Below are 57,671 nucleotides of genomic sequence, written 5' to 3' on the forward strand. Positions count from 1 at the left end.
TGCGCGACCTTGTTGCGAACACCCTTGAGCTCCATGACGTAGTTCTTGCAATCCTGAGGCAACCTAAGGCGAAATACATCGCGCCAGTTGATGTCAACGAGCAGCAAGCACAAGGCAATATCGAGCGAGTCGGCAAGAGTGGCATAGTCACCCGATACAGGCAAGTTGCGCTTTTGGTCGTCGTAGAGCTTGTTGAGCACACCGACTTGCCAAAAATCATTGCCATATGCCTGGATAAGCTCGCGCATCACATAAGGGTCGAGAGCCTTGAGCAAAAGGTCAAAACCCTTGTTGAGAAGCTCGCTGTTATTGCTGTTGTTCTCCATGGTTTATCTCCTTGGGGCTTAATCGAAGAGCGAGTCTTGCATGGGACGCTCGACAGCAAGCTGCGCCGCCTTTGATTGGATCTCGGGCCATGCCGTTACGAGCGAGTTGTAAGCGAAGGCCTCCTGCTGCCAATTGCGTTTGTCAGCAATGGTAAAGAGGCGATACGCAAGTGCCTTGGCACCATCCGCACGACCGCCGAGCGTTTGGCTAACGATCTTGGCACAAGCCGCAACACCGCCCTCCTCGAGCGCGCGCGTAAGCTGCTGAGTCGTGAGCCAGGTAGGCGCTTTAAAGTCAACGCGCTCCGACACCTCGCTACGGTCGAGTAAGTGCACGTTGCCCTTAACGGAAGCAAGGAGCCCCTGTGCCGCCAGCCCTTCAATGGAAACGTTCTTAGCACGAGCAAGCACATCCGCCTCACCGAACTTAATGGTGTCAAAGGCTTTCTGCGTATAGAGATCGACGCAGAAACGACTCTCGCGATCGAGCTCGCCATCCTGGTCACTGAAGTACGCATCCACCTCTTGGTTGATGATCTGCAGTGCCGCGCGCACCGTCATGGGACTGCCATCGGCCTCGAGCACCTGCGAGAACCGCGAGTACACCCCGATGCCCGGGCCGATAGCCGACTGCGCCAGGTCCACCGGCGCGATGTTGGAGGAGCGCAGCTCGTCGAGGGCCGTATGCAGTTCGCGCTTGAGCGCCATCACAAAGTCGCGCCGCGTCCCCATGGGCGCGCCCTCGGGGCGCTTGCGGCACACGAGCACGATGGAGGAAGCAAGGGCGTTAGTACCGTTGCCGATAGTACGGCCTGGCTTTTCAGTTCGCATCGGCCATGTGCCGTTAATGGAAAAGCCCGCACGAATGATGGCGGAGAGCATCGTCTCCCAACCGGTCGACGCCGTGGATTCCACGTCGTTAGAAGTCTCGGTCTCGCTCTGCTTGAAGGCGTAATAGATGGTCACGGGTACGTCCTCGCGGGCGTACTTGTTCACCTGTTTGAAGGTGCTGAACATGCCCTCCTCGAAGAACTCGCGCGCACCGTCCTTGCCGCGGTCCTCGCGGTAGGGTGTGGCAACCAGCTCCTCGTGCTTGGGTACGAGCATGGTGCTGAAGAGCTTGGGGTAAGTGTGCCTAAGCGATTGGCGCAGCCAAACGTAGAAGAAGTCCGAGAGGTCCGCGTAGCCGATGTTGTCGTAGTAAGGAGGATCCGTCGACACGAGGATGCCGCGCATGCCATTGTCGCTTTGGGCGTCATATTGCCTAGCAATACCCGATTTCGCCTTCATCGGGAGCTGCCTAAGAACTTTCGTAACCCAATCAAGCATATTGGTCATTGAGCCAGAAGAGGAGCATAGCGGGTTGTTTTCAGCATAATCCCATGTCATAGGAATTGCTTGACGCCCAAATACATTTCTAGTTTGATCGCGGCCGGCATTCCATGAGCAAATAGACGAGTGGTAGTCCGTCAGCTTGTCAACGACGAACGCCAGGTACACACCGACGGCCTCACCATAGGCGCGGGCTCCGGTGCCGCCGTCCGCCAGGCCCACGCCGTCATCGGGCAGCCCGGCAGCAATGGCGTCCGCCTCGGCCTTTTTCTGGGCCTCGCCGACGAGCGCCGAGAACGTCGTCAGCGCCGTCAGCTGTCGATTGGTAAAGAGCTGAGAAAAAGTTGCGAGACCATAGTTGGGAGTCTTGAAGTCCCTGGGATTAGATGCGATATCCGCATCGGGATATTCGTCTGGCTTTGGGATGTCCGCGACGGATGCCTGTTCATCGTTTGGCGCGCAATAAACCCTCCCACGCTTACCCTCGGCAACAATCGCCATAAGTTTTTCGCCCATGCGGTGCTCGCGGCCTTCCGACCTGACGTATTTAAAATCTATAGGTGTCCCGCAGTGCACGCAGGTCGCGCCACGGCGGTTCACCGTACCGTCCTGCATCGCCTTACCAGGCGCGACCTCGAAGCGCACCTCGCCGCCCTCGCAGACGGGCTCGACGTGCCACTCCTTACCCTTCTTTTTGGAGAGGTCAAACGAGCGCACAAGGATCGCCTCGTGCCCGCAGGCGGGGTTGGGGCACTTGACGGCGCGGGCCCACAACCATGCGATAACGGTCGCCTCGCCGCCGCCCTGTTCGGCCGGCACCTTGACTTTAGGATACAGGTATCCGATTCGGCGGGCGGCCTCTTCCTTCATCCAGGAGCCGTAGTAATTGACGTCTGCGGCCAGACCGTTGTTGCCGGCCCACGAATCGATGCTTGCGCGCGAGCGCGACTCCGGGTTCACGGCCGTCTTCCCCGCGAACAGCGGCGGGATCTCGATCATGGCCTTGTTGATGGTCACCGCAACGGGGTTCAAGTCCTGCGCATAGGCCTCGAGGCCCAGACGCTGTGCCTCCAGCGGTATGGCGCCGCCGCCCGCGAACGGGTCTAGCAGCGGCGGCAAGTCGTCGCTCATCGACTTTTTAATCTCGGCCTTGGCGGCATTAAGCACACGATCGTTATTGGAGTTTTCCCACACCACGAGCTCGCGCAGGATGCCGAACAGGCGCTCGCGCTCGACAGCCTGCTCCTCCACGGTGGGGAACTCCTCGGGATGCGCCGACGGGTCGTCCACCAGCGACGACCAGATAACTGCGCGCGCCGCGGCCAGCGGGCGTCGGGCCCACCAGAGGTGTAGCGTCGAGGGATGCCCATGGCGGATGGACTTCTCACGCGCAGATGCCGCATTGATATCGTCGAGCGGCAGAGCCACCTCGATGAGCTTCTTTTTTACTGCCATGTCTGCTCCTTCTCTAGTATCACGTCGCCCGCTTCCTTGAGGCGCGCGATGTCGTAGTTCGTGCTTGCCGCGGCATAATCCGGCGGACTTGTAAATGGATGTGCGATGTAAGAAGTTCGGGTCGTGTTTCCCTCGACCTCGACCAGTGCGAGCACAAAGGCATCTGGCCTGTTGAGCGCACACATCACTTCGTTGTGCGAAACGGTGACCGTAGTGGCGCCCATGATGCGACCCTTGACCTCAATCATTCGCAGCGCCGGCCCCTTGGCACAAAGCTCATCGGGCACCGCGGATTCAATGTCGTAGCCGCAGTTATCTGCGCTTCGATCTCGCGGCGTAAATCCCAGTTCCCGCTCGATAGCCATGACGGCACGCATGCCGGCAAGCTCTATCTCGCGCCTGCCTGCCGCACTGGATTCGGTAGTAGCACGCGAGTCGTGGGGCAGCATGCCAACTGGAATCACAAGCGCGCCGCCCAGCACCCTCGGAGACGTGGGAGTGATGCTCTTTTCGCATTGCAGCTCCGCCAAGCGCATTTGCCTACGGTCGCGCAGATCGTCGGCGCGACGACGAGCATTCAGAGAGCTCAGGCGTGTCTTCTTGCCTTGCTTTTCTTTCTCCTCCAGCTCCCACGCGCGACCATCCCAATAATTGGCCTCGTCGGTAAGACGCGCGTCAACGGCTCGCTCGATCTTCTCGATCTGCGGAATACGACGATTGCGCACCTCTTTGAGGCTCACAGGGAGGATCTCGCGAATGGCGAAATCCATGGCAAGCGCATCAATGTCGCCGGTAAGCCACTCCTGCTCAGAAGCGATAGTGTGTGCGGCAGAGGCCTCGGACGGACGAGGACCGCGATAGTCCAAATAGGGCGCATAGCCCGCATCACGAGCTTCGCCCGCAGCGTCAACCTCAACGAACCTAAACTCTTTGGATACCGTACGTTTGGTGCCGTCGGTCAGCGTCGTGCCGTCCTGGACGGAGTTTTCGATATAGAGCAAGAGTCTTGGCTTGTCTCCAAAATCTCTATCGTCCACGAGCACACAGCCCCGCTTAAGCGCCGAACCCATTTGGCCAATCAGCACCTTCACCGTTGCGTCCAAAAGCGGGTCACCGGGGCATACCAACTCCGCGGGAACGAGCCCGGGGCCCTCTTTAGATTCTTTGTCAAAGCAAATACGCTCATAGGAGGCAAGCACGTGGCCGCATTCGCCGTCCATGCTCATCGAGCGAACCGAGAACGGCACCTCAAGCACCTCGAACCTGCCAGTCTCGCGAGATGCCACGCGTCCTCCCAAGCGCTTCATTGCCGCCATGAAAAATGCCTGGATAAAGTGCGGCTCGAGCTTGCGAGCCTCCATGCGCTCCATGTCCTCGCGAATAGCGCTTACGCCGCGAGCGTCCATGACGTCATCGGTAAGCGCATATTCCTTGAGGAGCCGTTTAATGGAGCTCGTGTCGAGCGATGCATCAACCACCTGGTTGAGCCGCGCCCGTACCTCGGGGTCATCGCCATAGCGAATCGCATCGAGGAGCAAGTCACGGAGCGTCTTGCCTTCAAAGGTAACTCTGCCCAAGATGTCGAAAACCTTGCCGCCCAGCGCGGCACGTTCCACCTCGAGCTTGCTGAACAGGCGTTGGAATACTTCTCCCTCGCGCGTCTGCGTGGAGACAAGGTTCCACAGATGACATACTTCGGTTTGACCGATGCGGTGAATACGACCGAAGCGCTGCTCGAGTCGATTGGGATTCCACGGCAGGTCGTAGTTGATCATAAGGTGCGCGCGTTGCAGGTTAATGCCCTCGCCGGCGGCATCCGTAGCGACAAGGATGCGCGAGTTCGCATCCTGCTTGAACATTTCCTCAGCACGATGGCGCTCGTCGCGCGTCATACCGCCCTTAATAGTAAGCACGGCAGAACGGTCACCCAGAAGCGATCCGATTTTCCCTGCAAGATAATTCAGCGTGTCTTTGTGTTCGGTAAAGATGATGAGTTTCTCACGTCGACCGTCCATGCCAAACATATTGGAATCGTCTTGCAGCAGTCGCGAAAGCTCCTCCCACTTACGGTCCTCGCCACTAATGCGAACATCGTTTGCCTTGCGCTCGAGCGTGCGTAAAATCGCGATCTCAGTATCGAGCTCAGCCGCAGTCGCCGCCGCAGAAGCGGTGTCTACGACGTCATCTTCCATTTGCTCGTACTCATCGGAGTCGTAATCGTCCTCGTCAAAATCTCTGGCATCGATGCCCCATTTATCTGTATAGGCGACCTTACCGCTCGCAACACTTTTTGCCTCGGCGAGCTTGGACTCGAGCCGTATGCGACGACGCCGAAGCGACTGGTAGATGGCCTCGGGGCTCGACGCAAGACGACGCTGCAGGATGGTCAAAGCAAAGCCGACGCTGTTCTTATGCTTGCCACCCAAGCGCTCCGCACGGTTAAACTCCTCGGTGACGTAATGAGTCACCGAGTCATAGAGCTCCTGCTCGGCAGGAGATAGGTCGTATTCGACTGTGTAGGCGCAACGTTCGGGGAATAGCGGGCGCCCATCAAACTTGAGCAGCTCCTCTTTCACGAGGCGACGCATAACATCGGAAACATCGCAGTCAAGCGAAGCGGCGGGCGGAAGGCTCTGAGCCTGGCCGGCAGTGGAGCGCGCCGCAGGATTCTTAACGCGATTGCCTCCCGCAAACCGGTCCTTGTCCACGAGCGCCATAAAGTAGCGAAAGTCAGCCGGCTTACCGTTGTGAGGCGTAGCTGTAAGAAGCAACAAGTTTTCGGTTGTGTCACCCAAGAGTTGACCGAGTTTATAGCGTTTGGTCGGCTTGAACTCGCCGCCAAAGTTTGTCGCGCTCATCTTGTGGGCCTCGTCGCATACAACGAGATCCCACGAAGTTGCCCTTAGCTTCTTTTGGATCTCGTCGTTGCGAGCCAGCTTATCTAGGCGGCCGATGCAAAAATTGACCTCATCGAAGGGATTCCCGGTAGCAGAAGACTCCAGAACATCATTTGTAAGCAAGCGGAATTTGAGCCCAAACTTTTGCCATAGCTCGTCTTGCCACTGTTCCACAAGATTACCGGGAGCCACGATAAGGCAACGCCTAAGATCGCCGCGAGCAATCATTTCTTTTATTAGGAGGCCCGTCATGATGGTCTTGCCTGCGCCGGGGTCGTCCGCCAGCACATAACGCAGCGGCAAGCGCGGCAGCATTTCCTTGTAGACGGCCGAAATCTGGTGCGGCAGCGGCTCGATAGACGACGTACGAATAGCCAGATAGGGATCGAACAGATGAGCCAAGCCTATGCGATACGCTTCGGACACGAGTCGCAGGTCATCGGGGTCGGCATCGAACGCCCAGGCGCTGGACTTTTCGATGGTGTAATTATCCTCGTCTGTATCGAAGAGAGGTCGGTCACCCAGTACGCCCTGGTCCGTCTTGTAGATTACGTTTAAGACGGAATCGCCATGCCATTCGACAGCCATAATGGTCACGGGCGAATCCCCCGCGATACCGCGAACGCGCGTACCGGGCGTTATCTCTGCTAGCTTTGCCATCACGCGCCCCGCTTTATGAGAAGCGAAAATGCGTGTCGCAAGATAACGCTAGGATTGTCTATCGAAGGAAGACACTCACTAGCGAGCACCCCCCCCCGAAGAGTTTTCGTCTGAATGGCCACGAAAAATCTCCTGGGTTTTATTGATACCGGGGTGAACGATAAATCACCCTTGTTACAGCTTTATCTATTGTCTTTCAATCAGCTTGCCGTGTCATGGGGTTTTCTGCAAAAGGAATCCTTTTTACCTCGCGTGGTTTGTTGCTCAACAATGCTGCGAATAGCGTGAATGCCTTATGATTACTCCGCGCCACCAGCGCCCATTAGCACGCTTACAGACGCTTTGGCACCTAACGCCCGTTGTTCGATGCACACCCTTTACTCAAACGCCTACACTTGAGCATTACAGATCAATTACGCCACCAGGCAAGCGAGGCTAACATGCGGTCCGAAAACGAACAGATTCATTACCGAGCAAAGTTCAGGCTTTCGCCCTATTCGACCACCACGCCCTCAATCGTCGATGCGTATCGTCAAATCTACACCTGGGTGCGCGACAAAGAGAAGCGCAAACGCCATGAGCAGAGCGCCTTTGAGTTTTTATCAAGCAATAAAAACGTTGCCTCCGACTTCGTATTTGGAAACCTCAGCTATCCCGTTGGCTATTCTGGAGGCATGACCACGGGCAGCCGCGTGAGCATTTGCACTCGCGCAGCCTTTGATGACAAGCGAGGCAAGATTCCCGTCGCTTGGGCCTTTGAATATGACGAGCCCGACAGTCGCTATCCGTTTCGTCACTGGCACACCTGTATTGGTCTCGAGACCGCCGAGGACGACTCATGTCTGGTCAATATCAAGGTCACCTATGCGACCCTGCCCGATTATGTGGGCTGGCCACTGCCAGAACCGGACCTCAATATTCCCCGCATCGCAAAGGTTCTGTTTTCGCTTCCCAATCATCAGGCATGCGTTGGAGAAACAGTCGTCAACACATCGTGCACGCGCCTGACGTTTGAGAACTTTGACGTCGAGTTCTCCGACAACCTTCTGAGCAGCCAGCGCGAGCTCCCCCTGATTCTAATAACCAGCGATGATACCGGTCGATATCCCGTCAAAGATCCCGGCAAGCTCGCCAATAACCTTATGGGCCTAGCCAACGTGTTTGCCGCCGACGAATCTGATGGCCGGCTCAAATCAAAGCTGTTCAATCTTTTTCTCTACGATACGCCCGCCTATCGATACAACTGCCCCAGGTCGTCACTTCGTATTTACCAACCGAACATCAATCTGTCTGACGAAGGAGACGCCCGTCGGCACCTCTGCATAAGGCGCGATAGGCTGACCGAGTACGGCAACAAAACATCCACGATACTTAACCGGAGCCTAGGGCGCTCGTTCTTGCGCGGCAAGGGCGATATTGTAGACACGAGCGATATTGCCTGGTACAAATCGCGCCAATCAATCGGGGCGCTACGCAGCCGCATGGCAGAGATGAAACGCCACGCAGAGAATGAAACCGTAGCCGAGGCAAAACGCACCGAAGCGCTTGCGGCTTCGTACAGCCAAGAGGCCATGGACAACCTTAAAGAGTTGTTGTCAAAAGAGACTGCCGACAGGCAGCTCTGGGAGGGGTTGGCCAACGATTACGCCGACAGCAACGCCGCGTATGAGCAGCGTATTGAGCAACTGGAAAACAGCCTGCTCGAGCTGGATGAATCCGAGAACACGATTGCCAACTTAAAGTATCGACTCCAAGAGGCGCTGGAGCGAGCCGACCGCTCGGAAAAGCAGGTAGCCGCACTCAGGGCGGAAGCATGCTTTGTCGAGGGGCTCGAGGCATTTCCGCGCACTCTTGAGGACGAGCTTAAGTTTGCTGCGAACCTCTGGCCCTCGCGCATTTTCGTTTTGCCCGAGGCATACGACTCGGCACGCCGATATGATTTTGCCGATCTTGACGAGGAATGGCAGATCCTTAAATCCGTAGCGACCGTCATGTGGCAGCTCAAGTTTGGGGAGCGCCCGACGGCCGGAGACCTCTATAGCGAGTTTAGAAATCAGACCTCGTTTGACGCCGCCCCAACCGAGACCAAGCTGACTAAAAACGACACCGAGCTCATGCGGCTCCGCCAACGCACTTACAACGGTAAGCAGGTTTGTATCTTGCCGCACATTAAGGGCAACGGTCGCAACCGCCGCGACCCATTCCGTCTGCACTTTTGTTTTGACGACGAAGCCAAGCTAATCGTGATAGGCCACTGCGGAAGTCATTTGCCGACGTCAGGAACTGCCAGGCAGTAAGGCGCAGCACCAGCATGGGCGGAGGGTGCCGCCTACCTCCCCACCGCCTTCAGCTTCAGCAGCAGGTCTCCCAGCTCGGGGTACTTGCTGGAAAGGTGCGTCTGGACTCGCTCGCCCATCCCCCAGGGCGCGGAAGCCTGCTACAACTCCACTTTCACCAACTCGAAGCATTTCTCTAAGAATTATTCAACGCCCATTCCAAGCTCAAGCTGCATCAGTAGCTGTCTAATTCGGAACTCACAAGTTCCAAATTAGACAGCTCGCAGCATTGGAGCCGCAGACGCATCGGCGCAGGCCCAAAGGACACCAAGCGAAACAGTAGAACAAGAAAACCAGCCCATTCATACCCACACACTCGATGTGTTAAATTCACGCGAGGATGGCTCCCTATATGTCCATATGAAACTTGAGGATAAATAAAATAGTTGGCCCCACAAACCCACTAGCGGCATCTTTGGCAATTTAGTCTCACGGTAATACGGCTTATGAAAACGGCACGCAAATAGACGCAGGCGTCCTAAGGCGAAAGCTGCCTCTGATCCGCAGCCAAAAACCCAGCAGCCGCTACAACTCAACCTTCACAGGCGCGGGATAATCCGCAAGAAACGCGTCCAAAGGCAGGTCATGATCACCATACAGAAAGTCCGCCGCCTCAGGACAAAGCTGCCCGAACAGGCTCACGGCATCAGCATCTACCTTCCTAGGCGAAAGTTCATCACGCTTAGGGTCGAAGAGCCGCTCGTTATGGGCTACGCGATTTCGCACGCGCAGTATCCCGTAGAGCTTTTCCTGAAGTTCGGCTCGCTTTGTTCCCTTTGGCCACGCAAGATAGAGGCCTGATCTCCAAATCACCGCTTCACGACTGCGGTCTGCCAAGTGCACCCAAAAGCCGAGCGTGAGGCCGGCAACCAGGCTTCCGGTCGTAAAGCCACTCGGCAAGCTACTCGCAGCAGCATCGATAGTCTTTCGATTAATGCGATTCGAGTCGAGCATTCCGCTGGCAGACTTCCTCGGCACGGGTCTACGCGCGGGAGAAGCATCGTCGAGAAGCCAATGTTCCTCGCCATCCCAGCGGGACTCCATAATGTCGTTGTAGGCGTTGCGCAGCGCCACTTCAAAATGAGATATGTCGCGCATAAGGAACTGGCCTAGAGAGGCGTTCCACTCGTAGAGCTCTAGAGCCTTGTCGATGTCTCCATTGCATTCTTCGAGATACGGGAAAAGCCGTTCAGCCGAAAGCCATTTCTCGGCCCATAGGCGCATTGTCGCATCACGGCGCCCTTGAGCCGCGCACTTCATCGTCTGGTAGTTGTTGCGCTCGTCAGACAAGAAAGCTCCTATAAACACAAATTGAGCCCCGGTGACTTGAATCAGAGGTCATTCCCGGGGCCATCGATTCGAAGTATACCCATTGACGGCAGAATAAACAAATGGATTTTCGGTAAAGGAAGCACGGCACGCCCGCAAAACCACTACGCCCCAAGTGCCGCCATGGGGATCACCGCCACGCCGTCGTCGCGTGTGTAGGCAATGCTCCCCTTTCCAACCACGACCGCCAAAAACGCCGGCGCGGCATTCTGGGCGGCAGGATTGGAGAGCACTTTCCTCTCCAGCGCCTTGAGATTTCTCGCTCCATCGTCTGCTTTCGCATCACTCAGCTTGACCTCGATGGCTCCCATTCGCACAGGTCCTCGGTCAGCTTGAGCCTGTTGAAGAGGTCCAAGTACGCAGCGATGATCCTCTCGTCGGGGCCCGCCTCACCGTACGAGGCGTCCTTTATGAGCGTCTTGTACGTAACAGCTTGGCTCTCGTTCATGGCAAGAGCTCGCAAAAGGCCGTGTGCAAGCTCGGGCGATCATGCGATATGCGAAATTACGCCATTCTCAATGCTATTTTTACGCTACTTTCAATGTAGTTTTTACGCCATATTCATTGAAGGTTTTACGCTCGGCATCCTTAGCGCGACCCATTCCGAGCATCACATCAGAGCGCGCTTAGTTATCTCCGCTCGCACATCTCGGCAAACGAAATCAGCTTGGTATCTCCCCTGCTCTTCGCAGCTTCCTGACATCCTTGCGTAAAGCCACGCTTCGAGAAGATCACGTAGCTTTTATGCTGCCGTCTAAAGAGCTCGCTTCGATGCACGAGCTTTTGCAGCACGTCTTCACCCGTCGGTTCATTGCGCCATTTGCACTCCGCAAACAGTGCAGTGCCCTCGCCATCGTCAACAATCAAGTCGATTTCTTCCTGCGTATGCGTGCGATTATCCGTCCCCCACCAGCGTCCAACGGTCGCAGGGACCACGTCGAGCTGGCCCGCCCGCGCAAGTTCGTACACGCACTGCCTGCATATAAGCTCAAAGACCGTGCCCATGTAATCCGATAAGTACGGCTCAATGCGCTTGTACGCCATCTCGGTCATATCGTTTTGAATCAGCCCGATGTTCTGCGGCACAAACTTGTACCAGAACCTAAACATCTGGTCGCTCAGCAGATACACGGCTCGCTTATTGCTCGTCTCGTTTAGGGGCAGCTCGCGCTCGACAATTCCAAGCGACGCCAGCTTATCCACATAGCTCTTTACATTGCTTGCAGGAATTCCCGTAGAGCTCGCAACCTCCGAGATTCTCGAGCGCCCCTGAGCAATTGCTTGCACGATCGCATCATACTGCTCGGGATTACGGCACTCTTGCAAAAGCAAGTTGCTCGGCTCCTCAAAGAGATAGCCCGTAGGGGTAAGGAATAGACGTCTGATGTTGTCCTTGAGCGATGCGGCGGAATCGACTTTCTCGATATACGCGGGAATGCCGCCCGTCATGCCATAGCAAACCGCAGCGTCTTCGCGATCCATGTCGTGCCACATGCCGAGGGTCGTCGTAAAATCGAGCGGTATGATCTTAAACCGGGCCGTACGCCTACCGTATAGTGGGCTCTCGTAGCCCAACACCTGTTCCTCCATAAACGAAAGAGACGAGCCGCATAGAATCAGCATGAGCTTGGTCTCTTTGTACAAGTGATCGATCTTGTCTTGCAGCAACGAGCTAATCTCGGGATTTGATTGAGCGAGATAGGGATACTCGTCAATCACGACAATCAAACGTTCCGCGCGGGCCATGGTGGCTAACGCATCGAATGCCTCGTCAAAACTACGAAACGACACACCTGCAGCACCAACCGAGCCCGCAAGTATCGCCTGGCTAAAGCCGTGCAGGTTTGCCTCTGCGTTAGTACGACGAGCTTGAAAGTAAATAGCCTTCTTGCCTTGGATGAACTCTGTGATAAGACGCGTTTTACCCACACGACGACGGCCGTAAATCACAGGCATCTCAAATGAACCCGCGTCATACAGTCGATTGAGCTCGGACATTTCCGCTGTTCTTCCGATAAACATAGGGCCTCCCTTCCTTTACGTTATAGCTAGCTATATTATACCTTCCTATAATATAGCTAGCTATAACGTAATATGGCAATCGGCACGCATGCGAAAGAGGCGGCGCCCCGCCACACGTGGAATGTCCCGGAAGCACCGAGGCAAATCCGCCCTACGAGCGCTTGTCGGACTTTCCAAGGCACTCAAGCAGCGTTCGAAGAAAAAGAAGAGGGGTCGACGCCGTTAAGGCATTGACCCCTTGATCTAAGTAACGGCGTCGCCCAGCTTTCCACCACTTGGGCTGCCGTCGACCTTATTTTACCCGCGGCACTAATTTAGGACAGCTCGGCAAACGAGATCAGCCCAACGTCTCCCCTACTTTCCGCGCCATCCGAATTGTCAAAACGCAAGGCGTCCCCCGGCGACAAGTGGTCAATCACCCCTGCGATGCGCTTGGCCATTTGTGGTGCAGCTGGCTCATATCCGTGAGCATCCCAGTAGCGCAGATAATCCGCGAACTGGCGCGTGGTCGCATAGTAGAACAGGTCATAGTCGAGCTCGGCATCGGAGCAGTTGGGGCGAGCGTTCGCCATAATGCGAAAATCGACGAGCGCGCACGCACAGAACTCATCGAAGCCGTGCCCAGGAATCTGCGACGACAGAATGGCATGGTACTCCGCTCGATGCTGCATTACGTGTTCGAGGATATGCCGCACCATGTCCTCCATGTTGCACTGCGAATCACGCAGATCGTTCGCGAGGATTCGAGCATACATCGCGGTATGCTCTTTGACGAGCGCGGCGGCGAGCGCATTTTTGTCCGAGAACTGACGGTAGAAACCCGTGCGTCCGTAGCCGCTACGACCGATGATGTCACTCGCCGTTATCTTGGAATACGACTTTGTTCGCAGTAACTCGACAAGCGCCTCTAAGTATGCTTTCCTCGAGCGATTCATGGATTACCGACTTCGCAAAATGAATGATGGTTAATTATGTGTTCTCTTATGAACACTTTTGGATATTTTATCCCCTAGTAATGCCGAATGAAATAGACCAAACTTAGTTTATCAGCGGTTTTGATACCGTAATTCGCAACATAACGGAGGGAACAGATGGGCAAACTTGATGGAAAGGTCGCAATCGTCACGGGCGCGACGTCGGGCATTGGCCAGGGTGTCGTCTGGTGCTATTGCGAGGAAGGTGCCAAGGTCGTTTTCTGCGGTCGACGCCGCGAAAAGGGCGAGGCATTCGAAAAGGAGCTCCGCGATGCTGGGCATGACGCGACCTTTGTGCAGGCGGATATGACAAACGAGCAGGATGTCGATATGCTCTTTTCCGCGACCATCGAGGCGTATGGCAAACTCGATATCTTGGTCAACAACGCCGGCATGATGACTAACTTCCAGGTCGAGACCATGGACATCGCCAACGATTTCGACCGCGTGATGGCCCTCAACCTTCACAGCTACGTCTATGCCACGCAGCTTGCCGTCAAAGCCATGACGGACGGCGGCGCAATCGTCAACGTCGCAAGCATCGGCGGCCTTGGCGGTTGCCCCGGTATGAGCAGCTACGGCGCCAGCAAGGCTGCCACGCTCTCGTTCACTCGCTCGATGGGCGCGGAGCTCGCTCCCAAGGGCATTCGCGTCAACGCCATCTGTCCCGGAACGATCTTCTCCGAGATGATGCCGCGCGACGGCGAATTCACCCAATACACGCTGGCAAAGATTCCCATGGGTCGCGGCGGAGAGCCGCGTGAGATTGGCACGGTCGCCGTGTTCTTTGCGAGCGATGATTCCAGCTACGTAACGGGAACGCAGCTCATCGTCGACGGTGGCATGACCGCCTAGACATGGTTGCCGCACACACCGCGGCGCTTGGGCGATTGAGCGATGCGGCGGTTTTTTGGTTCTGCCTCATATAATCCAATGCCTCCTGCCCGGCCCTTCGAAAGAGGGGTCGGGCTTTTGTTGTGACCGAGGGGCGATGGAAGGCACGGCATATACAGTTGATGTTGAGCGCGGACGATCTGTCAGCAATGGCCGTCCGCGCTCTACCCTAGCCGCGGTGACGGACGCGGCTGTAGGGCGTATCCACCATGGGCAGATCCGGACGCAGCTTGCCATCAAACGCGCGATAGGCGTTCTGCACGGCGGGCGCCGTGGGGATCGTTGCGATCTCGCCGATGCCCTTGCCGCCGTATGCCACGGGCAGCAGCTCGTCCTTCTCAACGTAGATGGCGTGGATATCCGGAATCTCGGGCGCACGGAACAGCCCAAGCGTACCGTACCTTGCCTGGGGTACGCAGTCCTTGAGCGGCCAGTCCTCGGTAAGCGCATAGCCCATACCCATGAGCACGCCACCTTCGATCTGACCCTGGATGGAGATGGGGTTGACCACCTTGCCGGAATCGTGCGCGGCATAGACCTCGCTCACGCGGCCGTCATCATCCAGAATGACCACATGTGTGGCAAAGCCGTAGCAGATGTGGCTCTTGGGGTTGGGAACATCCGCACCCAGCTTGTCGGTCGGCTCCAGGTACACGTAGCCAAACTCACATCCCTCGAGCGCCTTGATGGCGGCCGCGGGATCCTGAGGATGCATACCCTGGCCGGCGACGAGCTCCTGCGTGTGCAGCTGATAGGCGCGACCGTCGTCGTACTCGATCTTGACGCCGTCGCCATGCGCATTCACGGGAGCGGCGGGCGCAGACTTGCCGGCCTCGATGTCAAGCATGGCATCGCGCAGCAGGAAGGCGGCACCGCGCACGACCTCGCCAGTCACGACCGTCTGTCGCGAGCCAGACGTGGTGCCGGAGTCGGGAGCGTTCTCGGTGGAGCACTCGCCGTTGGCAATGCAGTGAAGCGGCAGGCCACATGCCTCGGCAACGTCCTGCAAAAACAAAGCCGCGGTACGCGCCGGCGGGCGGGTTGTTGGTGTAGTAGCCAAAGCCGCGAATGTCGGTGTTCTGGTACTTGTAGGGGCCGACGGCATGCGTGCAGGCGCGCTCGAGCACCGGGCCGCACAGCGACGCGTAGGCGCCGGTGTCAAAGTTGATCTCGCAGTCCAGGCCGGTAAAGTTGCCCTCGGCGTCGCAGCCCAGTGTAAAGGTGCCGTCCATGGCGTGACGCTTGGGATGAAAAGCGAGCGACTCGGCACGCGTGAGCTTGCACTTCACAGGACGCTGGAGCTTATAGGCAGCAAGCGCGGCCAGGTGCTGGATGGACACGTCCTCCTTGCCGCCAAAGCCGCCGCCCACGAGCATGGTCTCTACAACCACGCGCTCGGGTTCGCTATCCCAGCCAAACATGTGGGCGCACTCTTTGCGCGTGTCGTAGGCGCCCTGGTCGGTCGACTGCACCTTGACGCCGTTCTTGTACGGGAAGGCAACGGCGCACTCGGGCTCCAAGAAGGCATGCTCGGTAAAGGGCGTGGTAAAGCGCCGCGTCACGGTGAACGCGCTCTCCGCTAGCGCCTTGGCGGCGTCGCCGCGCGTCACGTGACGGCTCTGGCACACGTTGTCCTTGAGTTCCACCGTGTTGCCAAAGGCAAAGAAGCTGTCGTGCAGGCGCGGGGCGTCGGCAGCCCTGGCCTCGACAATGTTGCGCACGGGCTCCAACGGCTCGTAATCGATCTTTACGAGCTTCTTGGCCTTCTCGAGCGTCGCTTCGTCCTCGGCGACCACCAACACAATGGCATCGCCCACGCAGCGGGCGTCGCCGCCTGCGGAGGCGCAACCGCTTCCGCAGGCAACGTAGGCCACGTTATGTTGAATGGATTTGGCCATAAGAGACTCGCTTATTTCTTAAGGAGGTACGGATAGCTGTCGCGCACGGCCTTGATGGTCAGGCGGACGGCCTCGGGCAGACCGGTGTTGACGGCATCGACCGAGACGGTGCGGACCGTACCGGCGACGCGGACCTTAAAGTGGTCCTCGTCCACTGCCAGGAAGCCCTCGTTCTCGGAGTTCTCCATGTCCTGCTCGCTCCAGAACAGGGTGAGCTTGTCCTTGTAGGGACGACCCTCCTGGTAGGGGCAGAACACGGCGCAGTTGCCGCACTCGTTGCACATGCCGTCGACATGGACGACCTGATGCTTGGCCAGGCCCGGCACCTTAATGGCAACGTTGGCGCGGTTGGGGCACACGTCGCAGCAGACCTCACACACCGAACCGCAGCCCAGGCAGCGAGTCTTGGTGCAGTTGCGCTTGTCGCGGCACAGCGACCCCTTGCGCTCGTAGCAGGTATCCTCGCGACCGGCCTGCTCGTTGCAGTCGGCGTACCTGTTAAAGTCCACACCGACGATGGCACGGGCAACCTCGGCGGCATCGGCGATAGCCTCGACCACGGTTGCCGGACCGCGGCGGCAGTCGCCGGCAGCCCAGACGCCCTCGACGCCGGTGGAGGTGGCGGCAAGGCGGCCGCGACGGTCGTGCTCGACGCCCGCGGCATCGTACAGGCTGGCATCGATGCCCTCGCCCACGGCGCAGATCACCGTGGTGGCGGGAAGCTCAACAGTTTCGCCCGTGGCGACGGGGCTGCGACGGCCGCTTGCATCCGGCTCGCCAAGCTCCATAACATCGCAGGTCAGCACGGCGCCGTTGAGCGCCTTGGGCGCCAGCAACTCGCAGAACTCAACGCCGTCGGCAAGAGCAAGATCGAGCTCTTCCTCGTCGGCGGGCATCTGCTTCTTGGTGTGGCGATACACCAGGCGCACGTTCTTCACGCCTGCCAGGCGCTTGGCCACGCGGGCAGCATCCATCGCGGTGTTGCCGGCGCCAATGACCACGACGTCCTCGCCCAGCTCGAGCTTCTCGCCCTTCTTGGCGGCCTCGAGGAACTCCAGCACGTCGAGTTCGGCGCCCTCGCCCAAGCCCGCAGAGCCGGGCATCCAGGCGCCGGTGGCCACGACCACGTCGGTGAAGCCCCGGGCCTTGAGCCCGTCGATGGAATCCACGCGAGCGTTGAGCTGCACCTTGGCGCCAAAGGCCAGGCAGAGCTCGGCGTCGTGGTAGATATCGTCGCTGGCGATACGGAACTCGGGGATCACGTGACGGACCACGCCGCCGAGCGAGTCGCGGGCCTCAAAGATGGTGACGGGCACGCCGGCACGCGTCAGGAAGAACGCCGTCGCCAGACCGGCAGGGCCGCCGCCGATAACGGCAACGTTGCGCTCGCCGTCGTTGGCGATGGCCTGGGCGCGCTGCTTGGGCAGCACGGCGGTCATGGCCTCGCGGGCGGCCTTGAGCTTGCTGGCGCGGATCTGGGCGCCCTCGGGCTCGTAGAACGCACGCTCGCAGGAACGGCCGCAGGGATGCGGGCAGATGGTACCGGTAATGAACGGCAGGGCGTTGCGCTCGATGATGATGTTAAGCGCGTCCTCGTAGCGGCCCTCGTCAACAGCCGCCAGGTAGGCGGGAATATCCTGCTGGATGGGGCAGCTCGTGCGGCACGGCGTGGTAAAGCAGTCGGAAAGCGGGCTCTTGCCGGCGACCTCGCGGTCGGGCAGCGGGCGCAGCGGCTTCTTGTAGAGCGGGTTGGTGAGCGAATCGGTCTGAATCGCGGTCACGACGTCGAGAGAGACGCCCGCGAACGGCTTGCCGTCCAGATCGGTAAACTCGCCGGCCATCTGGCTAAAGCGCTCGTAGCCACCGGGCTTGAGCACGTCAGTCGCCAGGGTGACGGGCCAAATGCCGGCGTCATACAGGGCACGGATGTTGTAGACCGTGGCACCGCCGGAGTAGCTGATGCGCAGCTTGCCATCGAACTGCTCGGTAATGCGGCGGACGGCCTCGATGGTCAGCGAGAACAGCGAACGGCCCGACATGTACATCTCGGTGGAGGGCAGCTCGTTCCTCGTCACATCGACGGGGAACGTGTTGGTCAGCTTGACGCCAAACTCCAGGCCGCGCTCGGCGCACAGGGCAATCAGGCGCTCGAACATAGGCACGGCATCGGCCCACTGCAGGTCCTCGCGGAAGTGCGTGTCATCGAAGACGATATAGTCAAAGCCCAGCTCGTTGAGGCGCTGACGTGCAAACTCATAGCCCAGCAGCGTGGGGTTGCACTTGATGTAGGAGTTGAGGCCCTTCTCGGTGATCAGGTAGGTCGCGATGCGCTCGATCTCCGCCGGCGGGCAACCATGCAGCGTGGACTCGGTAATGGAGTTGGAGACACGCGCCGGGATGGACTCGACAAACGCGGCATCGACATGCTCAAATTTGTCCAGGTTGGCGAGCGCCCATGTGCGGCACTCGTTCCAGACGTCAGAGCCGCTGGCGTCCTTCATGCCCTCGATGTAGGCGTCGACCTTGGGGCTCTTAATACCCTCGAGGTCATAACCCACGGACATGTTGAAGACAAAGCCGTCCGGGCTTCCCAGGCCGTACTCGCGAGCGATCAGGTGGCAGGCAAACCATGCCTTCACGTACTCGGCAAAGGCCTGCGGAACCTCGAGCTCGGTCGACCACTCGCAGTTGTAGCACTCGTCCTGCGCCACAATGCAGGGTTTGTTCACACACTTGGAGAGCTCCTCGCCATCCATCACCTGAACGGTCTTGAGCTCAAAGAAACGAGAACCGGCCACGTAGGATGCCACGATGTTCTGGGCCAGCTGCGTATTGGGACCGGCAGCCGGGCCAAACGGGGTCTCGATGCGCTCGTCAAAATGGGAAGCGCGCCCTCCTGGTTGGTCGTGACCATCTTGCGCACGCCAAAGATGGCGTCCTGGGTCTTGTGCTCCTCGATGACCCAGTTCATCAGCTGCGAAAACGGGATCGGCCTCATGATGTCGCTCATAGTGAGCTCCTCTCTGTAGCGCCCGGCGAGACCGCGCGGCGGGCGCAAATACGGTGTAGCGCTAGCACAAGCGCCGGCGACCCCGCAGAGGTCGCCTATACGCGCGTCGGATGCGGCGAAACATCCGACGCGCGTGAATCTACTTGTTAATTAGTAGGCGCGATCGTTGAGCGTGCTCCAGAGCTTCTTGGACTCGGCCATGGCCCACGCGCTGATCTTGTCCTCATCAATGCCAACGAACTCGCGATCCTTGTACAGGATGCGGCCGTTGATGATGGTGGTGCGGCAGTTTTTGCCCATCATGCCAAAGAGCATGTGGCCGTCGATGTTCTCCTCGCTCAGCGGCGTAAAGGGCTTGTAGTCCATGACGATGACGTCGGCGGCAGCGCCGGGCTCAAGCACATCGAGCTTACGATCGAAGTACTTGCTGGCCATCTTGACGTTGTTCTCGAACAGCATGGTCATAGCCTCGCACCAGCCCACGTTGGGCATGGCGGCGATCATGTGGTTGTCGTTATCGCGACACTCCTTGGCGGCCCACTGGGCAAATTCGGCGTTTTCGGCAATGGCCTGGTCGCATTTTTCCTGGCCGCGGCGATCGGAGACCTCGTAGCACAGGCACGAACGCATGCCCAGCTCCTGAGCTGCATCCTTAATGGTAAAGAGGCTTCCCGGGATCTCGCAGAAGCTCGCATGATGATCGAAGATCGTGGTGACGCCATCGCGGATGGAATCCAAGATCGTGGCATAGGCGCTGGCCTTGGTGCCGGCGAGGGTCAGGTTGTCGTCGATCTTCCACCACTGCTGCTCAAGATTCTCCAGGAAGTTGGTGGGGTTGCAGCCCTTGATGGCAATCGCGGGCCAGACCCGAGTAGATGTGGGTGTGGCAGTTGATGAGTCCGGGCATGATGAGGTTGCCCTGGGCGTCGACGTACTCAGCATCCGGGTACTTGGCCTTGAGCTCGCACTCGGGGCCCACTTCGACGATCGTATCTCCGTCAATGGCGACCGCACCGTTTGGAATGAACGGGGTCTGAGCGTTGCGGGTAAAAACGGAACCGTTAGCGACCAGAAGCATGGATGCTCCCTTCAGCATCAGGGGCGGGATTTGACACCTCTGACATGGCGGAGTGCGAAGTGCCGGCCTACACCGGAAACGGGCCCTCTCCCGTCAACGCTTCACCAAAGGGACAAACCCATTGAAGTGCGGCCTATCGCCGCATGGCGTCGGCGGACGAGGCGATACGTCCGCCAACGAATAGCACCGAATTGGTTACTTCTTGCTCTCGGGTAGGACCAGGTCCACGGCAGCGTCCTTGGCGGCATCGATATGCTGAGCCACGACCGGCGTCTGCGGAAGGATCAGATTGAGCACGATGGCCATGATGGCGGTGGGGGTCACGGCGTTGGAGCCGATGACGGTGGACACCAAGGTAGGCATGCCCTCGCCGGCAAGGCAACCGCTGGTCATCCAGATACCCAGGCCAAAGACAACGGAGGTGCCGACGATGGTGGTGCGCTGCGTGAGGCCCTCGCGGGTGAACATGCGCACGCCGTTCATGGTGATGGTGCCAAAGACGCCGACGGTCGCGCCGCCGATGACGGGCTGCGGGATAGCGGAAAGGACGGCAGAGAGCTGCGGGAACAGGCCGGCGATGGCAAAGACGGCTGCGATGATCACAAAGACCCACTTGTTGACGACCTTGTTGGAGCAGATGATGCCCACGTTCTGGCCAAGGGCGCTGGTGGGAAGACCGCCCAGCAGACCGCCGACCATAGAAGTGAGGCCCTGGGACACGATAGCGCCGGAGAGTTCGCGCTCGGTGGGCATACGGTCGATGGAGCCCAGGCAGGCGGCGGAGACGTCACCGATAACCTGGATGGCAACCATGGGGAACACGGCGGCGAGGGTGATGCAGACCTCGGGATCAAACTCGAGCGCATAGGGCATGAGCTTGGGAAGGGCGAAGACCTGAGCGGTGGCGACGCTGGAGAAGTCGATCATGCCAAAGGGGATGGAGACGATCATGCCAACGATCATGCCAAAGAACACGGAGCCCAACTTGAGCGTGCCCTTGCCAAAGTTGGCGAGCGCAAAGACCACGACAAAGGTAATAAGAGCGACGTACCAGGCCTGCGGGGTACCCCACAACGGCGTACCCATACCGCCGGCCATATACTTGACGGCCGTGGGATAGAGAGACGCCAATGGAGAAGATGACCGTACCGGTCACGACGGGCGGGAACAGCTACTTGATCTTGCTGTAGGCCAGACCAAAGAGGACCACAACGGCGCCGCCGACGATCTCGCCGCCCAGCAGCGCACCAAAGCTAAAGCCTTAACGGGAGGCATGCCTTCGCGAGTGAACAGGGCTTCAGTGCCGTTCGTAACCGTCTCCTGGGTCATTTGACCACCAATCCTCGAAGTAGTTGTTTTCGCATCTAACGCTTTATTGTGACGCAGTGCGGGGTTGAGGTTGTGCCTTCGTTGCATATCGCATTAAAGATGATTCTCATTCTCAATAATAATTTTTTGTTATCAGACCATTCTTCAGCTGAGAAAACGCATTTCCGCAGGTCAGAAAAGTGTCTGGTCAAAATAACATCTAACTTTTCTTTTGGTCGACTGCTTACCGCCAAAATCCTACCGTTCGTCTGTATTACGCAATGTACCTGCGGATATGCGAGATGATGGGCAGCGTGTTACCATGAGAAAAACTGTTATGAACACTTCGATAGAACCCAAAGGAGTTGCCCGTGAACGAGACCGTACGTCGCTTTTTGCCGATGGTCGATTTCTTGGAGCAGGTACTCGGTAAGAACAGCGAAATCGTGCTGCACGATTTCTCGGATCCCGACCACGCCATCGTCGATATCCGCAACGGCATCGTGAGCGGCCGCAAGGTCGGCGGTCCCGCCACCGATCTGGCACTCAAGATCATGCACGACGCCAAGTATCGCGACCTGCCGTTTATTACGGGCTACGAGGGACGCGGTGCCGGCGGCAAGACGTTGGAGTCAGCGACGTACTTTATCCGCGAGAATGACGAGATCGTCGGTATGCTCTGCGTCAACACCGACCTCTCGACCGTGCACTCCATCAACGCCATGGTGCAGCAGCTCGTGGCGTGCTTCGACGCGGCGCCGACGCGCACGGAGCCCGCCCCTATCGAGGTCGAAAGCCTTTCGGAGTCCACACAGGAGCTCATCGACCGCAGTATTTCCGAGTTGCTCGAAAGCCGCGGAATGGAAGTTTCTTCGCTCGGCCAAGCCGACCGCGTCGATGTTATCCGCCATCTCAACGGCAACGGCGTGTTTATGCTCAAGGGCGCCGTGGCCTGCGCCGCCTCCGCGCTGGGCATCTCTGAGCCCAGCGTATACCGCTACCTGCAAAAGGTCCGCAAGGAGGGCTAACGAGCAGAATGGAGCGCGGGTAGTCTTTTTGGGACGGGGCTATTTTAGCTACCCTCCCTCTGCCCATGATCTCGATGAGCCGCAAGTAAAATCAATCTTGCATGTAGGGGTAGCTAAAATAGCCCCGTCCCAAAAAGACTACCCCTGACACAAAGAACCCTGCAGCTTCACACGCGTTGCAGGGTTCTTTTGCATGTCATGTCTTGTTTTCGCCTACGCCTTAGAGAGCGGCGACGACCTCGATCTCGACCAGACCGCCGGCCGGAAGGGCGGCAACCTGGAAGGCGCTGCGCGCTGGGAACGGGGCCTCGAACTTGGAGGCGTAAATCTCGTTCACGGCGGCAAAGTCGGCGATGTCGGCCAGGTAGACCGTAGTCTTGACAACATCGGCAAACGTGGCGCCGGCAGCGGTCAGCAGGGCCTCGACGTTAGCAAGGGACTGCTTAGCCTGGGCCTCGACGCCCTCAGGCATCTTGCCGGTTGCGGGATCGATGCCCAACTGGCCGGACAGGAACACCATGTTGCCGGTCTGGATACCGGGGGAATACGGGCCGATGGCGGCCGGTGCGTTATCGGAAGACACGACGGTCTTGCTCATGTTTTTCTCCTTACAAGTAAAAGGGAACGGGAGCGCGGCATTCATACCGGGAGGCACAGTTCGGTCTGAATGCCGCGCTTGATTGGGATAGTACTCAAGGTTTCCGCGCGATGCAAGATTATTATTAAGTTGCAAGAATATTTTATTGCCCAACGGTTTCCCCGGACCGCCGAACGGCTCTCCACGGGGTCAGCCAGCCCAAGCTGCTGAAGACTTTATCCCGCTTGGAGCACGGGTATCGTCCATCGCGACGTCGCCACTATACTTTTGAGTATCTGAGCATTTTGAAAGGCAGGATATGACCGCAACCGCCAGTCGAACCACCAACCGCAGGCCCGAGCTTTTGGCCCCCGCCGGAGGGCCCGAGCCCTTTGCCGCCGCGCTCGCCGCCGGGGCAGACGCCATCTACTGCGGCATGGGCAGCTTCAACGCCCGCCGCAAGGCAACGAACTTTACCGATGAGGCATTTGAGCAGGCCTGCCGCGCCGCGCACCTGGCCGGCTCGCGCGTCTACGTCACGGTCAACATCGTCATCAAGCAGTCCGAGATGAGCGATGCGCTGCAGCTCATCCATCGCTGCTCCACGCTGGGCGCCGACGCCTTCATCATCCAGGACTGGGGCCTGTTCTTTGAGGTCAAGCGCACGATGCCCGGCATCGAGACGCATATCTCGACCCAGGCGAACATCCACGACGACCGCGGAACCCTTTGGTGCCGCGAGCAGGGCGCCGACCGCGTAACCCTCTCGCGCGAGCTCTCCATTGACGAGATCGCCGCCATCCACGATGCCGCGCCCGATGTGGACCTTGAGGTCTTTAGCCATGGCGCCATCTGCTTTTGCTACTCGGGCCTGTGCCTGCTTTCAAGCTTTGCCATGGCGGGACGATCGGCCAACCGTGGCATGTGCGCCCAGCCCTGCCGCCTGCCCTACGAGCTGATCGACGAGAACGGTCGCACGCTCTCCCCCGCCGGCCGCGAGCGTGCGCTATGCCCGCGTGACACCAACACCTCACAGCTTGTTCGCCGTCTGTATGACGCCGGCGCCGCGTCGCTCAAGCTCGAGGGCCGCATGAAGGCGCCCGATTACGTGTACTCCATCGTTGATGTGTATCGTCACGAAATTGACGACATGCTATCCGGAGCCACCGTTGCCGAGGATAAGGAAGCCGCCCGTCAGCGCCAGCTCAAGCGCTGCTTCAACCGCGACTTTACGCACGCCTATCAGGACGGTACCTCGGGCGACGAGATGATGAGCTATGAGCGTTCCAACAACCGCGGCCAGATCGTGGGCACGGTGCTGGGCAGCCGCCCAGCCAACCGCGATGTGCGCGGCCTCAAGCCCGACGACCGCCGTCGCCGCGCCGCCATCGCCCGCATTGAGCTGTTTGAACCCGTGGGCAAGGGCGACCTGCTGGAGCTTCGCCACGATAACGAGTTTGACCAGTTCCTGACCACCATCGCCGCCGATGATGCCGCTGCCGGCGACATCATCGAGTGCCGCGTGCCCCGCAGCATGCCCGAAGGCTGCCGCGCCCGCGTGATTCGCAGCCAGCGCGCTATCGACGCCGCCGGTGCTGCGCTCAAGCGCGACGTGCTGCGCCGCCGCGCCGTAGACGTGTCCGTTGCGGCGCGTCTGGGCGATCCGTTTACCGTTACGCTCACCTGCTGCGACGACCCTTCGCTTACGGCAACGGCCACGGGCTTTACCGTCGAGGCTGCCAAGACCCGCGCCGTCGAGGCATCCGATCTGGTTGAGCACGTCGGGCGCATGGGGTCCTCGCCCTTTGAGGCTGCGAGCTTTGATGTGGCACTCGACGCCGGTTGCGGCATGGGCTTCTCCGCCGTGCACAAGGTGCGCGCCGCCGCCTGCAAGGCACTGGAAGAGGCCATTCTGGCGCCGTACGAAGAGCGCGCGAGAACGCTCGAGTTGCCGGTGCTCGACAAATGCACGCGCCCCGCGCCCGAGCATTACCGCGATGAGCCGCAGATCTGCACCGCCGTCACCTCGCTCGAAGCAGCCGAGGCAGCGCGCGCGGAGGGTGCAACGCGCATCTACATGACCACCGATGCGCTCGAGGCCGCCGGGCTCTCCCCCGCCGGCGCATTTGAGCAGGGCATCGTGCCCATACTCGACGAGGTCTGTCGCGCCATCGACCACGAGCGCGTCGATCCCTGGATCAATGCCGGAGCCACCGTCGCCGTCGGCAATATCTCCGAGCTCGCCGTAGCCGCGCAGGCCGGCGCCACGGCGGAGGTCCGCTCTTGCCTGCCGGTACACAACACGCCCTGCATGGAGGCGCTTGCCGAGCGCGGAGCCGATGCGTTTTGGCTCTCGCCCGAGATCACGCTCGACGAGATTGTCTCGCTCGGCGCCGCCGCGCCCGCGGCTCTGGGCATCACCGTCTTTGGCCGCCCGCGCGTCATGACAAGCGAGCATTGCATTCTGCAGGTTGCCAACGGCTGCATCCACGATTGTGCCAACTGCCGCCTGCGTGCCCGCAAGCTCTCGCTCAAGAATATCGATGGCAAGGTCATGCCGGTGCGCACCGATATCCATGGCCGCTCGCGCCTGTACGACGCCTACCCCATCGACCTCACGCCGCAGGTTCCGCAGCTGCTCGATGCCGGCGTCCGTCGTCTCATGGTGGACGGCACACTGCTCGAGGCCGATGAGATTGGCCGTGCCGTCGCTCGAACCCGCCGCGCCGTCGAGGCCGCGAAAGCCGGCCGCAAGCCCGCCGCCCGCCTGCGCGGTGCCACCTCGGGCTGTATGTTTGTGGGAATTAGCTAACCGAAAGGCTTACACGTGAACGAAGAACCTCAAGTCCTCTACTGCGACGCCTGGCTCATGGCTATCGACAAACCCACCGGCATGATCGTCCACGGCGATGGCACCGGCGAGCGCACACTTACCGACTACGCCAGCGACCTTTTGCTGGCGATGGGCGACGGTTTTGCCGCGACCGACATGCAGCCGCTCAACCGCCTGGACCGTAACACCACCGGCGTGGTGCTGTTCTCGCTCGACAAGCAGACGCAGCCCGTCTTTGACCAAATGGTGATCGACCACGCGTTCGAAAAGCACTATCTGGCACTCGCCGAGGGCAAAATCGACTGGAACGAAAAGCTCATCGACAAGCCAATCGCCCGCGACCGCCACGACAGCCGAAAGATGCGCGTCGGCGCCAGCGGCAAGCCATCACAGACGCGCGTGAAGGTGCTCAAGCGCCTTAAGAGCCGCCGTGGCCTGCCCACGCGCTCGTATATCGATGTTGAGTTGCTCACCGGACGCAAGCACCAAATCCGCGTGCATCTGGCCAGCGAGCGTCATCCCCTGGTTGGCGACGACCTGTACGGAACGCCGCGTCCCTGCGGCCTGATGCTCCACGCCCACAGCGTGTCCTTCACGCATCCCGTAACCGGTGAGTACATCCACATCGAGGCCCCCTGCCCCTGGGAGCCCTAAACCACCACAATGGGGACAGGCACCTTTGTGGTGGTTTTGCCGCAATGGCTCAGCCGCGGTCCCAAAACGTCTCGCTCTGTAACAGTTAGAAACCGTTTTCCGGTCTATCCGTTACAGATTGAGACATTCGAATCCCCCTCAAGAGAAAATCTCAATCTGTAACAATAACTCGGCAAAATCGGCCCAAGATGTTACAGATTGAGATATTCGGATCCCACCGGAGAAATCATCTCAATCTGTAACATCTGGAGCCCGCATTTTGGCCTTCCTGTTACAGATTGAGACGTTATGGGACCACCAGGAAAAATATCTTAGCTTGTAACATCTGGAACCCATATCCCTCTCTTCCTGTTACAGATCGAGACAAATCCCCAAACAGCAAAAGGCGGCAACGTCCCTGGTGGACGTTGCCGCCTTTCCATTGGCAAGACCCTTCCGCTCCCGCTACTCGGTAGCCTTGTCGAGAGGCTTCTTAAGGAAGCTCAGAACCAAGCAGCCGACCACAGCGCCGATAGCAAGGGCCAACAGGTACTGCACCGGGTTCGTGATGACCGCGATAACCCAGGCGCCACCGTGCGGAGCGGGGCTCGCGCAACCAAAGAGCATCGACAGACCGCCGGCGGTCGCAGATCCCAGGATGCAGGCGGGCAACACGCGAAGCGGATCGGCCGCGGCAAAGGGAATGGCACCCTCGGTGATAAACGACAGACCCATGATGTAGTTCACCAGGCCTGCCTTGCGATCGGCCTCGGTCCAGCGGTTCTTAAAGAACGTCGTGGAGAGCGCGATTACCAGCGGCGGTACCATACCGCCCGCCATGACGGCAGCCATGATCATATTGCCCTGCAGCGTTTGCTCGGCAAGGGCCGCGGTGCCAAAGACATATGCGGCCTTGTTGATGGGACCACCCATGTCGGTCGCCTGCATGCCGGCGCAGATAATGCCCAAAAGAACGATGCTCGTGCCCGAAAGACCGTTGAGCGCGCCGCTAATGGCGGTGTTGATAACGCCCATAATCGGGTTAACGGCCATCATAAAGAGACTCGTAAAGAGAATGCCCAGCACGGGGTAGATGAGCATGGGCTTGATACCGTCGAGCGACTCGGGTAGCACGCTTGCAGCCTTCTTGAGCGCATTGACGATAATGCCGGCGGCAAAACCGACCAGCAGCGCGCCCAAAAAGCCAGCAGAGACAAGCTGAGCCTGGGCATCGGCATCCATTGCCGTGGTGAGATAGCCCAACGTAAAGCCCTGTTTTGCAATCCAGCCACCCACAAAGCCCGCGGCCAAGCCCGGACGGTCAGCAATGGACATGGCAATATAGCCCGCAAGGATGGGGAGCATAAAGTTGAACGCCTGGTTGCCCGCAAGGTTAAAGAAGGCCGCGACCGGAGTGCTGTGGCCGTATGCGCTCGTGCCCAGCCCCGCCTGGTCCAGCAAGAACGAAAGCGCCATGAGGATGCCGCCGCCAACAACAAAGGGGAGCATGTGCGAAACGCCGTTCATCAGGTCCTTATAGACCCTGCGGCCCAAACCCTCGGATTCGCCCTCGGCAGCCGCCTGTACCGCGGCGCCGCCGGACACATGATGAATAGGCGCATTGCCCGCAAGCGCAATATTGATAAGTTCCTCGGCGTCATTAATGCCACGCGTCACCGCACAGGAGTAAACCGACTTGCCATCGAAGCGATCGAGCTCGACATTTTTATCCGCCGCAATGATGACACCCTTGGCACCAGCGATGTCTGCCGCGGTCAGTACATTTTTAGCGCCGCCCGAACCCTGAGTCTCGACCTTAATGCTCACGCCCATCTTGGCTGCCTGGTCTTCCAACCCTTTGGCCGCCATAAATGTGTGAGCAATGCCCGTTGGACATGCCGTGATGGCAACGACATCGTAAGTGCCGCCCCCCACCTTCTCGTTTGCAGCTGACATGTTTCCTCCTTTTGCACAAGCAGGCCCAGCCCTCCCCTTCTGAGGGTCACAACCTGCGTATTACCTTGTGTTTGAGTGATTGATAGCACCGAAGTGACGGCGCTTTTAAGCGATATCTATACGATGGCCCCGGCGGGCATGATCACGTCGTATGGAAACAGGGGTACTGGGAAATCATGCCCGACGGGGCCATCGGAACCACCAGAATGGGGACAGGCACCTTTTTGGTGGTTTTGGCCTTACTTCGCCCCGTTGCTAAACCGTGATGACGTTTTCCATCGTCTGGTACTTGGCGGGCACCTCGCCCGCAGTGATAACCGTTGCGTCACGGAAGTCCGCAAATTTTACGGGAGCCACCATGCCAAACTTACTGGCGTCCGAGATTACGAAGCGTTTGGCTGTATGGCGCATCGAGATACGCTTGACCTGCGCTTCCTCGATATCGGGCGTCGTAAAGCCCTGCTCGGCGGCAATGCCGTTAGAACCCCAAAAGCCGCAGTTAAAGTTGTAGCGGTCTAGGGTTGCCAGAGCATCGGGGCCAACGAGCGCCTCGGTCTCGGGTTTAAGCTCGCCGCCCAGCACCACGGTGCGCATGCCGCGCACAGCGAGATGCTGAGCATGGAGCACGGAATCAGTCACATAGGTGACCGATTCGAGATGCGGAAGATGCTCGATGAGTCTGAGCGTTGTCGAACCCGAATCGATGTACACAAAGCTCTCGGGCTCCACGAGCGCCGCGGCGCGGGCGCAGATACGCTCCTTGTCGTCGTTATGGAGATCACTGCGCTCACTGATCGTTAGGTCGCGCGTCACGTGCGCGCGCTCAAGACTTGTCGCGCCACCGTGCACCTTGGCGATGCGGTGCGCTCGGTCGAGCGTCTGTAGGTCGCGTCGAATGGTAGAGGCCGTCACGCCCAGGGCATCGGCAAGCTCGGGCACCGTTACCGAGCCAGCCTGCTGCACCATCGACACAATCGTATTGAGCCTATCTTCCGCAAGCATCGCTTACTCCTCCTCGGGGTAGACGACTCCCCAATCGGCGCGGAGCTTGGTCATGAGCTCCATCACATCAGAAGCATAATCCAGAAGCTCACGCTTGGAATCGTCGCCGGCGACGGCCTGCTCGAGGTCAGCCATCTCGTAGCACAGGGCATAAGCCTCGGTGCCCGCGGCGACCTCCTCGCGACGACCGTCCGCGGTCCAAACGATCGTCGCGTGATCGGCGCGCGGATACTCGTTGACCTCGACATAGCAATTGTCAAAGCTGATAACCGAGCGCTTTGGCTGTTTGGAGTGGAGCGTAAGGCTCACGACGCCCAGCTGCTGCTCGGCATTGCGGCAGACGATGCCGCCTGCAACGTCCACGCCGGTCTCGCAGGTGTTACCCAGAGACACGACCTCGACGGGCTGGCTCGCCATAAACAGGCGCATGACGGACAGGGCGTATACGCCAATATCGAGCATGGCACCGCCGGCGAGGTTGCGGTTGTAGAAACGGTTGGTCAGATCGCCGTACTCCTTGTAGCTACCAAAGTTGAGCTGAGCGAGGTTCATGCGGCCAAACTCGCCGGCATCCATGCGGCGGCGCAGCTCTTGATACAAAGGCATGTGGAGCACCGTGGTAGCGTCCATAAGGACCACGTTGTGTTCGGCGGCAATGGCGCGGGCCTCATCGAGCTCGGCGGAGTTGAGCGTGATGGCCTTCTCGCAGAGAACGTGCTTGCCGGCCGCCAGGGCGGCGCGCAGATAGGTGATATGGGTGTTGTGCGGGGTGGTGATGTAGACGGCGTCGATGTCAGGATCGGCGTAGAGATCCTCAACCGTGTCATAGACCTTCTCGACGCCGTACTGGTCGGCAAAAGTCTGAGCCTTGGTGAGCGTGCGGTTGGCAACGCCCGTAAGCTTGCGGCCGGCCAGGGCAAGGGACTGAGCCATCTGGTTGGCAATAACGCCGCAACCGATCACAGCCCAACGGAGCTCGGGAGCCGTAAAGATGTCGTTAGGGAACGGCTTGTCCTGGACCGAAGCAAATGCTGCTTTGGCGGCTGCCGCGGCGTCGAGTGGAGCCTGCTTAGAATCTGCCATTATGTGTCTCCTGTGTCATAGAACGTCTTGCATTTCTGACAGCTCTATATTCGCACAAACACGCGCGTCTGTGCGCGTTTTTGCGTATCTCACCGCTAAACGGTCATTATTGCCCCGTAAACGGCACATATATACGCATAGGTGCGTAATTAAACGCAATCTAACGCGCATAAACGCGCACACAAGCAATTTATACAGCACGACCCGCTCATTTATGCTTACCCAGTTAGGGTACTCATGTAAGTCTGTCCCCAATGAGTAACTCATTTAAGTATGTCCCCAATGAGTGGGGATAGAAAAAGGCCCGGGTGCCGTGGGGCATCCGGGCCTTTGCTAGCAACTTGATGTTGCGGGCAGCTTAGAACTTGTGGCCGCACTTCTTGCAGACGCGCAGCTTGTTCTTGCCGTCCTTCTCGTGACCGACGCGGGTAACCTTACCACACTCGGGGCAAACGAGATTGACGTTGGAGGCGTCGATGGGAGCCTCCTGCGAAACGATGCCGCCCTGCTGGTTGGCAGCGTTGGGCTTGACGGCCTTCTTAACGACCGAAACGCCCTCGACAACGACCTTGTTCTCGGCGGGGAGAGCACGCAGGATAACGCCCTGCTTGCCGCGATCCTTACCAGAGAGAACCTGGACCTTATCGCCCTTCTTGATATACATATATCTCCCCTAACTACAGGGTCTCGGGAGCGAGCGAGACGATCTTCATGTACTTCTTGTCACGAAGCTCGCGAGCGACGGGCCCGAAGATACGGGTGCCGACGGGCGAACCATCGTTGTTGATGACGACGCAGGCGTTGTCATCAAAGCGAATGTAGGAGCCATCCTTGCGGCGGATCTCCTTAACGGTGCGAACGACGACGCAACGGACAACGTCCTTCTTCTTGACGTTGGCGCCAGGGGTAGCCTCCTGGACAGCACCGATGAACACATCGCCGATGCCTGCATAACGACGCTTGGAACCGCCAAGCACCTTGATGCAGCGAATCTTGCGAGCGCCGGAGTTGTCGGCGACGTTCAGCATGGTTTGCATCTGAATCATGGTAGATGTTCCTCCGAACTAAGAACCGAAGAGAGGTGCGCAGCCTTTATACGGCCCGTGGTATGCAAGCCAGGCATACGCACATCTTCGGAAACGTACAAGTCGTAAGAGCGACTGCTTATTTTGCGCGCTCGACGACCTCGATGAGGCGCCAACGCTTCATCTTGGACATAGGACGGGTCTCCATAACGCGGACGGTGTCGCCCACGCCAGCCGTGCACTCCTCGTCATGAGCGTGCAGCTTCTTGGAGGTGGTCATCATCTTGCCGTACTTGGGGTGACGCTTGCGCTCGGTGATGGTGACGACGATGGTCTTGGCACCGGAGACAGAGGTAACGACACCCGTACGGACCTTACGCGTGTTACGCGAATCAGTCATGTTCTCTCCTTAGGTCCTACTCGGCGACAGCGGACTTCTCCGCTGCGATCTCGCGGGCACGCTGCTCCGTGAGGACACGAGCAATGTCCTTCTTCACGGTGTTAACGCGAGCGGTGTTGTCCAGCTGGCTGGTGGCCATCTGGAAACGAAGGTTAAAGAGCTCGGCGCGCATTTCCTTCAGCTTCTCAACGAGCTGAGCGTCCGAGAGCTCACGAATCTCTGCGGGCTTCATTAGTTCTCCTCCTCGGCCGTCTCTTTAGCGGCAGGCTTAGCGACGATCTTGGTCTTGATGGGGAGCTTGTGCTGCGCCAGACGCAGAGCCTCGCGAGCGACCTCCTCGGGCACGCCCTTGACCTCGAACATAATGCGGCCGGGCTTGACGACGGCCACCCACTCCTCGGGGTTACCCTTACCGGAGCCCATGCGGGTCTCCGCAGGCTTCTTGGTGATGGGCTTATCGGGGAAGATCGTGATGTAGACACGACCGCCACGCTTCATGTAGCGGGTCATGGCAATACGAGCGGCCTCGATCTGACGGTTGGTAATCCAATGGGCCTCGAGAGCCTGGATACCAAACTCGCCGAAATGCAGCTCGGTATTACCCTTGGCCTGGCCCTTCATGGAGCCACGCTGCACCTTGCGGTGAAGAATACGCTTAGGGGCAAGCACTACTGACCCCTCCTCTCGGAGTTACGACGACGAGGACGGGAAGAGCCCTCGAGTGCAGGGTTGGGAACAGGCTGGCCCGGGAGCTTCTCGCCCAGGTAGATCCAGACCTTCACGCCGCAAGCGCCCATGGTGGTGCTGGCGACAGCCGTGCCGTAGTCAATCTTGGCACGGAGGGTGTGCAGAGGCACGCGACCCTCACGGTACCACTCACGACGACCCATCTCGGCACCGCCGAGACGACCGGAGCACTGGATACGGATGCCCTTGGCGCCGGCCTTGCGCGCGGACTGGACAGCCTTGCGCATAGCGCGACGGAAGGCAACGCGGCCCTCGAGCTGCTCGGCGATAGACTGAGCAACGAGGTTGGCGTCGAGCTCGGGGCGCTTGATCTCGACAACGTCGACGGAGAGCTGGCCCTTGGAGACGCCAGCGACCTTCTCGAGCTCGGTGCGGAGGGTATCGATCTCGGCACCCTTCTTACCGATGACAACGCCGGGGCGAGCGGTGAGGATGATGACCTTCACCTTGTCGCCAGCGCGCTCGATCTCGACGCGGGAGACAGCTGCGCGGGAAAGACGCTTCTCGAGGTACTTGCGGATCTCGAGATCGTTACCGAGGGTCTTAGCGTAATCCTTCTCTGCGAACCAGCGGGAGCGCCAGTTCTCGGTAATGCCAAGACGGAAGCCGGTGGGGTAGACTTTCTGACCCATACAGCTTTACGCCTCCTTTCGAGGAGCAACGACGACGGTGATGTGGGAAGTACGCTTCAGAATACGAGAAGCGGAACCCTTGGCGCGGGGACGGATGCGCTTAAGCGTCGGACCCTCGTCAACATAGGCAGCGGCGACAACCAGGTTGTCGGCACGCAGACCGTTGTTGTTCTCGGCGTTCGCAACGGCGGAACGGAGAACCTTCTCGACATCCACGGCGACGGCGCGGTCGCAGAAGTGGAGGATGTCGAAGGCCTGAGCGACAGGCTTGCGGCGGATCAAATCGACCACCAGGCGGGCCTTGCTGGGGGAAACACGCACGTACTTAGCGACGGCGCGAACCTCGGTGGCCTCAGTTTCAATAGACTTAGTTGCCATTTACGGTTAACCCCCTATTTGGCCTTGTGGCCACGGAACGTACGAGTCGGCGCGAACTCGCCGAGCTTGTGACCAACCATGGACTCGGTAACATACACGGGCACATGCTTGCGGCCGTCGTGGACGGCGATGGTGTGACCAACCATCTCGGGGAAGATGGTGGACGCGCGGGACCAGGTCTTCACGACGTCCTTCTTGCCAGCCTCGTTCATCGCGGTGATACGCGAGAGAAGGCGAGTCTCCACGAACGGGCCCTTTTTGAGACTTCTGCTCATAAGTGCTTTCTCCTAAAACTCGGTATCCGAAATTACTTCTTACGGCGACGAATGATGTGCTGGTTCGAGACCTTCTTCTTCTTGCGCGTACGAAGGCCCTTCGTCGGCTTACCCCAGGGGGTAACAGAGGGACGACCAGAGGTGTGGTTCTTGCCCTCGCCACCGCCGTGCGGGTGGTCGACAGGGTTCATGACGGTACCGCGGACGGTCGGGCGCACGTTCATGTGACGCTTACGGCCGGCCTTGCCGATGACGATGTTGGCGTGATCGGCGTTGCCGACCTCACCGACGGTGGCGCGGCAGGTAACGAGGATGCGGCGCATCTCGGAGGAAGGCATACGGACGATAGCGTACTTGCCCTCCTTACCCATCAGCTGGCAGGAGTTACCGGCGGAACGGGCGATAGCAGCGCCCTTGCCCGGCTGGAACTCGACGGCGTGGATGAGCGTACCGACGGGGATGTCGGCGAGGGGCAGAGCGTTGCCCGGCTTGATGTCGGCGTCAGAACCGGACATGATGGTCTGACCGACCTCGAGGCCCTTGGGGGCCAGGATGTAGCGCTTCTCACCGTCAGCGTAGTGCAGCAGAGCGATGCGAGCGGAACGGTTCGGATCGTACTCGATCGTGGCAACCTTGGCGGGCACGCCGTCCTTGTTGCGCTTGAAGTCGATCACGCGGTAACGACGCTTCACGCCGCCGCCCTGGTGGCGGGTGGTGATGCGGCCGTTGTTGTTACGACCGGCCTTCTTGGGCAGGGGCTCGAGAAGAGACTTCTCGGGCTTGGTGCAGGTGATCTCGGAGAAGTCGGAGATCGTCTGCCAACGCCTACCAGCGGAGGTCGGCTTAAGGTGCTTTACAGCCATTACAATCCCTTTCAATAGGAATCCGTTAGCCATCGCAGACAGGGATTCGAGGTTCTGCCTCGGGTGCGATGACACCGGACGTATACACGGTTCCGGGCGTGTCCATTTTATACACCCAAAACCTTGAGCTCTCGCCTCCCCTATTTGGGAGGCATGAGCTCACTCAACAGCAGCGAGTCTTAGGCCTGGTTGCCAAAGACCTCGATGGTGTCGCCCTCGGCCAGCGTGACGATGGCCTTCTTCCAAGAACGGGTCTTGCCGGCGACATAGCGCACACGCTTGGTCTTGGGCTTGACCGTCAGGGTGTTCACGCGAACGACCTTGACGCCGAAGATCTCCTCGACAGCGTCCTTGATCTGATACTTGTTAGCATCCTTGGCGACCTCGAACGTGTACTTGTTCTGCTCCATGCCGGAGAAGGAACGCTCGGACACGATCGGACGGATGATGATCTCGTGGGCGGTCATTTATGCAAGCACCTCCCCGAAGTGAGCGGCGATGTCGGCGGGCATCAGCACGGCGTTGTTGTTGACGAGGTCGTAGGTGTTGGCCTCGTCGGCGGTGATGATGAACGTCTTGGGAATGTTGCGGAACGACAGGTAGGCGTTGACGTCCTCATCGCGAACGATGATGGTCAGACGCTTGCCCTCAAGGCCGAGAGCCTTGAGCATGGCGACGGCAGCCTTGGTGGAAGGCTTCTCGAAGCCGTAGTCGTCGACGAGCACGAGCTCGCCATCGGCCAGCTTGGCGGACAGCGCGGAGCGCATAGCCAGCTTGACCTCCTTGTTGTTCATACGCTTAGCGTAGGAACGGGGCTTGGGGGCGAAGACGACGCCACCGTGACGCCACTGGGCAGCACGGATGGAACCCTGGCGGGCACGGCCAGTACCCTTCTGACGCCAAGGCTTCTTGCCGCCACCGGAAACCTCAGAGCGACCCTTAGCAGACTGGGTGCCCTGACGCCAAGAGGCCATCTGGCACTTGACGATGTGGTGCATAACGTGGATGTTCGGCTCGATGCCGTACACCTCAGCGGCGAGCTCGGCCTCGGCGACCTTCTTGCCCTCGCTGTTCTTTACTTCAAACTTTGCCATTTAAGTGTTCTCCTTGGTATGACGCTGGGCTAAATGGGCTGGGCCCTTAGGCCATACGGATGGCGACGAGACCATTCTTGGCACCCGGGACAGCGCCCTTGACCAAGATGAGGTTCTGCTCGGCATCGATGCGGACAACGGAAAGGTTCTTGACGGTAACGCGCTCGTTACCCATGTGACCGGCCATCTTGACGCCCTTGAGGACGCGCGCAGGATAGGCGCACTGACCGATAGAACCGGGGTGACGCTGGAAGTGAGAACCATGCGTCATAGGACCGCGGCGCTGACCCCAGCGCTTGATGCGACCCTGGAAGCCCTTACCCTTGGAGGTGCCGATGACGTCGACCTTCTCGACATCAGCGAAATCAGCGACGGTAACGACCTCGCCGACCTTGTGCTCCTCGCCGTTCTCGACGCGGACCTCACGAAGGAAGCGGACAGGCTCGACGCCAGCCTTGGCGAAGTGACCAGCCATGGGCTTGTTCACGTTCTTGGCCTTGATGTCGCCGAAACCGATCTGGACGGCGTCATAGCCGTCGGTTGCCTGAGTTTTAACCTGCGAGACAGCGCAGGGGCCAGCCTGGATGACCGTGACGGGAACGACGTTGTCGTTCTCGTCCCAAACCTGGGTCATGCCAATCTTGCGGCCGAGAATCATGCTGATCAAGATATGATCCCAACTCTCGCGTGGTCTTGGGACAATGCGTACACCACCGAGCGTACGCCCCTAGAGGACCACTACTTACACGACGTGCTCCCCAGCCTTGTATTGTGCCCGAACTACCTGACAACCCTATTAAGCAGGCATTTTGTCCAGCCAAAATACTCCCCTGGTTTCACACAGCTGTTTAGTATACACGGCTGCGGGCGTATCCATCGAGATTCATATTTCACTCACATTGTTTACGCAGGTAAAGTGCGTGGAATCGCCTGGGCTTTGGCGGAGGGGCGGCGAAATATATTAAGTTTGCTGCTCTACAGTCCTGCGCAAGACGGAAAGCACATTAAGTGCTTTCCTTTGCGTGCGGAACTCGCGACAAACTTAATATATTTCGCCGCCCCTCCGCCAAAGCTCGGGAGACGACACGTTGATGTCTGCTTAACCCTGCTCGCTCAGCTAATTACCTTGTTGGGGGTCCACTATTTGCTGGAGGGTGAACTTGCATTGCATTGGCTCGCCTTCTGCTTGTGGCTTCGCCTCATCGAAATCGAAGATCATGATGGCACAGTTGGGGAGTTTTGTTGGGAGCTCGAAGCCCTCTGGGGCTGCAGCCTTGATGAATTGGCGGCTGGCGCTGCCGTGACTTACTGCTAGGAGAGTTTCAACGTCTTCGGCGCTCATGAGGTAAGCGAGGGTACTTACCATGCGCTCCTGCAGGGCATGGCTTCCTTCTCCGCCAAATGGGACCAAATCCTCGCCGGGGTCCCAGACGTCGGTGGGCAGGGCGTCGTGAGGGCCTTCTTCGAAGGTACCGTAGCTGCGCTCGATGATGCCTTCGCAGGGTTCGACGGCTGCGTCCGGGCCGAGGAGCTCGGTTGCGACGAGACTTGCCGTGTCCATAGCTCGGCCTAAGGGCGATGAGACCACTTTGTCGGGGACGACGTCGTGGCCCTTGAGCCATGCGGCCGCCATTCCCGCTTGTTTGCGGCCTAGGTCGGTCAACGGTGAATCGCAGCGGCCCTGGACCAGCTTTTTGACGTTGAATTCCGTCTGGCCATGGCGGAGCAGATACAGCCTCTTCATGTTCTCCCCTTCTGCATACATTACTTTGCCGACACAGCCCTACTCGTGGGCATGGCCTACGTAGTCTTCGTCAATCGTAATCTTGGCAATCGACTTAGGATATTCGGATTCGACCCTCTGGGCCAGCGTGTGCTTTACGTCTTCGGCACTCATCTGCAGATCCGAGGGACGCACACAGTCAAAGATCACGTTGGTGTGCGTAGGGCCCGGCACGCAGCGCAAGTCGTGAATCGAAAGGCGGCTATCGATCTGTTGAGCCATAGCGTTAATGCACAAACGCATGCTCGCCACCTTGGGGTCGTCGGTCACGATGGGGTCGTAATGGAGCGTGACGATCATGCCGTCTTCGTCCTTAAACGACTGTTCGATGTTATCGAGCGTGTCGTGGCTCTCTAGTGGACTGACCTCAGCTGCCATCTCGGCATGGGCGCTCGCAAACTTCCTGCCCGGACCGTAATCGTGAACCATCAGGTCATGCACGCCCAAAACACCGGGATAACTCATGATCTTGCCACGGATATGCTTGACCAGTTTGGGGTCGGGTGCTTGGCCCAAAAGCGGGCTCACCGTATCTTGGATAAGCTCAAAGCCGCTCCAGCCAATATAGGCGCCAACGGCAAGGCCGACCCAGGCATCAAGATTGACATGCGTCACCTGAGAAACAATCGCACATGCCAGCACAGCACCCGTGGCAAGAACATCGTTCTTGGAATCCTGAGCCGTCGCATGCAGCGTCTCGGACTCAATACGGTCGCCGAGCTTTTGGTTGAGGGCCGCCATCCACAGCTTAACGACCATCGAAAGCAGCAGGACCGCAACCAGGGCAAGCGAGAACTCAACAGGCTCGGGATGGATGATGCGTTCAACCGAGGATTTGATTAGCTCAAGGCCGATGAGCAGCACGAGCGCCGCCACGACCAGGCCCGAGAGATACTCGTAGCGTCCATGTCCGTAAGGATGCTCAGGGTCCGCCGGCTTACTCGCCAGCTTAAAGCCAAGCACGCTCACGATGTTTGAGCTGGCGTCGGACAGGTTGTTCATAGCGTCCGCCACAATCGAAACCGAACCCGAAATCACACCGATGGCACCCTTCGCAGCACAAAGTGCCACATTGGCGATAATGCACACCACGCCCGTCAACGTGCCCACGCGCGCCCGGTCACCTTGTGCTCGTTTAACAATCCACTCGACCATCTTTACCTGCCCCCAACAGCGTTACTCATACACCCGTTTGTCGAATAGCTCAGTAGTGTAGACCCTTTACAGCATCGATACAAAAAGGCCGCAACCCAAAGGGCTGCGGCCTTATCAATCGTGCGATCGAGCAAAAAGCTTAGAGCTTGATGTCGATATCGACACCAGCGGGAAGGTCGAGACGCATGAGCGAATCAACGGTGCCCGAGGTGGGGTCGAGGATGTCGATGAGGCGCTTGTGAGTGCGCATCTCGAACTGCTCACGGGAGTCCTTGTTCACGTGCGGCGAGCGGATGACCGTGTACAGGTTGCGCTCGGTGGGCAGGGGGACAGGACCGGAAACGCGAGCACCGGTCTTCTGAGCGGTCTCGACGATGAGCTTCGCGGACTGATCGACGACCTCGTGATCATAGCCCTTGAGGCGAATGCGGATCTTCTGGGTAGCCAACTTAAACCTCCAAAGAGTGCGAGAGATGTTCTCGCGGATTACGTAACAGGGAGCTCGAACTTAGGCGTTCTTGCTCATGACCTCGTCCACGATGGACTTGGGCGCGGGCTCATAAGAGTCGAACTGCATCGTGTAGGATGCACGGCCCTGGGTCTGGGAGCGAAGGTCGGTAGCGTAACCGAACATCTCGCCCAGCGGCACCTTGGCACGGATGAGCTTGCTGTTCTTGCGATCTTCCATGCCCTCGATCTTGCCGCGGCGACCGGAGAGGTTGCCCATAACGTCGCCCATGTACTGCTCGGGGGTCTCGACCTCGACAGCCATGATCGGCTCGAGCAGCTGCGGGTCAGACTTCTTGAGAGCGTCCTTGATAGCCATGGAACCGGCGATCTTGAAGGCGGCCTCGGAGGAGTCGACCTCGTGGTAAGAACCGTCGAACAGGGTGACCTTAACGTCGAGGACCGGGAAGCCGGCGATAACACCGGTGTTCAGGGCCTCCTGGATGCCCTTGTCGATGGACGGGATGTACTCCTTGGGCACGACACCGCCGACGATAGCGTTGACGAACTCGTAGCCGAAGCCCTCCTCCATCTTCTCGAGCTTGATGACGGCATGGCCGTACTGACCGCGACCACCGGACTGACGGACGAACTTGCCCTCAGCCTTCTCGACGTCGTGACCAGCGGTCTCGCGGTAGGCAACCTGGGGCTTACCAACGTTAGCGTCAACCTTGAACTCGCGGAGCAGACGGTCGACGATGATCTCGAGGTGCAGCTCGCCCATGCCGGCGATGATGGTCTGACCGGTCTCGTGGTTGGTGGACACCGTAAAGGTCGGGTCCTCCTCGGCGAGCTTGGTCAGAGCCAGAGACATCTTGTCCTGCTCGGCCTTGGACTTGGGCTCAATGGCAACGTCGATAACGGGCTTGGCGAACTCGATCTTCTCGAGGACGATCTCCTTGCCCTCGGCGCACAGGGTGTCACCGGTGGTGGAGTTCTTGAAGCCGACGCAAGCGACGATGTCGCCGGCGGCAGCGTCATCACGGTCGATACGCTCGGCAGCGTTCATCTCGAGGATGCGGCCGAGGCGCTCGCGCTGACCGTTAGAAGCGTTGATGACGTAGGAGCCGGACTCAGCACGACCGGAGTAAACGCGGACGTAGGTGAGCTTACCGACGAACGGGTCGGTCATGATCTTGAAGACCAGGCCGGAGAAGGGCTCGTCGAAGGAAGGATGACGCTCGACCTCCTCGCCGGTGTCCGGATCGGTACCGGTGATGGCCTCGACGTCGAGCGGGCTGGGCAGGTAGTCGACAACAGCGTCGAGCAGCTCCTGAACACCCTTGTTCTTGTAGGCGGAGCCCACGAAGACGAGGTTGAGCTCGTTGGCCAGGACGCCCTTGCGCAGAGCAGCCTTGAGCTCCTCGACGGTGAAGTCCTCCTCCATGAGGATCTTCTCCATGAGCTCGTCATCAAAGCTGGCAGCAGCGTCGAGGAGCTCCTCGCGCTTGGTGGCAACGATGTCAGCGAACTCAGCCGGGATCTCGTCCATCGGCTCGGGGTAGGTCATGCCCTTCTCGTCGGCCTTGAAGTCCCAAGCAGTCATGGTGACCAGGTCGATGACGCCCCAGAAGTTGTCCTCGGCGCCCATCGGGACCTGAGCGGCCACGGCGTTAGCGTCGAGACGATCCTTCATGGTCTCGATAGCGTTGAAGAAGTCAGCGCCCACGCGGTCATACTTGTTGATGAAGGCGATGCGGGGGACGTTGAAGGTAGAAGCCTGACGCCAAACGGTCTCAGACTGGGGCTGAACGCCGGCAACGGCGTCGAAGACGGCGACAGCGCCATCGAGGACGCGCAGGCAGCGCTCGACCTCGGCGGTGAAGTCAACGTGGCCCGGGGTGTCGATGATCTGGATGCGGTAGTCCTTACCGTCCTTGTTCCAGAAGCAGGTGGTAGCAGCGGAGGTAATGGTTACGCCGCGCTCCTGCTCCTGAACCATCCAGTCCATGGTGGCAGCGCCCTCATGGACCTCACCGATCTTGTGGGTCTTACCGGTGTAGTAAAGAATACGCTCGGTCGTGGTGGTCTTACCGGCATCGATGTGGGCCATAATGCCGATGTTACGGGTATCGGAAAGCTTGTACTTAGGCTTAGCCATGTTAGTTCCTTACCTTAACTTACCAACGATAGTGAGAGAACGCGCGGTTGGCCTCGGCCATCTTGAAGACGTCCTCACGCTTCTTGACGGAAGCGCCCAGGCCGTTGGAAGCGTCGAGGATCTCGTTGGCGAGACGCTCGGCCATGGTCTTCTCCTTGCGAGCGCGGGAGAAGTTGACGATCCAGCGGATACCCAGAGCGGTGGAACGACGGGAGTTGACCTCCATCGGGACCTGATAGGTAGCGCCACCGACACGCTTGGGCTTAACCTCGAGCGTGGGCTTGACATTGTCCATAGCCTTCTTGAAGGTAGCGAGAGCGTCGCCGCCCTCGGACTTCTCGGCAACGATCTCGAAAGCGGTGTAAACGATGCGCTCAGCGGTGGCCTTCTTGCCGTCAAGAAGGACCTTGTTGATGAGCTGAGTCACCAGGCGGTTGTTGTAAACGGCGTCAGGCTGAACCTCACGACGATTAGCTGCTGCACGACGCGGCATGTGAAATCTCCTTAAGTGTCTACCGTGTGGCGCTCAAGACGGCACACGGCGAAAGTATCAAAACGTTATCTGGCTTATTTGGCCTTGGGGCGCTTAGCACCGTACTTGGAACGGGCCTGCATACGGTTCTGGACCGGAGCAGCGTCATAGGCGCCACGGATGACGTGATAACGGACACCAGGGAGGTCACGGACACGACCGCCACGGACGAGCACGATGGAGTGCTCCTGCAGGTTGTGGCCCTCACCCGGGATGTAAGCGGTAACTTCGATGCCGTTGACGAGGCGAACACGGGCAACCTTACGAAGAGCCGAGTTCGGCTTCTTGGGGCTCGTGGTGAAGACGCGGGTGCACACGCCACGCTTCTGGGAGTTGTGCTGCAGAGCAGCGTTCTTGGACTTCTTGGGCACGGAACGGCGGCCCTGGCGAACCAGCTGGTTAATAGTAGGCAAAGCGTACTCCTTCTCGAATGATTCCAGCTTTCTGTAAAGTGCAACGGCTTGAATCGAGGGGTCAGCATCCCCCTACGAAACACGCAGTTCGATAGGATACGTGGCGTTAGCTGTGCCGTCAACAGACCACGCCGCCGGGCGTATCCCAAAATTGGCACATTTCCGCAAAGCCTACACAAAAGGAATCCCCTCCTGTGCGCGGGGGCGGATCCCCGGCCCGGGCGGCACAGGGGTTAAGTTTGCTGCTCTACAGTCCTGGCTCGCACGGAGGCCACATTAAGTGGCCTCCGGCTCGTGCGGAACTCGCGACAAACTTAACCCCTGTGCCGCCCGGGCCGGGGATCCGACGTGCTCGTCGGGGCAACGTTACCTGCCAAAAAGGGACAGGTTTATTTTGGTCGGTTTTATCTGGGGAAACGTCGCGCTCCAACGGTGATCTGCTCTCACCTGTCGCATGGAAATCGGCGGCGCTTTCGGAAGTATGCGGCAAATTCTGGACCCGCCGAGCGCACCGGGGTTTTGCGATAATAAACCCGCAGGTAGAGCGCTTGAGCATATACGGTGTGGTCGACCCATCAAGATTTTGCCGCATACTTCAGGAATGCAGGCGAATATCGTGCGGTCTAACCGCCCATTTACCGCAAAGAAGGCCGCTTCCCCTAGTAGAAAGCGGCCCCAAATCTTACGAATAGACGATGGTAAAGGGTTCCGACGTTTCGGCGCCCCCTGTTGAAGTGCAGCGTGTGCCTTCGAGCGTTACTGAAACCACTTGGTCGACATCAATCAACTTCGTTGGCACCCAAATGTTCTCTCCGCTATTGCGTCCCATCGAAACATAGAAATTGTACGCCCCTGCGTCGTCATCTTCGATAATCTGCTCTGACCCATCCTTGTAGGTGACGGTCAGTTTATGATCAACTGCTTCATAGCCCAGATCATCGATGTGCGTCTGGATGGAAAACGGACTGATCTCGAGAGACGAGTCACCGGAGCGGAGTTCCTTTGTATCGACGTACGCTCCAACGCTAAACTCGGGCGTCGATGCTTTAAACTGCCTCGCACTCTCACCTTCGCCCTCGGTCCACTGGATATTCCAGGTGACCGCATGTTGAAAACCTCGCTCGCGATCCATAGAAGCAAAGTACATCGTGCCATTAATGACAGTATCGCTTGATGTGTCCTTATCAATGGTGCAGCGTGTGTCAGCCCATTCCTCGCCGAACTTCATGTCGGGCGTGCCGATGCCTTGTTCTTCTTCACCATAGAGAACAAGTTCGCCAGTCTCTGCTGCCGGCTTGTAGTAGTTAACACCATTTGGATTGGACAACGTAAACGTCACGGCACCGCAACCGTTTTTATCGATAGCCATATCATGAATGTCGAGTGTATAGCCGTTGCCCTCGACGGACAGATTGACCTTCTGTACTGAACCCTCCAAGCTTTGGGGCGCGATACCATCACCAAACTCTCTGGTGTAGGTATATTTAGTCCCCGACGAGCCACCTTGAGTCCAGGTAATGGACTCTCCGTTGCCATGGTTTCCCCAGGCAGAGGCAAAATAACTGGAATTGACGACGGCGTAGGCGACCCCTCCGGTCGCCAGCACTCCGGCAAGGCATCCGATCACGGCAACATACAGAGGCTTCGCGTGACCCTTTCGGCGAAGCGGCTCACCAGCAGCGGCATAAAGAACACGGTCAGCAAGATCGCTATCGGCTTGGACGGACTCGAAGGCCTGCTTGATTTGGTTGGATTTCACGGTCGCCCTCCTCTAGGATGAACTTGAGTTTCGATCTGCCGCGAGCTAAACGCGTTCGAACGGTCGCGGCTGGTACGTGCAGCAACTCGGCAATCTCTGAAGTCGAGAAGCCCAGATAGTAATAGAGCACGATGGGAACACGGAATCGCTCCGGAAGCCGCATAACGTCTGACAGGACCGCCTTGGTCTCCTCCTGCGCTGTCGAAAGCGACTCGGCCAGGTTCTCAATATCCTCCACACGCCTCCATGGCTTTCGAAAGAGCGATTTGCATTCATTGATCGTGACCCGGATAAGCCATCGACGAAGATGTTCCCAGCTTTCAAATTGCGTGTCGCTTTTGAGTAACTTTAGAAAGACGTCTTGCGCAACATCGTCGGCATCGGCGCGATCGCGCAGGTACGTCAATGCGATTCGAAACACGACATCCCGGTGATCTTCAACCGCCTGTCTAAATGCTTGTTCTTCCATAATCACCTCCCGGTGACATTGATGGTTCTTGATGGGGCCCTCACCATAGATACGCTTTGACCAAACGGAATGTTTCAAATTCAAGCAGGAAAAACTACCAAAATTAATCCGTCCCTTTTTGGCAAGGGATCAACGGAACGCAACAGGTTGATCATACGCAAGCGAGCGGCCCCCAGAGCGTACAAGGTGGCATGAAAAAGGCAGGGCATTGACCTTCTGGTCATGCCCTGCCTTTTGAATGACAGATTGTAGCTCTGGGGGCCGCGCAGCGACGGAGGTCGCCGCCGTTCGTTAGAACGGCGGAACTAGTTACTCCTCGTCGTTGTCCTTGGCCTCTTCGGCGTCGTCGGTGTCCACGAGCTGGTTGAGCAGCTCGTCGAGGGAAGCCATGTCCTCGTTGATCGCGCCGTTGGCGGGAGCCTTCTTGTCGTCGATCGGGGCGCCCAGGAGCTCCTCGTCGGCGTCGGCGTGATGCGTCGGAGCGGAGGTACCCAGCAGGATATCGTCCGGACCGTCGGGGCTAAAGACCATCTGCAGCAGCTGCGAGAGGTCTTCCTCGTCGGCAACGTCGTCGTTGTTCTCGAGGATGTAGAGCAGATCGTGGGCCTCCAGGCCGTCACGGAGCTCCTCGATCGCCTTGGCGCCGATGCCATCGATGCGCAGCAGATCCTCCTCGGACTTGCCAACCAGGTCGCCGACCGTCTCGATGCCAACCTCGCTGAACTTGTTGGTCCAGCGCTGCGACACGCCCAGATCGTCGAACAGGTACAGACGAGCCTTCTCGGCGGAGATGGTGTGGCCGTTGCGGGTGAACGAACCGTCAGCACCACCGAACTCGTCGTAGCCGGCCCAGTCGAGCTGCTGCGGGAGCTGCTCGTCCAGGTCCTTGAGCTCCACAGGAGCCCACTCGGGCAGCGACTTGGCGTTGGGCGAAGCCGGGCCGTCGATGTCCACGTAGCCGTCGGCCGTGCGATACGTCAGCTTGGCGTTGGCGTACGGCTTGAGGCCGGTACCAGCCGGGATCTTCTTACCGACGATGACGTTGGACTTAAGGTCGAGCAGGTGGTCGACCTTGCCCTCGATGGCAGCCTCGGTAAGGACGCCAGCGGTACGAATGAACGAAGCGCTCGACAGCCAGGAGTCGATGTTGGACGCGACCTTGAGCGTACCCAGGATGACGGGCTCGGCCACAGGAGCCTGACCGCCCAGACGGGCAACGCGCTCGACCTCGTCGGCAAACTCGTAGCGGTCGACGTACTGACCAAGCAGGTACTTGGAGTCGCCGGGGTTGGTGATCTGAACGCGACGCAGCATCTGGCGTGCGAGCACCTCGATGTGCTTGTCGTTCAGGTCGACGCCCTGGCTGGTGTAGACGTCCTTGACGCTCTCGACGAAGGTGTGCATCGTCGACTCGATGTCGGTCAGCTTGCGCAGGTTGCGGAAGTTAACGAAGCCCTTGGTGATCTGGTCGCCAGCGCGAACCTCGCAGCCGTCCTCGATCTCGGGCATGAAGCGCACCGAAGCGGGGACACGACGCTCGTCGAGGACACGGGTGTGATCCTCGGAGTCGGTGAGCGTCAGCACGTACTCGGACTTCTCGGGCTTAATCGAGAGGTGGCCGGAGTACGGAGCCAGCTCGGCCTCGCGACCCAGAATCTTCTCGTTGACGTTGCCGACGATATCGAACATACGGCTGACCGTAGGCAGACCCTGCGTAATATCGTCGACGCCAGCGACGCCGCCGGAGTGAATGGTACGCATCGTAAGCTGCGTACCGGGCTCGCCGATGGACTGGGCGGCAATAATGCCGACGGCAGTACCGATGGCGACCGGACGACGGGTGGAAAGATCCCAACCGTAGCACTTCTGGCACACGCCGTACTTGGAGCGGCAGGTGAGCAGCGCGCGGAGCTTGACCTTCTTGAGGCCCGCATCGACCATCTTCTGGATGTCGGCAACCTTCTCGATGTAGCCGTCCTGCTCAAAGAGCACGGTGCCATCGGGAGCCACGACGTCCTGGATGAAGCAACGGCCGACGAGGTCGGTGTTGAGGTCGGTGGTGCCGGGGATGATGAGGTTGTAGGTAACGCCCTCGTGCGTACCGCAGTCCTCCTCGCGGACGATGACGTCCTGGGCCACGTCGACCAGACGACGGGTCAGGTAACCAGAGTCCGAGGTGTGGGATGCGGTATCGACCAGGCCCTTACGGGCGCCGTAAGTCGAAATGAAGTACTCGAGTGGCAGCAGGCCCTCGCGGAAGTTCGCCTTAATGGGAAGGTCGATCGTCTCGCCGGACATGTCTGCCATCAGGCCACGCATGCCGCCGAGCTGACGCAGCTGGGTCTTAGAACCACGGGCGCCGGAGTCGGCCATCATGTACAGCGGGTTCTCCTCGTCGAACATGTCGAGCATGAGCGCTGCAACCTTATCGGTACAAGCGGTCCACTCGTTAACGACTTCGATGTGGCGCTCCGTCTCGTTGATGAAGCCCTCCTCGAAGTACTCGTTGATCTGGTCGACGTTGGCCTGGGCGCGGTCGAGCAGCTCCTGCTTCTCGGCAGGGATGAGAGCGTCCCACACCGAGATGGTGAGGCCGGCGCGGGTAGCGTAGTGGAAGCCGGAGTACTTGATGGCGTCGAGGATCGGACCGACCTTGGCCTCGGGGTAGCGATCGCAGCAGTCTGCAACCAGCTTGGCCACGTCGCCCTTGACCATCTTGTAGTTCATGAACTCGTAGTCTTCGGGCAGGCACTGGCGGTTGAAGATGATGCGGCCGATAGAGGTCTCGAAGCGCGCGGTCTTGTTGCCGGTGACGTCGAAGTCGACGAACTCGTTCTTGCCGTTCTTGACGCGGAAGATACGGGTGCCGTCCTCGTTGATGACGTTGGCGTTCTCGGCGGACACGCGGACCTGAATCTTGGCCTGCATGTCGACCTCGGAGCGGCAGTCATAGGCGTGCAGCGCGTCGTCGAAGCTCGAGAACACGTGGTTCTCGCCCGGCAGGCCGTCGCGAACCTGGGTGAGGTAGTACACACCGATGATCATGTCCTGCGAGGGAATGTTGACCGGCTTGCCGGATGCCGGCGAGCGCAGGTTGTTCGCAGAGAGCATGAGCACGCGAGCCTCGGCCTGAGCCTGGCTGGACAGCGGCACGTGGACAGACATCTGGTCGCCGTCAAAGTCGGCGTTGAAGGGCGAGCAGACCAGCGGGTGCAGGTGGATAGCCTTGCCCTCGACCAGCACCGGCTCAAAGGCCTGGATGGACAGACGGTGCAGAGTCGGTGCACGGTTGAGCAGCACGACGCGGCCGTCGATGACCTCTTCGAGGATGTCCCACACAAAGGTGGCACCGCGGTCGATAGCGCGCTTGGCGCCCTTGATGTTCTCGACCTTGCCGAGCTCGACCAGGCGCTTCATTACGAAGGGCTTGAAGAGCTCCAGCGCCATGGTCTTAGGCAGACCGCACTGGTGCAGCAGCAGCTTGGGGTCGGTAACGATAACCGAACGGCCGGAGTAGTCGACACGCTTACCCAGCAGGTTCTGACGGAAACGACCCTGCTTGCCCTTGAGGGCCTCGGCGAGCGACTTGAGCGGGCGACCGCCACGGCCAGAGACCGGGCGACCACGACGGCCGTTGTCGAACAGGGCGTCCACGGACTCCTGGAGCATGCGCTTCTCGTTGTTCACGATGATCGCGGGGGCGTCCAGGTCGAGCAGGCGCTTGAGTCGGTTGTTACGGTTGATCACGCGACGATACAGGTCGTTGAGGTCGGACGCAGCGAAGCGGCCGCCGTCGAGCTGGACCATCGGGCGCAGATCGGGCGGAATGACCGGGATGACGTCCAGGATCATGTTCGCGGGGCTGTTGCCGCCCTTCAGGAAGGCGTCAACGACCTCGAGGCGCTTGACGGCCTTCTCGCGCTTCTGCTTCTGGGAGTCCTCGTCGGCGATGATGGCCTTGAGCTTCTCGGCCTCGGAGGGGAGGTCGATGGCAGCGAGCAGGTCGCGGACGGCCTCGGCACCCATGCCACCCTTGAAGTACATGGAGTAGTAGCGGGTCATCTCGCGGAACAGCGGCTCATCGGAGATGAGGTCGCGCTCGGTGAGCTTCATGAAGGCGTTGAAGGCGTCCGTGCGGAGCTGCTTCTCGTCCTTGCACTCTTCCTCGATGTCGACGATGCCAGAGGCGATCTCCTCGGGGGTCAGCGGTTCCTCATCGGAGAACTCGTCAAAGTTCTCGGGGTCGCCCTGCTCCTTGAGGGACTCGATCTGGCGGGCGCACTCGGCATCGATCTCTTCCAGATCGGCAGCGAGCTCCTCGCGCAGGTCGTCGGCGTCGGCCTCGCGAGCCTCGTAGTCAACCTCGGTGATGATGTAGCTGGCAAAGTACAGAACCTTCTCGAGGTCCTTGGACTTGATGTCGAGCATACGGCTCATCGGGAAGCTCGTGGGGCTCTTGAAGTACCAGATGTGGGACACCGGAGCGGCGAGCTCGATGTGGCCCATGCGGTCGCGACGCACCTTGGCCGAGGTGACCTCGACGCCGCAGCGCTCGCAGACGATGCCCTTAAAGCGGATGCCCTTGTACTTGCCGCAGGAGCACTCCCAGTCCTTGGCAGGACCGAAGATCTTCTCGCAGAACAGGCCGTCCTTCTCGGGCTTTAGGGTACGGTAATTGATGGTCTCCGGCTTCTTGACCTCACCGTGCGACCAGGAACGGATCTGGTCGGCGGAGGCAAGGGAGATCTTTACCGAGTCAAAATCAGTAGCTTCGAAATCTGCCACAGTCAACTACTCCTTATCAGTGGTCGTGGCGGCGACGGCCTCGGGTGCCTCGGCGGTCTCGGCATCCTGGGCCTCGACGTCGGCGTCAATGCCAGCGAGCGCAGCCAGGTCGTCGAGAGCAGAGGTCTCCTCGGCGGTCACAGGGGCGGAGGCGTCCTCGTCGGCATCGTGCATGGGCTCGATGTCCAGCGCGAGGGAGCGAATCTCCTTAACGAGAACCTTGAAGGACTCGGGGATACCCGGGACAGGAACGTTCTCGCCCTTGACGATGGACTCGTAGGTCTTGACGCGGCCCACGGTATCGTCGGATTTGACGGTCAGGATCTCCTGCAGGACGTTGGAAGCACCGTAAGCGTACAGTGCCCAAACTTCCATCTCGCCGAAGCGCTGGCCGCCGAACTGAGCCTTGCCGCCCAGAGGCTGCTGGGTAACCAGGCTGTAAGGGCCTGTCGAACGGGCGTGAATCTTGTCGTCGACCATGTGGCCGAGCTTGAGGATGTAGGACGTACCCACGGTAATGGGCTCGCGGAACTCCTCGCCGGTGCGGCCGTCGAACAGGCGGGTCTTGCCGCGCTCGTCAAGCTGGGTGACGAACTCGGGGCGCATGTGATCGCCAAAGGCAGCGGTGGCCTTGTTGAGCATGTTCTTGTTGGCACGACGGATGACCTCGGCGATCTCGTCCTCCTTGGCGCCGTCGAAGACGGGCGTCGCGGTGAAGAACGGGCCGGGGACATACTTGTCGGAGTCGGCCTGCTCGGTATCCCAACCGCAGGCAGCAGCCCAGCCAAGGTGGCACTCGAGCAGCTGGCCGACGTTCATACGCGAAGGAACGCCCAGCGGGTTGAGGATAACGTCGATCGGGGTACCGTCAGCCATGTAGGGCATGTCCTCGACCGGCAGAACGTTACAGATAACACCCTTGTTGCCGTGGCGGCCGGCGATCTTATCGCCCTGCTGGATCTTACGACGCTGGGCGACGTAGACGCGCACCTGCTCGTTGACGCCGGGGGCCAGGTCGTCGCCGTTCTCGCGGCTAAAGCGGACGACGTCGATGACGCGGCCGTAAGCGCCGTGAGGCATCTTGAGGGAGGTGTCGCGGACGTCGTGGGCCTTGGCACCGAAGATGGCGCGCAGCAGGCGCTCCTCGGCGGTCAGAGCGCTCTCGCCCTTAGGCGTGACCTTGCCGACCAGGATGTCGCCAGGGCCGACCTCGGCGCCGATGCGGATGATGCCGTCCTCATCGAGGTTGGCAAGCATGTCCTCGGAGAGGTTCGGGATCTCGCGGGTGATCTCCTCGGGGCCGAGCTTGGTGTCGCGGGCGTCGATCTCGTGACGGGTGATGTTGATGGTCGTCAGCAGGTCCTCGGCCACCAGGCGCTCGGACACGACGATACCGTCCTCGTAGTTAAAGCCTTCCCACGGCATGTAGGCCACAGTGAGGTTCTGACCCAGTGCGAGCTCGCCATGATCGGTCGAAGGACCGTCGGCCAGGGGCTCGCCCTGCTCAACGGTGTCACCGACACGCACGAGCGGACGGTGGTTGATGCAGGTGGACTGGTTGGAGCGCTGGTACTTGGCCAGGTGATACTCGTCCATGCCGCCGGCATGCTTGACGATGATCTTGGCGGCGTCGGCAAAGATGACCTCGCCGGCGTTCTTGGCCAGGGTGACCTCGCCGGAGTCCAAGGCGGCGCGACGCTCCATACCGGTACCGACATAGGGAGCGGCAGGGTGAACCAGCGGCACGGCCTGACGCTGCATGTTAGCGCCCATCAGCGTACGCTTGGCGTCGTCGTGCTCCAGGAACGGAATCAGCGTGGCTGCGACGGAGAGCATCTGACGCGGCGAGACGTCCATGTAGTCGACGTCCTCGACGGGCACGTCGGCGGGAGCGCCGAAGGAGCCGTCGAAGTCGCGGGTACGGGCGATCACGGTGTGCGGACGGACGATCTTGCCCCCGGCATCGGTTGTGATGAACTCGTTGGTCTTGGGATCGAGCGGCGTGTTGGCCGGCGCGATAACGTGCTTCTCTTCCTCGTCAGCGGTCATCCAGTCGATCTGGTCGGTGGCAACGCCGTTCTCGACGCGACGGAACGGAGCCTCGATGAAGCCGTACTCGTTGACGCGCGCATAGAGCGCGAGGCGGCCGATAAGGCCGATGTTGGGGCCTTCGGGCGTCTCGATGGGGCACATGCGGGAGTAGTGCGAGTTGTGGACGTCGCGGACGGCCGTCGGCACGTTGGTGCGGCGGCTGGAACCGGACTTGTGGCCCGCAAGGCCGCCGGGGCCGAGCGCGGAGAGCGTGCGCTTGTGCGACAGGCCCGTGAGCGGGTTGGACTGGTCCATGAACTGCGAGAGCTGCGAGGAGCCGAAGAACTCCTTGATGGCCGCCACGATGGGGCGGATATTGATGAGCGACTGCGGCGTAATCTCGTCGATATCCTGCGAGCTCATGCGCTCACGGACGACGCGCTCCATACGGCTCATGCCGATGCGGAACTGGTTGGCGACAAGCTCACCGACGGTGCGGACGCGACGGTTGCCAAAGTGGTCGATGTCGTCGACCTTGAAGCCCTGCTCGCCGGCAGCGAGGGACAGCAGGTAGCGCAGCGTCGCGACGATATCCTCGTCGGTGAGCACCGTGACCTCTTCCTCGGTGGTGAGGTTGAGCTTCTTGTTGACCTTGTAACGACCGACGCGTGCCAGATCGTAGCGCTGCGGGTTGAAGAGCAGGCCCTCGAGCAGGCTGCGGGAAGCGTCCACGGTGGGAGGCTCGCCCGGGCGCAGGCGACGGTAGATCTCGATGAGGGCGTCCTCGCGAGTGAGGGCGGTATCGCGCTCGAGGGTGCGCTTGATCACATCGGAGTTGCCGAGCAGCTCGATGATGTCGTCGTTGGTGACGGCGATCCCAAGGGCGCGCAGGAACATCGTGGCGCTCTGCTTGCGCTTACGGTCGATGGAGACCATGAGCTGATCGCGCTTGTCGACCTCAAACTCAAGCCAGGCACCGCGGGACGGAATGATCTGGGCCTTGTAGATCTGCTTGCCCGAATCCATCTCGGAGCTGTAGTACACGCCCGGGGAACGAACGAGCTGCGAGACGACGATGCGCTCGGTACCGTTGATGATAAAGGTGCCCTGATCGGTCATCATGGGGAAGTCGCCCATAAAGACGAGCTGCTCCTTGATCTCGCCGGTCTCCTTGTTGGTGAGACGGACGTCGGTCAGAAGCGGAGCCTGATAGGTCATATCCTTCTCGCGGCACTCCTCGACAGTGTGCGCGGGGTCGCCGAACTGATGCTCGCCGAAGGTAACCTCGAGAACATGGTTCTGGCTCTGGATGGGGCTGGATTCCTTGAACGCCTCACGAAGGCCCTCGTCCTTAAAACGCTCAAAGGATTCCCTTTGAACAGAGATAAGGTTGGGGAGCTCCATGGCCTCCGGGATTTTCCCGAAGCTGACGCGCTTGCGCTCAGTGGCAGTGTATGCGTAGGTCACCAGGTTTTTCCTCCTTCACGGAAATGCTCGGTGGGTTGGCGAGGCATAGCTTCGCCAGTTATCGCAACCTAATAGTTTATCAGGTACCGACCGTTGGGCAAGAAAAGCCTTGACGCGATTGAGTTTTTGGAGTAGCAAAGTTTTTCAACAGAAAACGAGCAGGTAGATGGTGTTGTATCGAACATGCGTTCATATATTTTCTGTGAACACACACTCCCCTGCAGGACAACGACGGCCTCCCGCAACGGCTTACATGGCCCGCGAACAAAAAACGGGTGCGAACCGAAGTCCGCACCCGTGGCACGTGCTAGTTGCGCTTAAGACCGCCGCGCTCGTCGATGGCGTCCCAGAAGGCATCGGCAAAGCGGGGGTCGCTTGCTGCCATGAGGGCGTTGGTTGCCATCCAGCCAGAGGGAGTGCCGGTGTCGTAGCCCGACAGCGGGTCGATGACGACGGCATACATTGCCTCGCGGTCGAGCGAACGGGCCATGGCGTCGGTCAGCTGGATCTCGCCACCCTTACCGGCCTGCTGGTCGGCAAGCAGGTCCATGACCAGCGGGCTCAGCAGGTAGCGGCCGACGATGTACAGGTTGGACGGAGCCGCCTCGGGGGCGGGCTTCTCGACCAGACCGCCGATACGCCAGACAGCGCCCGGCTCAGCATCGGCAACGTCCTCGGCACCCTCGAGCGAACCGACGCGCTCACCGGCGATCACGCCGTAGCGGCTGACCTCCTCGGGCGAGCAAGCAGCGACGGCGATAACCGAAGCGCCACCGTGCTCCTTGGAGACGGCGAGCATCTTGTCGCAGATGTCGCGGTTGGGCACAACGTAGTCGCCCAGAAGAACAAGGAAGTTCTCCCCTGCCACGGCGTCGGCAGCAGAGCGGATAGCATGGCCGAGGCCCTTGGGCTCGTACTGATAACGGAAATCGACCGGCATACCGCCAGCGTGGGCTACGGCATCGGCATAGGCGTTCTTGCCGCGCTCGCGCAGCAGGTTCTCGAGCGAGCGATCGGGCTGGAAGTAGCTCAGCAGCTCGGGCTTACCGGGAGAGGTAACGATGATGGCATCGTCGACCTCCTCGGGCTCGAGCGCCTCCTCGACGACGTACTGAATGACGGGCTTGTCGAGCACCGGCAGCATCTCTTTGGGCGTGCACTTAGTGCCAGGCAGAAAACGCGTGCCAAGACCGGCGGCGGGGATGATTGCCTTCATGTTATTCAAAGATCCTTTCGCAGGCGCAAAAGCGCCCCATGCGTGCGGCACACAGCCGCAGACCAAATTGCGATACCCAAGCATCTTACCGCTGGAACTATATGTCGCTACAAGGCAGAGACAATTCTTCAGCAGGTCAACGCAAATTATTGCTCGAATGGTGCAATTTTATTGTCCAACGGCAGGGCACCCGCTACGACGCAAATCACAGAACATGACAGTTTGAGCAACCGATGCCGAGGGACCGAAAAACAAAAAAGACGGGGTTCGCAATGCGAACCCCGTCTGCAAAGAAATCTGGCGAGAAAGCCTGATTACTTGAGGGTGACAGCAGCGCCAGCAGCCTCGAGCTTCTCCTTGGCAGCCTCAGCGTCCTCCTTCTTGGCACCCTCGAGAACAGCCTTGGGAGCGCCCTCGACGACCTCCTTGGCCTCCTTCAGGCCAAGGTTGGTGAGCTCACGGACGGCCTTGATGACCTGGATCTTGTTGTCGCCGAAGCCCTCGAGCACGACGTCAAACTCGGTCTTCTCCTCGGCCTCAGCAGCGCCAGCAGCGGGAGCGGCGACAACGGCAGCAGGAGCAGCGGCGGAAACGCCGAAGGTGTCCTCGATAGCCTTGACGAGCTCGGAAGCCTCGAGAAGGGTCATTTCCTTAAGAGCATCGATGATCTCATCGGTGGTAAGCTTAGCCATTTCTAAGTCCTTTCGGTTTCCGTGCGGATGCACGGAGATCAGTTAAAACACAGCGCGAATGCGCCAGGGGTGCGGCGTTGCCGCCGCGGGTGAAAACAGCGACTAGGCTGCCTTCTGCTCGGAAACCTGCTGGATCGAACGAGCGAGACCAGAGGAAACGCCGTTGACGCAGACAGCGATGTCGCGAGCGAAACCGGAGATGAGACCGGCGATCTGGCCGAGAAGCTGATCCTTGGTGGGCAGCTCGGCGATAGCCTTAACATCATCAGCGGAAACGGCCTTGCCGTCGGAGATACCGCCCTTGATCTCAAGGACGCCCTTGGACTTAGCAGAGAAGTCCTTGAGGGCCTTAGCGGCCTCGACCGGCTCGGTCTCGTAGAACACATAAGCAACGGGGCCGGCGAGGATCTCGTCGAGCTCGGGCTGCTCCTGGTTCTTGAGAGCGATCTTGACCAGGTTGTTCTTGTAGACCTTCATCTCGGCGCCGCACTCGCGAAGCTGATGACGCAGCTCCTGAGCCTGCTTAACCGTCAGACCGTTGTAGTTGACGACGAACAGACCGGCGTTCTCGGCGATACGGGACTCGATCTCTGCAACCTTGTCGATTTTGTACTGCTGGGGCATGAATTACACCTCCTCGAATTCTTTCCGGGCACGGTCCGCCACAAGGACGTGACGGGGGCATGTCCAAAAAGAAAGCCCCCGCGCTGCATGAGCGACGGGGGCGAGAAGACATATCTACTCGACCACCTCGGCTGGCGGGATGTCCCATTAAGCTTGCGGGCGAAGCCCGTTTGCACCGGCTGTCTCTGGCAGCGGATTCGTGCGTGAACCGAAAGTATTATGGCGGGGACCCCGGCGTCGGTCAACGGAAAACCGGGCTGTACACAATTCCACCATCCGGCCGCGCCGCCAAAGGCCAGGCGCAAGGTTTTCGCTCGGTCAGGTCCTGGGCTCGCACGAAGAGCACATTAAGTGCTCTTCGGCTCGTGCGGAATCTACGAAAACCTTGCGCCTGGCCTTTGGCGGCGCGGCCTACGTCAACTATGGGCAGCCCGGATTTCCGTTGGTCGGCGCGCCCCACGCATAATGCTTGGGTCGGTGGGCTGATGGGTTGGGTCCCGTTGGGCTACAGGGTTGAAACGAAGTTGGACAGGCGATTTAGGCCTTTGTCTAGGTCTTCGTCGCTTACGCAGTAGCTTAGGCGGATGTGGCCTTCGCAGCCGAAGCAGTCTCCGGGGACTAGGGCTACATTGGCTTCTTCGATGGCTTTGATGCAGAAGTCTTCGCTTGTTAGGCCGAATTGTTTAATGCTGGGGAAGGCGTAGAAGGCTCCTGCTGGTTCTACTGCGTCGAGGCCCATGGCGTCTAAGGCTGCGAGTACGCGCTCGCGGCGGGCTCGGTAGACTTCGAGCATGGGAGTTGGGTCGACGGTGAGGGCTCTGGCTGCGGCGTCCATTTCGAAGGAGACGGCACTCGATACTAAGTATTGGTGAGCTTTTGCGATCTCGGCGATGACGGGGGCTGCGGCTGCGAGCCAGCCCAAGCGCCAGCCGGTCATGGCCCAGGGTTTGGAAAAGCTCTCGATGACCACCGTCTGATCACGCAGCTCCGGGTGTCGCTGGGCAAACCGCTCGTAGCCATCCACATAGACCAGGCGGTTGTATACGTCGTCGCAGACCACGTAGATGCCCGTCTGCTCCGCCGCGCGCGCCACGGCGTCGAGCGAAGCCGCGTTGAGGATACAGCCCGTGGGATTGTTGGGCGAGCAAATGACGATGGCCTTAGTCGCCGGTGTCACGCAGGCGCGAAGGGCGTCCTCGTCAATTTGAAATTGCGCGGGCTCCGTATCCAAAAAGATCGCCTTAGCGTGGTTGGCCACGACGATGCTCTCGTACAGGCCAAAGGCCGGCGTGGGGATAATGACCTCGTCGCCGGGATTGAGTATAGCCATGAATGTTGCCGACAGGGCCTCGGTCGCGCCGTCGGTCAGGATGACCTCGTCGGCAGAAAACGTAAGACCCGCGTCGTCCATGTAGGCAGACAGCGCCTCGCGCAGGGCGGGGCGACCGTTGTTGGGCGGATAGTGCGTGTCACCGCGGTCCAGCGAGGCGGCCACCTCGGCGCTGATCACATCGGGCGTGGGAAAATCGGGCTCGCCAAGCGCGAGTGCGATGCACCCCGGGTGCTGAGCGGCGAGCGCGTTGATCCGGCGGATGCCGGAAGGCTTGAGCGTGGCAAGCGAGGTATTCATGGGCAGGCGCATGGCGTTCCTTTCGTAAGGGTTGCACTAGGATAGCGCGGCGAGGCGCCGCCAGACGGTGTAACCTAAACGGAAACGAATCGGAAAGGAGGCGGCATGGAGACAGATCCGCAGGGCAATAAGCCCAAAACACTGCAGAAGATTGCATACGTCAGTATTCCCAATAGCGCCGATCTTGAGTTTTTGCTCTGGGACCTGCAGGATGCCATCGCGGCCTATGCCCGGCTTTCCGGCACCGCGCTCCCCCGCCCGGTCGACTTGAAGGCGAATGACGCCGATGCCGCCGTCGATGGCATTGTGCTCGCGATTACGGATAAGCCCAACGATGAGGCGGCATCCGCCGCTCAACAAGCACTCGATCGCTTTGGCAATACGGGAACGCGCGTCTATGTCGTCGTTCAAGCCACCTGTGGGCGCACCGAGGAGGCGCACCGGTATATCGAGTGCCTGCGC

48 protein-coding genes and 1 pseudogene (2 of these 49 cut by a window edge) are annotated in these 57,671 nt (G+C 59.5%); 6 read left to right on the forward strand and 43 right to left on the reverse strand.

What is annotated here, in order from left to right; all coding sequences use genetic code 11:
- The 3 genes in view from DXD49_RS03005 to DXD49_RS03015 are tightly spaced (at most 18 nt apart) and all read right to left on the reverse strand, a layout consistent with a single transcriptional unit that may run on beyond the window.
- A protein-coding gene (locus tag DXD49_RS03005) for a DUF499 domain-containing protein (protein ID WP_117794170.1) crosses the window boundary here: on the reverse strand, window positions 1–326 show its start. The gene continues 3,088 nt to the left of window position 1, outside the view; the window shows 326 of its 3,414 coding nt (coding positions 1–326); its start codon is at window positions 324–326; its stop codon lies off the left edge, out of view.
- 18 nt (window positions 327–344) lie between these two features.
- Window positions 345–3,113 (reverse strand): DUF1156 domain-containing protein, encoded by a 2,769-nt coding sequence (locus DXD49_RS03010; protein WP_117794171.1) that lies wholly within the window; start codon window positions 3,111–3,113, stop codon window positions 345–347.
- A complete protein-coding gene (locus tag DXD49_RS03015) occupies window positions 3,104–6,670 on the reverse strand; it encodes a helicase-related protein (protein ID WP_117794172.1) in 3,567 nt (1,188 codons plus the stop codon). The genes DXD49_RS03010 and DXD49_RS03015 overlap by 10 nt, the downstream gene beginning before the upstream one ends.
- A 359-nt stretch (window positions 6,671–7,029) precedes the next feature.
- On the opposite strand from DXD49_RS03015, the gene DXD49_RS03020 reads away from it, so the two are divergent.
- Complete coding sequence (locus tag DXD49_RS03020; protein ID WP_147347826.1) at window positions 7,030–8,967, forward strand: hypothetical protein; 1,938 nt, start codon at window positions 7,030–7,032, stop codon at window positions 8,965–8,967.
- 564 nt (window positions 8,968–9,531) lie between these two features.
- Here DXD49_RS03020 and DXD49_RS03025 read toward each other — a convergent pair.
- The 5 genes from DXD49_RS03025 to DXD49_RS03040 form a co-directional block, all read right to left on the reverse strand.
- The gene (locus DXD49_RS03025) at window positions 9,532–10,296 is read right to left on the reverse strand and encodes an Abi family protein (protein ID WP_117794174.1); all 765 of its coding nucleotides are present in this window, start codon (window positions 10,294–10,296) and stop codon (window positions 9,532–9,534) included.
- Window positions 10,297–10,439: 143 nt separating this feature from the next.
- Window positions 10,440–10,646 (reverse strand): hypothetical protein, encoded by a 207-nt coding sequence (locus DXD49_RS03030; RefSeq protein WP_117734342.1) that lies wholly within the window; start codon window positions 10,644–10,646, stop codon window positions 10,440–10,442.
- Complete coding sequence (locus DXD49_RS09630; protein WP_158564850.1) at window positions 10,622–10,783, reverse strand: hypothetical protein; 162 nt, start codon at window positions 10,781–10,783, stop codon at window positions 10,622–10,624. Before DXD49_RS09630 ends, DXD49_RS03030 begins: the two co-directional genes overlap by 25 nt.
- A 182-nt stretch (window positions 10,784–10,965) precedes the next feature.
- Window positions 10,966–12,357: an ATP-binding protein gene (locus DXD49_RS03035; protein WP_117794175.1), complete on the reverse strand. Its 1,392-nt coding sequence runs from the start codon at window positions 12,355–12,357 to the stop codon at window positions 10,966–10,968.
- Between the two features lie 314 nt (window positions 12,358–12,671).
- Window positions 12,672–13,292, reverse strand: coding sequence for a TetR/AcrR family transcriptional regulator (locus DXD49_RS03040; protein WP_117794176.1), 621 nt, complete (start codon window positions 13,290–13,292; stop codon window positions 12,672–12,674).
- Window positions 13,293–13,448: 156 nt separating this feature from the next.
- Here DXD49_RS03040 and DXD49_RS03045 point away from each other — a divergent pair, with 156 nt between their 5' ends.
- Window positions 13,449–14,186: an SDR family NAD(P)-dependent oxidoreductase gene (locus tag DXD49_RS03045; protein ID WP_117734339.1), complete on the forward strand. Its 738-nt coding sequence runs from the start codon at window positions 13,449–13,451 to the stop codon at window positions 14,184–14,186.
- 208 nt (window positions 14,187–14,394) lie between these two features.
- On the opposite strand, the gene DXD49_RS09870 is transcribed toward DXD49_RS03045, so the two are convergent.
- From DXD49_RS09870 to DXD49_RS03070, 5 genes and pseudogenes are all read right to left on the reverse strand, one after another.
- Window positions 14,395–15,330, reverse strand: coding sequence for a molybdopterin cofactor-binding domain-containing protein (locus tag DXD49_RS09870; protein ID WP_233541731.1), 936 nt, complete (start codon window positions 15,328–15,330; stop codon window positions 14,395–14,397).
- Window positions 15,296–16,123 (reverse strand): annotated as a pseudogene (locus DXD49_RS09875) (molybdopterin cofactor-binding domain-containing protein); the annotation flags it as partial. The pseudogene DXD49_RS09875 and the gene DXD49_RS09870, both read right to left, overlap by 35 nt.
- 11 nt (window positions 16,124–16,134) lie before the next feature.
- Window positions 16,135–19,089 (reverse strand): putative selenate reductase subunit YgfK, encoded by a 2,955-nt coding sequence (ygfK, locus tag DXD49_RS03060; protein ID WP_369831599.1) that lies wholly within the window; start codon window positions 19,087–19,089, stop codon window positions 16,135–16,137.
- Window positions 19,090–19,283: 194 nt separating this feature from the next.
- On the reverse strand, window positions 19,284–20,075 hold the full coding sequence (locus DXD49_RS03065; RefSeq protein WP_233541732.1) for a hypothetical protein: 792 nt from the start codon (window positions 20,073–20,075) through the stop codon (window positions 19,284–19,286).
- A 331-nt stretch (window positions 20,076–20,406) separates the two neighbouring features.
- The gene (locus tag DXD49_RS03070; RefSeq protein ID WP_233541733.1) at window positions 20,407–21,297 is read right to left on the reverse strand and encodes a uracil-xanthine permease family protein; all 891 of its coding nucleotides are present in this window, start codon (window positions 21,295–21,297) and stop codon (window positions 20,407–20,409) included.
- Window positions 21,298–21,890: 593 nt separating this feature from the next.
- Here DXD49_RS03070 and DXD49_RS03075 point away from each other — a divergent pair.
- The gene (locus DXD49_RS03075) at window positions 21,891–22,547 is read left to right on the forward strand and encodes a transcriptional regulator (protein WP_233541734.1); all 657 of its coding nucleotides are present in this window, start codon (window positions 21,891–21,893) and stop codon (window positions 22,545–22,547) included.
- A 220-nt stretch (window positions 22,548–22,767) separates the two neighbouring features.
- Here DXD49_RS03075 and DXD49_RS03080 read toward each other — a convergent pair whose 3' ends face one another.
- Window positions 22,768–23,145 carry a RidA family protein gene (locus DXD49_RS03080; protein WP_035137477.1) on the reverse strand — a complete coding sequence of 126 codons (378 nt, stop codon included), beginning with the start codon at window positions 23,143–23,145 and terminating at the stop codon, window positions 22,768–22,770.
- Window positions 23,146–23,443: 298 nt separating this feature from the next.
- Between DXD49_RS03080 and DXD49_RS03085 the strand changes: the two genes are divergently transcribed.
- Both DXD49_RS03085 and DXD49_RS03090 read left to right on the forward strand, forming a co-directional pair.
- Window positions 23,444–25,936, forward strand: a complete 2,493-nt coding sequence (locus DXD49_RS03085) for a U32 family peptidase (protein WP_117794177.1) — start codon at window positions 23,444–23,446, stop codon at window positions 25,934–25,936.
- Between the two features lie 15 nt (window positions 25,937–25,951).
- A complete protein-coding gene (locus DXD49_RS03090; RefSeq protein ID WP_233540091.1) occupies window positions 25,952–26,611 on the forward strand; it encodes an RluA family pseudouridine synthase in 660 nt (219 codons plus the stop codon).
- A gap of 444 nt (window positions 26,612–27,055) precedes the next feature.
- On the opposite strand, the gene DXD49_RS03095 is transcribed toward DXD49_RS03090, so the two are convergent.
- The 29 genes from DXD49_RS03095 to DXD49_RS03235 all read right to left on the reverse strand — a co-directional run bounded on the left by DXD49_RS03095 (window position 27,056) and on the right by DXD49_RS03235 (window position 57,221).
- Complete coding sequence (locus DXD49_RS03095; RefSeq protein ID WP_117743066.1) at window positions 27,056–28,546, reverse strand: PTS fructose transporter subunit IIC; 1,491 nt, start codon at window positions 28,544–28,546, stop codon at window positions 27,056–27,058.
- Between the two features lie 255 nt (window positions 28,547–28,801).
- Complete coding sequence (locus DXD49_RS03100) at window positions 28,802–29,548, reverse strand: DeoR/GlpR family DNA-binding transcription regulator (protein WP_117743067.1); 747 nt, start codon at window positions 29,546–29,548, stop codon at window positions 28,802–28,804.
- 3 nt (window positions 29,549–29,551) lie between these two features.
- Entirely contained in the window at window positions 29,552–30,631 is a 1,080-nt protein-coding gene (locus DXD49_RS03105; RefSeq protein ID WP_117743068.1) for a Gfo/Idh/MocA family protein, read from the reverse strand.
- A 358-nt stretch (window positions 30,632–30,989) separates the two neighbouring features.
- Window positions 30,990–31,295 (reverse strand): 50S ribosomal protein L24, encoded by a 306-nt coding sequence (gene rplX, locus DXD49_RS03110; RefSeq protein ID WP_099432059.1) that lies wholly within the window; start codon window positions 31,293–31,295, stop codon window positions 30,990–30,992.
- A gap of 13 nt (window positions 31,296–31,308) precedes the next feature.
- On the reverse strand, window positions 31,309–31,677 hold the full coding sequence (gene rplN, locus DXD49_RS03115; RefSeq protein WP_117734331.1) for a 50S ribosomal protein L14: 369 nt from the start codon (window positions 31,675–31,677) through the stop codon (window positions 31,309–31,311).
- A 118-nt stretch (window positions 31,678–31,795) separates the two neighbouring features.
- Window positions 31,796–32,056, reverse strand: coding sequence for a 30S ribosomal protein S17 (gene rpsQ, locus DXD49_RS03120; RefSeq protein ID WP_117734330.1), 261 nt, complete (start codon window positions 32,054–32,056; stop codon window positions 31,796–31,798).
- Window positions 32,057–32,072: 16 nt separating this feature from the next.
- Entirely contained in the window at window positions 32,073–32,288 is a 216-nt protein-coding gene (rpmC, locus tag DXD49_RS03125; RefSeq protein ID WP_006235039.1) for a 50S ribosomal protein L29, read from the reverse strand.
- Window positions 32,288–32,725: a 50S ribosomal protein L16 gene (gene rplP / locus DXD49_RS03130; protein WP_117734329.1), complete on the reverse strand. Its 438-nt coding sequence runs from the start codon at window positions 32,723–32,725 to the stop codon at window positions 32,288–32,290. The genes rpmC and rplP overlap by 1 nt, the downstream gene beginning before the upstream one ends.
- Window positions 32,725–33,435: a 30S ribosomal protein S3 gene (gene rpsC / locus DXD49_RS03135; RefSeq protein WP_006235037.1), complete on the reverse strand. Its 711-nt coding sequence runs from the start codon at window positions 33,433–33,435 to the stop codon at window positions 32,725–32,727. Before rpsC ends, rplP begins: the two co-directional genes overlap by 1 nt.
- Before the next feature lie 6 nt (window positions 33,436–33,441).
- Entirely contained in the window at window positions 33,442–33,813 is a 372-nt protein-coding gene (gene rplV, locus DXD49_RS03140; protein ID WP_006235036.1) for a 50S ribosomal protein L22, read from the reverse strand.
- Window positions 33,814–33,827: 14 nt separating this feature from the next.
- A complete protein-coding gene (gene rpsS / locus DXD49_RS03145; RefSeq protein ID WP_006235035.1) occupies window positions 33,828–34,088 on the reverse strand; it encodes a 30S ribosomal protein S19 in 261 nt (86 codons plus the stop codon).
- A gap of 32 nt (window positions 34,089–34,120) precedes the next feature.
- Window positions 34,121–34,951, reverse strand: a complete 831-nt coding sequence (rplB, locus tag DXD49_RS03150) for a 50S ribosomal protein L2 (protein WP_055250219.1) — start codon at window positions 34,949–34,951, stop codon at window positions 34,121–34,123.
- Between the two features lie 179 nt (window positions 34,952–35,130).
- Window positions 35,131–35,418, reverse strand: a complete 288-nt coding sequence (rplW, locus tag DXD49_RS03155) for a 50S ribosomal protein L23 (protein WP_006235033.1) — start codon at window positions 35,416–35,418, stop codon at window positions 35,131–35,133.
- Window positions 35,419–36,045 (reverse strand): 50S ribosomal protein L4, encoded by a 627-nt coding sequence (rplD, locus tag DXD49_RS03160; protein WP_006235032.1) that lies wholly within the window; start codon window positions 36,043–36,045, stop codon window positions 35,419–35,421. It abuts the gene before it with no gap.
- A 46-nt stretch (window positions 36,046–36,091) separates the two neighbouring features.
- Window positions 36,092–36,712, reverse strand: a complete 621-nt coding sequence (rplC, locus tag DXD49_RS03165) for a 50S ribosomal protein L3 (protein WP_089572481.1) — start codon at window positions 36,710–36,712, stop codon at window positions 36,092–36,094.
- Between the two features lie 450 nt (window positions 36,713–37,162).
- Window positions 37,163–37,789, reverse strand: a complete 627-nt coding sequence (locus tag DXD49_RS03170) for a histidine phosphatase family protein (protein ID WP_158557547.1) — start codon at window positions 37,787–37,789, stop codon at window positions 37,163–37,165.
- Window positions 37,790–37,828: 39 nt separating this feature from the next.
- Window positions 37,829–38,983, reverse strand: a complete 1,155-nt coding sequence (locus DXD49_RS03175; RefSeq protein WP_117734327.1) for a cation diffusion facilitator family transporter — start codon at window positions 38,981–38,983, stop codon at window positions 37,829–37,831.
- 139 nt (window positions 38,984–39,122) lie between these two features.
- Complete coding sequence (gene rpsJ, locus DXD49_RS03180) at window positions 39,123–39,431, reverse strand: 30S ribosomal protein S10 (protein ID WP_022094184.1); 309 nt, start codon at window positions 39,429–39,431, stop codon at window positions 39,123–39,125.
- 60 nt (window positions 39,432–39,491) lie between these two features.
- Entirely contained in the window at window positions 39,492–41,591 is a 2,100-nt protein-coding gene (fusA, locus tag DXD49_RS03185; protein WP_117734326.1) for an elongation factor G, read from the reverse strand.
- A 19-nt stretch (window positions 41,592–41,610) separates the two neighbouring features.
- The gene (gene rpsG / locus DXD49_RS03190; RefSeq protein WP_006235013.1) at window positions 41,611–42,084 is read right to left on the reverse strand and encodes a 30S ribosomal protein S7; all 474 of its coding nucleotides are present in this window, start codon (window positions 42,082–42,084) and stop codon (window positions 41,611–41,613) included.
- 74 nt (window positions 42,085–42,158) lie between these two features.
- The gene (gene rpsL, locus DXD49_RS03195) at window positions 42,159–42,536 is read right to left on the reverse strand and encodes a 30S ribosomal protein S12 (protein ID WP_006235012.1); all 378 of its coding nucleotides are present in this window, start codon (window positions 42,534–42,536) and stop codon (window positions 42,159–42,161) included.
- A gap of 682 nt (window positions 42,537–43,218) precedes the next feature.
- Window positions 43,219–44,295 (reverse strand): DUF4179 domain-containing protein, encoded by a 1,077-nt coding sequence (locus tag DXD49_RS03200; RefSeq protein WP_117794179.1) that lies wholly within the window; start codon window positions 44,293–44,295, stop codon window positions 43,219–43,221.
- Window positions 44,246–44,764: an RNA polymerase sigma factor gene (locus tag DXD49_RS03205; RefSeq protein ID WP_233505178.1), complete on the reverse strand. Its 519-nt coding sequence runs from the start codon at window positions 44,762–44,764 to the stop codon at window positions 44,246–44,248. Before DXD49_RS03205 ends, DXD49_RS03200 begins: the two co-directional genes overlap by 50 nt.
- A 309-nt stretch (window positions 44,765–45,073) precedes the next feature.
- Entirely contained in the window at window positions 45,074–49,549 is a 4,476-nt protein-coding gene (locus tag DXD49_RS03210) for a DNA-directed RNA polymerase subunit beta' (RefSeq protein ID WP_199568944.1), read from the reverse strand.
- 6 nt (window positions 49,550–49,555) lie between these two features.
- Window positions 49,556–52,984, reverse strand: coding sequence for a DNA-directed RNA polymerase subunit beta (locus DXD49_RS03215; protein WP_233541738.1), 3,429 nt, complete (start codon window positions 52,982–52,984; stop codon window positions 49,556–49,558).
- Between the two features lie 370 nt (window positions 52,985–53,354).
- Window positions 53,355–54,263 (reverse strand): UTP--glucose-1-phosphate uridylyltransferase, encoded by a 909-nt coding sequence (locus tag DXD49_RS03220; protein ID WP_117734321.1) that lies wholly within the window; start codon window positions 54,261–54,263, stop codon window positions 53,355–53,357.
- Between the two features lie 314 nt (window positions 54,264–54,577).
- On the reverse strand, window positions 54,578–54,955 hold the full coding sequence (gene rplL, locus DXD49_RS03225) for a 50S ribosomal protein L7/L12 (RefSeq protein ID WP_006235005.1): 378 nt from the start codon (window positions 54,953–54,955) through the stop codon (window positions 54,578–54,580).
- A 102-nt stretch (window positions 54,956–55,057) separates the two neighbouring features.
- Window positions 55,058–55,579 carry a 50S ribosomal protein L10 gene (gene rplJ, locus DXD49_RS03230; protein ID WP_089572500.1) on the reverse strand — a complete coding sequence of 174 codons (522 nt, stop codon included), beginning with the start codon at window positions 55,577–55,579 and terminating at the stop codon, window positions 55,058–55,060.
- Window positions 55,580–56,084: 505 nt separating this feature from the next.
- A complete protein-coding gene (locus DXD49_RS03235) occupies window positions 56,085–57,221 on the reverse strand; it encodes a pyridoxal phosphate-dependent aminotransferase (RefSeq protein WP_117794182.1) in 1,137 nt (378 codons plus the stop codon).
- A 93-nt stretch (window positions 57,222–57,314) separates the two neighbouring features.
- On the opposite strand from DXD49_RS03235, the gene DXD49_RS03240 reads away from it, so the two are divergent.
- A protein-coding gene (locus DXD49_RS03240) for a hypothetical protein (RefSeq protein WP_117743076.1) crosses the window boundary here: on the forward strand, window positions 57,315–57,671 show its 5' portion. 306 nt of this gene lie beyond the right edge of the window; only the first 357 of its 663 coding nucleotides appear in the window; the start codon lies at window positions 57,315–57,317; the stop codon falls past the right edge of the window.

This window comes from Collinsella sp. TM05-38 (assembly GCF_003466445.1).
GTDB lineage: Bacteria > Actinomycetota > Coriobacteriia > Coriobacteriales > Coriobacteriaceae > Collinsella.

What these genes read in the sequence shown, in the direction of transcription:
- DXD49_RS03010 (WP_117794171.1), bottom strand. Translation starts at nt 3,113, where the DNA reads ATGGCAGTAAAAAAGAAGCTCATCGAGGTGGCTCTGCCGCTCGACGAT.
- DXD49_RS03015 (WP_117794172.1), bottom strand. Translation starts at nt 6,670, where the DNA reads ATGGCAAAGCTAGCAGAGATAACGCCCGGTACGCGCGTTCGCGGTATC.
- DXD49_RS03030 (WP_117734342.1), bottom strand. Translation starts at nt 10,646, where the DNA reads ATGGGAGCCATCGAGGTCAAGCTGAGTGATGCGAAAGCAGACGATGGA.
- DXD49_RS09630 (WP_158564850.1), bottom strand. Translation starts at nt 10,783, where the DNA reads ATGAACGAGAGCCAAGCTGTTACGTACAAGACGCTCATAAAGGACGCC.
- DXD49_RS03035 (WP_117794175.1), bottom strand. Translation starts at nt 12,357, where the DNA reads ATGTTTATCGGAAGAACAGCGGAAATGTCCGAGCTCAATCGACTGTAT.
- DXD49_RS03040 (WP_117794176.1), bottom strand. Translation starts at nt 13,292, where the DNA reads ATGAATCGCTCGAGGAAAGCATACTTAGAGGCGCTTGTCGAGTTACTG.
- DXD49_RS03045 (WP_117734339.1), top strand. Translation starts at nt 13,449, where the DNA reads ATGGGCAAACTTGATGGAAAGGTCGCAATCGTCACGGGCGCGACGTCG.
- DXD49_RS09870 (WP_233541731.1), bottom strand. Translation starts at nt 15,330, where the DNA reads ATGCCGTCGGCCCCTACAAGTACCAGAACACCGACATTCGCGGCTTTG.
- DXD49_RS03065 (WP_233541732.1), bottom strand. Translation starts at nt 20,075, where the DNA reads ATGCTGAGTACGTCGACGCCCAGGGCAACCTCATCATGCCCGGACTCA.
- DXD49_RS03070 (WP_233541733.1), bottom strand. Translation starts at nt 21,297, where the DNA reads ATGGGTACGCCGTTGTGGGGTACCCCGCAGGCCTGGTACGTCGCTCTT.
- DXD49_RS03080 (WP_035137477.1), bottom strand. Translation starts at nt 23,145, where the DNA reads ATGAGCAAGACCGTCGTGTCTTCCGATAACGCACCGGCCGCCATCGGC.
- DXD49_RS03085 (WP_117794177.1), top strand. Translation starts at nt 23,444, where the DNA reads ATGACCGCAACCGCCAGTCGAACCACCAACCGCAGGCCCGAGCTTTTG.
- DXD49_RS03095 (WP_117743066.1), bottom strand. Translation starts at nt 28,546, where the DNA reads ATGTCAGCTGCAAACGAGAAGGTGGGGGGCGGCACTTACGATGTCGTT.
- DXD49_RS03100 (WP_117743067.1), bottom strand. Translation starts at nt 29,548, where the DNA reads ATGCTTGCGGAAGATAGGCTCAATACGATTGTGTCGATGGTGCAGCAG.
- DXD49_RS03105 (WP_117743068.1), bottom strand. Translation starts at nt 30,631, where the DNA reads ATGGCAGATTCTAAGCAGGCTCCACTCGACGCCGCGGCAGCCGCCAAA.
- rplX (WP_099432059.1), bottom strand. Translation starts at nt 31,295, where the DNA reads ATGTATATCAAGAAGGGCGATAAGGTCCAGGTTCTCTCTGGTAAGGAT.
- rplN (WP_117734331.1), bottom strand. Translation starts at nt 31,677, where the DNA reads ATGATTCAGATGCAAACCATGCTGAACGTCGCCGACAACTCCGGCGCT.
- rpsQ (WP_117734330.1), bottom strand. Translation starts at nt 32,056, where the DNA reads ATGACTGATTCGCGTAACACGCGTAAGGTCCGTACGGGTGTCGTTACC.
- rpmC (WP_006235039.1), bottom strand. Translation starts at nt 32,288, where the DNA reads ATGAAGCCCGCAGAGATTCGTGAGCTCTCGGACGCTCAGCTCGTTGAG.
- rpsC (WP_006235037.1), bottom strand. Translation starts at nt 33,435, where the DNA reads ATGGGTCAGAAAGTCTACCCCACCGGCTTCCGTCTTGGCATTACCGAG.
- rplV (WP_006235036.1), bottom strand. Translation starts at nt 33,813, where the DNA reads ATGGCAACTAAGTCTATTGAAACTGAGGCCACCGAGGTTCGCGCCGTC.
- rpsS (WP_006235035.1), bottom strand. Translation starts at nt 34,088, where the DNA reads ATGAGCAGAAGTCTCAAAAAGGGCCCGTTCGTGGAGACTCGCCTTCTC.
- rplB (WP_055250219.1), bottom strand. Translation starts at nt 34,951, where the DNA reads ATGGCTGTAAAGCACCTTAAGCCGACCTCCGCTGGTAGGCGTTGGCAG.
- rplW (WP_006235033.1), bottom strand. Translation starts at nt 35,418, where the DNA reads ATGACCGCCCACGAGATCATCATCCGTCCGATCGTGTCCGAGCGTTCC.
- rplD (WP_006235032.1), bottom strand. Translation starts at nt 36,045, where the DNA reads ATGGCAAAGTTTGAAGTAAAGAACAGCGAGGGCAAGAAGGTCGCCGAG.
- DXD49_RS03170 (WP_158557547.1), bottom strand. Translation starts at nt 37,789, where the DNA reads ATGAAGAGGCTGTATCTGCTCCGCCATGGCCAGACGGAATTCAACGTC.
- DXD49_RS03175 (WP_117734327.1), bottom strand. Translation starts at nt 38,983, where the DNA reads ATGGTCGAGTGGATTGTTAAACGAGCACAAGGTGACCGGGCGCGCGTG.
- fusA (WP_117734326.1), bottom strand. Translation starts at nt 41,591, where the DNA reads ATGGCTAAGCCTAAGTACAAGCTTTCCGATACCCGTAACATCGGCATT.
- rpsG (WP_006235013.1), bottom strand. Translation starts at nt 42,084, where the DNA reads ATGCCGCGTCGTGCAGCAGCTAATCGTCGTGAGGTTCAGCCTGACGCC.
- DXD49_RS03205 (WP_233505178.1), bottom strand. Translation starts at nt 44,764, where the DNA reads ATGGAAGAACAAGCATTTAGACAGGCGGTTGAAGATCACCGGGATGTC.
- DXD49_RS03215 (WP_233541738.1), bottom strand. Translation starts at nt 52,984, where the DNA reads ATGGAGCTCCCCAACCTTATCTCTGTTCAAAGGGAATCCTTTGAGCGT.
- DXD49_RS03220 (WP_117734321.1), bottom strand. Translation starts at nt 54,263, where the DNA reads ATGAAGGCAATCATCCCCGCCGCCGGTCTTGGCACGCGTTTTCTGCCT.
- rplL (WP_006235005.1), bottom strand. Translation starts at nt 54,955, where the DNA reads ATGGCTAAGCTTACCACCGATGAGATCATCGATGCTCTTAAGGAAATG.
- rplJ (WP_089572500.1), bottom strand. Translation starts at nt 55,579, where the DNA reads ATGCCCCAGCAGTACAAAATCGACAAGGTTGCAGAGATCGAGTCCCGT.
- DXD49_RS03235 (WP_117794182.1), bottom strand. Translation starts at nt 57,221, where the DNA reads ATGCGCCTGCCCATGAATACCTCGCTTGCCACGCTCAAGCCTTCCGGC.